This is a genomic window from Microbacterium sp. AG790 (genome assembly GCF_003634765.1).
Lineage (GTDB): Bacteria > Actinomycetota > Actinomycetes > Actinomycetales > Microbacteriaceae > Microbacterium.
This window is the reverse complement of sequence record NZ_RBWZ01000012.1, coordinates 1-56,210: the sequence shown is the minus strand read 5'-3', so window position 1 is coordinate 56,210 and position 56,210 is coordinate 1. Positions and strand designations below refer to the sequence as shown.

Below are 56,210 nucleotides of genomic sequence, written 5' to 3'. Positions count from 1 at the left end.
ATCGGGGTAGCCGACCGTCACACGGTCGGCCTGTGCCGCGTACCGCTCGACGAACTCGTCGTAGATCTCGCGCTCTACGAGGATGCGGCTGCCGGCGGTGCAGCGCTCGCCGTTGAGCGAGAACACCCCGAAGATGGTCGCGTCGATCGCCGCGTCCAGGTCGGCGTCGGCGAAGACGATGGCCGGGCTCTTGCCGCCCAGCTCCATCGACAGTCCCTTCAGGAACGGGGCGGCGTTCGCGAAGATGAGCTGGCCGGTGCTGCTCTCGCCGGTGAAGGAGATCAGGGGCACGTCCGGGTGCTTCACGAGCGCGTCGCCGGCGTCTTCACCGAGACCGTTGACGAGGTTGAACACCCCCTCGGGCAGGCCCGCCTCTTCGAAGATGCCCGCCCACAGCGAGGCCGACAGGGGAGTGAACTCCGCGGGCTTGAGCACGACGGTGTTGCCGGTGGCCAGGGCAGGTCCCAGCTTCCACGACTCGAGCATGAACGGCGTGTTCCACGGCGTGATGAGGCCGGCGACGCCGATGGGCTTGCGGTTCACGTAGTTGAGCTGACGGCCGGGAACCTTGAAGGCGTCGTCGGTCTGGGCGACGATCAGGTCGGCGAAGAAGCGGAAGTTCTCCGCGGCTCGGCGCGCCTGCCCGAGCGCCTGGGTGATCGGCAGGCCCGAATCGAAGCTCTCCAGCTCGGCGAGGCGCGCGTCGCGCGACTCGACGATGTCGGCGATGCGGTGCAGCACGCGCGAGCGCTCACGCGCCTGCATGCGCGGCCAGGGACCCTCGACGAACGCCTTTCGCGCGGCGGCGACAGCGAGGTCGACATCGGCCTTCTTGCCCGCGGCGGCTTTCAGATAGGTCTGGTTGGTCACCGGATCGAGCACATCGAACGTGTCGGCGTCGACCGAGTCGACGAAGCGGCCGCCGATGTAGTGCTGGATGTGCTCCGGCAGATCGGCCGGAACGCGGCGGGCGGTGGTGAGCGCGGTGGTCATGGAGGCTCCTTCGTGGGAGGGGCGGATGCCGGAAGGCGATGAGTCAGAAGGCGGGGAGGCCGAGCGCTTCGTCGGGGTGCTCGTGGATCATGTAGGCGTCGAGAGTCGCTGAGCGGTGGCGGCGCGAGGCCTTCTCGATCTCGGCGAGGGGAGCACCGGTCTCGATGAGCACGAGGATGTTCTCGTGCTCGCGCACCGACTCGGCGGCGCGCCCGGGCACGAAGCTGAACGTCGAGTCGCGCAGATGCCCCAGTCGCGCCCACTCGGCGTGCACCAGTTCGAGCATTCGGGGGTTGGCGCACTTCTCGAACAGGATCGCGTGGAACTCCTGGTTCAGCGCGGTGAAGGCGCGCGGGTCGAAGTGCTCGAGCGTCTCGACCATCAACTCGTTGACCTGGCGCGCGCGCCGCACGTCGTCGGCGGTGAGCGCGCGTGCCGAGAGGGCCGTCGCCGCCCCCTCCAGGATGCTGAGCGCCTGCATGCTGAAGCGGTAGGCGGTGTCGTCGACCATCGACACGCGCGCGCCGACGTTGCGTTCGAACATGACGAGGCCCTCGGCCTCGAGCTGGCGGATCGCTTCGCGCACCGGCACCACGCTCATGTCGAGTTCGCCGGCGATCGTGCCGAGCACGAGACGGTACCCGGGGGTGAACTCCTGCGCGGCGATGCGCTCCTTGATCCAGTGGTAGGCCTGCTGCGACTTGCTCTGCGCTGTCGCGGGGGTCATGGCAGCCATCAGGAGCTCCTCTCGCTCTCATAACGGGCACGCCATTCGGCGTTCATCGGGAACAGGCCGTCGACGCGATGACCGGATGCCACCTGTCGGGCGATCCACGCATCCTCCTCCTCCTGGGCGAGGGCAGCGTCCACGACCTCCTCGGCGAGAGCGGGCGGCAGCACGATGACGCCGTCGCCATCTCCGACGACGATGTCGCCGGGCTCGACGGTCGTGCCGCCGCAGCCGATCGCGACGTCGGTCTCCCACGGGATGTGGCGACGGCCGAGAACCGCGGGGTGGGGACCGGCGCTGAAGACCGGGATGCCGACGGCGGCGACCGCCTCGGCGTCGCGGACGCCCCCGTCGGTCACGATGGCGGCGGCGCCGCGCGCGTGGGCGCGGATCGCCAGGATGTCGCCGAGCGTGCCGGATCCGGTTTCGCCGCGGGCCTCGATGACGAGGACCTCACCCTCCTCGACCGCGTCGAACGCGCGTTTCTGGGCGTTGTAGCCTGCGCCGCGCGCGGCGAAGAGGTCTTCGCGGTGCGGGAGGAAGCGCAGGGTGCGGGCCGTGCCGACGAAACGACTGCCCGCGGTGAGCGGGCGCACCCCGTCGATCGTGACATCGTTGAGCCCGCGCTTGCGCAGCTGTCCGCTGAGGGCGGCGACGGGAACCCGGGAGAGTTTCTCGCGCAGCGCTGCGGTGAGCACCGGGGCCGGGGCGATGAGCCCGGCCGCGTCCGAGGATCCCCATGCCTCGGCGCGCTGGTGGTCGTCGACGGCGGGGAGCGAGCCGATCGCACCGTCGAAGGCGCGTGCGCCCTGCACCACGGTGGTGCGCAGCCGCCCGGTCGACAGGGGCCCGGCATCCACCTGCACCTCGACGACGTCGCCGGGGACGACGACCGACGAGCCGGCGGGTGTGCCGGTGAGGATGACGTCGCCGGTCTCGAGGGTGAAGTGCTGCGACAGGTCGGCGACGATCCGGGCGAGCGGGAAGATGAGGCCGGCGGTGGTGTCGTCCTGCACGAGCTCGCCGTTGACCCAGGTGCGCAGGCGCAGGCTCGCCGGGTCGACACCGGCCGCGTCGATCAGGGTCGGGCCGATCGGGGTGTAGCCGTCGCCGCCTTTGGATCGGACGTTCGATCCCTTGTCGTTCGCGCGCAGATCGTAGAGGCCGAAGTCGTTCGCGGCGGTGATGGCGGCCACGTGCGACCACGCGTTCTCGGGCGTCGTCCATCGGGCGGGCGCGCCGATGACGAGAGCGATCTCGCCTTCGAACGCGAGCAGCTCGGTGCCGGCGGGGCGCTCGATGTGCGCGCCCGAGGCGGCCAGCGAGCTGGACGGCTTGAAGAAGTACGAGGGGGATGCCGGGCGGCGGCCGCGCTGGTCGGCGCGCGAGGCGTAGGCGAGGTGGACGGCCACGATCTTGCCGGGGCGGGCGCCGAGGGCGGCGAACCGGCTGTCGGTGTCAGTCATGGATGCTCCCTTGCGTCGTATCCGAAATCGTATATGATCGTCGTCACCGCGGCAAGCATCGCTTCGCCGCCCGACAATGACGTCACACTGACACGGGAGTCACCTCATGAGCGCATCCACGAACCACCCCGTCGGGTTCACGCCGACCGGGACGATCGCGACGTCCACGGACCGCCGCCGCGTCATCTTCGCCACGATCGTCGGCACGACGGTCGAGTGGTACGACTTCTTCATCTACGCCTCCGCGGCCGGCCTGGTCTTCGGCAGCCTGTTCTTCGCTCCCGCCGGGGAGGGGTTCGCTCAGGTGCTGTCCTTCATCACCGTGGGCATCAGCTTCCTGTTCCGGCCCTTCGGCGCCTTCCTCGCCGGCCACTTCGGCGACAAGTACGGGCGCCGGCTGGTGCTCATGGTGACCCTGATCCTGATGGGCGTGGCGACCACGCTCGTCGGTCTCCTTCCGACGTATGCCGCGATCGGCATGGCCGCTCCCATCCTGCTCGTGCTGCTGCGCATCCTCCAGGGGATCTCGGCCGGTGGTGAGTGGGGCGGTGCCGTGCTGATGGCCGTCGAGCATGCCCCCAAGACGCGGCGCGGCGTCTTCGGCGCCTCTCCCCAGATGGGCGTGCCCCTGGGCCTGCTCCTCGCGTCGGGCATGCTGGCGCTGATGGCCACGATCGCACCGGGGGAGGCCTTCGTGCAGTGGGGGTGGCGCGTGCCGTTCCTGCTGTCGTTCGTGCTGATCGTCATCGGCTCCTACATCCGTCGCCGAGTGGAGGAGAGCCCGGTGTTCGCCGAGCTCGCCGAGCGCAAGGAGGAGACACGGATGCCGATCGTCGCGCTGTTCCGCAAGCACACGCTGCTCGTGGTGATCGCGGCCCTCGTGTTCGCCGGCAACAACGCCGTGGGATACATGACCACCGGCGGCTACATCCAGCGGTACGCGACCGACCCGAAGGGACCGATCGGCCTCGCCACCGCCGACGTGCTGGGCGCGGTCACCCTCTCGGCGATCACCTGGCTCGTGTTCACGTTCCTCGCCGGCTGGATCTCCGATCGCATCGGACGGCGGACGACCTACATCATCGGCTGGCTGTTCCAGCTGGTCGGGGTGTTCCTCCTCTTTCCGCTCGTCAACACCGGCTCTATCGTCCTGCTGACGCTGGGCCTGGTGATCCTCACGGTCGGGCTCGGTTTCACCTACGGCCCCCAGGCGGCCCTCTACGCCGAGCTGTTCCCGGCATCCATCCGCTTCTCGGGAGTTTCGATCTCGTATGCGATCGGCGCCATCCTCGGCGGCGCGTTCGCTCCGACCATCGCGCAGGCGATCGTGCAGGCGACGGGATCCACGACCGGTGTCACCTGGTACCTCGCGGGCATGACCACGCTGGGACTGGTCGCGACGCTGCTGCTGCGTGAGCGCAGCGGCATCCCGCTCGGACCCGACCACGAGGCCGAACAGGCGGTCAGCCCCATCCGAGGGCTCTCCCAGGCGTGAGCCGGAAGGACGACGACGATGCAGTTCCACCACCACGGGTATGTCTCCGCCGATCCTCGGGTGCAGCCGGCGGCGGGGACGGGCATCGACCGGCCGGGCGTGCTCCGCGACGAGGTCGATGTCCTCATCGTCGGCTCGGGACCGGCCGGAATGCTCCTGGCGGCGCAGCTGTCGCAGTATCCCGGGGTGCTCACCCGCATCGTCGAGCGGCGTGAGGGGCGGCTCGCTCTCGGGCAGGCCGACGGCATCCAGCCGCGCAGCGTCGAGACGTTCCAGGCCTTCGGCTTCGCGGAGCGGATCGTCGCCGAGGCGTACAACATCGGCTGGATGAACTTCTGGGGCCCGGACCCGAAGAACCCCCAGAACATCGTGCGTCGGTCGCGCACCGCCGACTACGCCTACGACATCAGCGAGTTCCCGCACCTCATCGTCAACCAGGCCCGCGTGCTCGACTACTTCGCCGAAGCGGCGGCGCACGGTCCGGGCAGGATCTCGCCGGACTACGGGGTGGAGTTCACCGGGCTCACGGTGCACGAGACCGGCGAATATCCGGTCGAGGTCGGCATCCGCTACGTCGCGGGGGAGCATGCCGGAGAGCAGCGCACGGTGCGGGCGAAGTACGTCGTCGGCTGCGACGGCGCGCGCAGCCGCGTGCGCGCGGAGATCGGGCGGGTGCACGTCGGCGACATCTCGCAGCACGCCTGGGGCGTGATGGACGTGCTCGTCGAGACGGACTTCCCCGACTGGCGCATCAAGTGCGCGATCAACGCCGAGGCCGGCAACATCCTGCACATCCCGCGCGAGGGAGGGAACCTCAGCCGCATCTACGTCGATCTCGGCGCCGTCGCGGACGATGACGACCACCGCGTGCGCCAGACGCCCGTCGAGGAGATCATCCGCCGCGCCAACGAGATCCTGCACCCGTACACGCTCGAGGTGAAGAGCGTCGCCTGGCACAGCGTGTATGAGGTGGGCCACCGGGTCACCGACGGCTTCGACGATGCGCTCGACGGCGGACGTGACCCCCGCGTGTTCCTCACCGGCGATGCCTGCCACACCCACAGCGCGAAGGCGGGGCAGGGCATGAACGTCTCGATGCAGGACGGCTTCAATCTCGGATGGAAGCTCGGCTCCGTGCTCACCGGGCTGAGCCCGGCATCCCTCCTGTCGACCTACACCGCCGAGCGCAGGCCGGTCGCCCAGCAGCTCATCGACTTCGACAAGGAGTGGTCGACGCTGATGGCGCGAAAGCCCGAGGAGATCTCCGACCCCGCCGACCTCGCCACCTACTATCTCGCCACCGCCGAGTTCCCCTCGGGGTTCATGACGACCTACGCGGAGGGGGCGGGAGTCGTCGCCGGCGATGCCCACCAGCATCTCGCGACCGGGTTCCCGGTGGGCAAGCGCTTCAAGAGCGCGCCCGTCACCCTGGCCGCCGATGGCAACGCGGTGCATCTGGGTCATCACGCGAAGGCCGACGGGCGTTGGCGTCTGTACGCCTTCGCCGACCGCGACGGGCTCGCAGACGACTCACCCCTGGCGCGCTTCGCGGCCTGGCTGATCCAAGACCCCGGATCGCCGGTGCGCCGTCACACCCCGACGGATGCCGACATCGACGCCGTCTTCGACGCGAAGGTGATCTACCAGCAGGGCTTCGACGCCATCGATGTCACGCGTGCGCCCGCGATCTTCCGCCCGCGTTCGGGCGCGCTGGCGCTCACCGACTGGGAGAAGGTGTTCGCCGCGGCGCCCAACCGGTGGAACGCGGTCGACATCTTCGACGCCCGCGGGCTGTCGCGGGACGGCGTGATCGTCGTCGTACGCCCCGATCAGTACGTCGCGGCGGTGCTGCCGCTGGAAGCGACCGACGAGTTGGCGGACTTCTTCGCCCGGTGGATGCTGCCCGCCGCCTGACGGCCCTGGCGTGTCGGCGACCGAGCGAGGCTTCCGCTCCCGGTCGTTGAGCGAGGCCCGGAGGGTCGAGTCGAAACGCAGAACTGCGCCTCAGTCGAGGTCGTCGTACCCGCTGAGGCGCAGCTCCTCGGCATCCATGTGCGCTTCCAGCCGTCGGGCGAGAAGATCGTCGACCGTGCCCTCACGCCGAAGGCGCAGCAGCACTTCGCGCTTGCGCTCCAGCAGAGCCAGCTTCAGTCGGGTCATCTCCTCGAAGCGCACCAGCGGCGACCGCTGGGTGAGATCGATCCCGGTCGAGGCGGCGAGCATCGTCAGGGAGGTCGCGCCATCGGCGCCCGCCACGGCCGGGTCGATCCCCACGCTGGGCGCAGAGCCGTTCACGACGCTCTGCGCACCGGTGTCGGGGGCCGAGGGCGCCGCGACCATGCCCTCCAGCTGAGCGATCTGGTCGGCATCCGAGGAGGCCTGGGCGCGGGCGAAGGCGCGCGCGTTGGCGAGCTCGAGCATGTCGTACCCATCCTGACGAGCCCGCTCGCGGACCTCGTCGCTGATGCCGTGCTCGGCCGCGATGTCGTCCAGAGCGGCGATCGCCGCACCGGTGATGGTCCGCTGCGCCAGCTCGATCTCGTCGGCGGCCCAGTCGTCACTGGGCAGCTTCGCCCACCGGACGATGACAGGAAGCAGCGGGCCCTGCACGAGAAGGCTCAGGACGATCACGCCGGCGGTCACGAAGACGACGGCGTCGCGGCCGACGAGGGGTTGGCCGGATGACGTCGTCAGCGGCACCGAGAGCGCGATCGCCAGCGACACGGCGCCGCGGAACCCGGCGAGCGTGCTGACGACGCGGGCGCGGTTCAGCGATCCCGGCCCGGACCCGGAGGCCAGTGCCGGGGTGCGCGGGCGCGAGAACGGGGTCATCAGCAGCTGGAACACGTAGCGCACGACGAGCAGCGCGGCCCACGCGGCCACGGTCAGCAGCGCGAGCCCCCACACGTCGCTGGGGGAGATATCGTGCAGCACGAGCTGCACCTCCAGGCCGATCAGCACGAACAGGGCTCCGTTGAGCAGGTAGACGCCGAACGGCCATGCCGCCATCGCGGTGCGGCGGGAGGCGGCGGTCGTGATGCGCGGCGACGCCCACGCGATGATGAGGCCGGCGAACACGACGGCCAGCACCCCCGAGGCGTTCACGAGCTCCGCCAGGAGGAACGCCGTGAACGGAACCAGCAGCAGTGTCACGTTGATCGACAGTGCGTGGCGCATCCGCCGCAGCGAGAGGTAAGCGAGCGCCGCGACGACGATGCCGGCGATCGCTCCGCCGAGGTAGGAGACGAGCACGGTGGCGGTGATCGACCAGCCCGTGACGGTGTCTCCGAGGGCGACGGAGATCGCGATGGCGTAGAGAACGAGCGCGGTGCCGTCGTTGGTCAGGCTCTCCGCCTTCAGCTTCATGAACGTGCGCTGGGGAAGCAACCGTCCGAGGGCGGCGACAGCCGTGGCGTCGGGCGGGGCGACGGCGGCGCCGAGGATCATGGCGGCCGGCCAGGGCAGACCGAACAGCGTGGCGACCCACGCGACGGCGAACGCGGAGGCGACCACGAGCAGAGTGCTCATCGGGATGATGTAGCGCAGCGACCGGCGAACGCCTCGCAGCGATGTGGTCAGGCTCTCCCAGAAGAGCATCACGGGCAGGAACAGCAGCAGCACCGTCTCCGGCGGCAGCTCGATGTGACGCAGCGCCGGCACGAATCCCAGCACCAACCCGATGACCAGCAGCACCAGCGGCGTCGCTACGCGCAGGCGCGGCGCGAGGATCGTTCCCGCCAACACCGACAGCCCGAGCAGGACGGTGACTTCCAGACCTTCCATGGCACCCCGATTCCGCGCGCACGTCCCGACGGATATCCGTCGCAGCCCAGTGTGCGCCACAGACACAGCGTTCCGACAGGTCTGCGCATTCCCGCCGCGGCGGCCTATTCGGGGCCGGTCATCTCGCTGGTTCCGTATTCAGTCTCGGCGCCGTGCCCGGTGCCGGTCGGCTGCGCGAACCCGGGGTCCCCGCTGAGGCGGGCGGGCGCGCAGACTGAATACGGCACAGGGGAGGGGTGCGCCGCCTCCCGGACGTCGCCTCCCGGACGTCGCCTCCCGGACGTCGCCTCCCGGGTCGAGATGGACCCGACGCAGGCCTCGCATCAGGAGTTCACGCGGATGATCTCCTGCTGGTAGGGGGCGATGACGTCGCCGGAGATCCGGCAGTCCAGCAGGAGGAAGGGTCGATCGGATGCCGGGACCTGCACCCACCGCGCGAGCTCGTCGAGGTCGTCGAGCGTGCGCACCACCACTCCTCGCGCACCGACCGACGCGGCGAGGCCTGCGAAGTCGACCTCGGGGATGAGCATCGGCTCCCGTGCCAGGCCCTGGAGGCCGTACAGGTTGATCTCCGCGCCGTAGGCCGCGTCATTCCACACGACGGCCAGTCCGCGCCCCGCGGCCACGCGCACGGCGGACTCGAGGTCGGCCAGCGCCATCAGGCCGCCGCCGTCGCCGGTGGACAGCACGACGGTCGCGTCGGGCTTGGCCAGCGCCGCACCCGGCACCGACGGGAAGCCCAGGCCGATCGACTGGTATGCCGTGCCGACCATCATCATGCGGTCGGGCGCCGCGACCGGCCAGTACATGTTCGCCCAGCCGAGGAAGTGCCCGCCGTCGGTGACGACGACGCGGTCGCGGGTGGACGGGGCGCTCTCGAGCAGCTCCCCGATCCGCTCGGCGACGGACCGCGGGTCGAGCCGGCCGTCGGGAGCGAGTGCGTCGCCGTGGTCGCGAGCGCGCAGGGCCGCGACGTCGATGCTCTCGCGCCAGCCGCTGGGCGCGGGATCGGTGCGGGCCAGCTCGTCGCCGAGCGCTTCGGCGACGAGCCGCGCGTCGCCGCGGATGTACCCGCCGACGTGCGGGTGGGTCGCGGCGGGGGCGACATCGACCTGGACGACGCGGGTGCCCGGGGTGAACAGTGCGCCGAAGCGCATCGTGAACTGGTTGAGTCCCGCGCCGAAGACGACCGCGACATCCGCCGTCGAGATCAGCTCCATGGCGCGCTCGGCGCCGAAGCCGCCGGTGACGCCCAGGTCGTACTCCGTCCGGGGGAACACTCCGCGGCCGAGGGCGGTCGTCGCGGTGATCGCGCCGGTGGCGTCCGCCAGGCGGCCGAGCGCGTCGCCGGCACCGGCGACCCACGCGCCGCGACCGGCCAGGAGCAGCGGCCGCTCCGCGGCGGCCAGCGCTCCGGCCAGATCGGCGATCGCCGCACGCGCGAACGGCGACGGGGCGATCGGCGCGGGAAGCGTCGGCTGCGGCGCCGGTGGCACCGGGCCTGCCTCGATCCTGGCGACGTCGTAGGGGATGGCGAGCACCGTCGGCACACGATAGGCCAGCGCGTGCTCGATCGCGATGACCGTGGTGGCCGCGGCATCCGCCCGTCCGACCGTGTAGGTACGGGCGCCGACAGCCGATGCCAGCGCGATCTGGTCGACGTCCCACGGACGAGGGCCCGACGTCGGCTCGTCCCCGACGACGAGCACGAGCGGCACGTGGGCCTGCACCGACTCCGCCAGAGCGGTCAGCGTGTTGGTGAAGCCGGCCCCGTAGGTGGCGGTCGCGGCGGCGAGGCGTCCGCTCGCCCGATGGTAGGCGTCCGCAGCGACGACCCCGCCCGCCTCGTGGCGTACGGCCGTGTACTGCACGTCCGTGGAGCGCTCCAGGGCGTCGAGGAAGTAGGCGTTGCCGTTTCCCATCACGCCGAAGACGTGGTCGATGTGGGCGGCAAGAGTCTGGGCGACGTGCGCAGAGACGGTGGGCATGGGGCCTCCGGAAGACGAAACGGTGAATGGATGCCGTATGTGTCTCGCGTGCCCCTTTTTCGAGCACCGGATGCCGCGTCGCGCCCGGACCCGTCGATTATACGAGGCGCGTGTCGGCGGCGGCGGGCAGGATGGGGGCATGGTCCCCGTCCGCGTCCGCGCTGCGCGCCTGGTGAGCCATGCGCTCGCCGAGCCCACGGCGGATCTCGTCGGCGCGGCGCGTCGGCTCACAGCGACGCAGGCGCAGGAGTTCTGGGCGGGGCGGTGGGCCCTCGGCATCCGCACGGCGGGGGAGCCGACACTCACCGACGTCGACCGGGCCTTCGCCGCCGGAGCGCTCGTGCGCGCCTGGACCCAGCGCGGCACCCTGCACATCGTCGCGGCAGAGGACCTCGGGTGGATTCTGGCGCTCACCCGGGATCGACAGCTGCGGCAGGCCGCCGGCGTGCACCGCAACCTCGGGATCGACGCCGACACGATCGTGCGTGCGGAGCGCGCGGTGCGGGCCGCACTCGCGGGAGGCAACCGGCTCACGCGTGCCGAGGTCGGCGAGGCGATGACGGCGGTCGGCATCGACGTGGCGGGCTCCCGCGGAAACCACCTGCTGTCGGCGATCGCGCTTCGCGGCGGCGCCGTGTTCGGTCCGGTCGTGCCGCGCGACGGTGGGATCACGCGGGAACAGTACGTCGTCGCCGCCGACGAATGGCTGCCGGATGCCGCGGCCCCCGCCGAGCCGCTGGGGGAGCTGCTGGTCCGCTATCTCGTGGGGCACGGCCCAGCGACGCTCGAGGACTTCCGCTGGTGGGCGGGCCTGCCGCTCGGGCTCGCCCGGGCCGGTCGCGAGGCCGCGGGGGAGCGCGTCGTCGAGGGGGAGGACGCGCTCCTGGCCGTCGCCGGTGCGGGGCCGCAGCTCGAGGCGCCGCCGGCCGAGGTGCTCGCCCTGCCTCCGTTCGACGAGTACTACCTCTCGTACGCGGACCGCTCGCTCGTATGCCCGCCCGCGCATCTCGCGACGATCGGGCCCACCCTCAACGGCCTGGTGCGTCCCGTGCTCGTCGCCGCGGGTGAGGTCATCGGAACGTGGCGGCACTCGACGGCGGTGGGGCGGCACCATCTCGATCCCCTCCCCGAACCCTTCGCCCCCGGGGTCGAGGCCGGCGCCGTCGACGTGGCGCTCGCGCGTTTCGCGAGGTTTCTGCGCGCGTGACGGTTCGGGGTCGCCTGTGGTCGTTCACGAGTGGCATGGGCGACCACACGCGACCCCGAAGCGTGGGGTCAGGCGAACAGACCCGCCCCGACGTACGAGCCCTCCCGGGCTCCCGGGGGGACGGCCCACAACCCTGAGCCGATGTGGCGGATGTACTCGTTCAGCAGGTCCCTGGACAGGGCGCGCTGGAGAGTGACGAACTGCTCGGGAGAGCGCTGGTACGCGAGGAAGAAGAGCCCCGCGTCCAGGCGCCCCAGCTCGGTGTTGCCGTCGACGTAGTTGTAGCCGCGGCGAAGGACGCGGATGCCCTTGTTGAGGTCGGGATGGGCGAGGCGCACGTGACTGCGCGCGTCGATCGCCGGCTGTCCCGTGGCGCCGACGGCGGAGAAATCCGGCGCCGTCTGCTCCTGTCCGCCCGAGAGAGGTGCGCCGTGCGCCTTGTCGCGTCCGGTGATGCGCTCCTGCTCGCTCAGGCGCACGCGATCCCACGTTTCGATGAGCATCGCGATCTTGCGGGCCACGAGGTAGGAGCCGCCGACGAGCCAGGCCGGTTCGTCGCCGTCGCCGACCCAGACGTGCTGATCCAGCGCCGCCTGATCATCGGCGAGGATGTTGGCCGTGCCGTCCTTGAACCCGAAGAGGTTGCGCGGCGTCGCCTGATCGGCGGTGGTCTTCGAGGTCTTGCCGAATCCGAGCTGCGACCAGCGCAGCCGCGCCCGACCGAAGGCGATGCGGCTCAGGTTGCGGATCGCGTGCACGGCGACCTGCGGATCGTCGGCGCACGCCTGGATGCAGAGGTCGCCGCCCGTGTGATCGGGCGCCAGGTCTTCGCCGAGGAATGCCGGCAGCGCGGTGAGCAGGGCGGGGCGGCGATCGGCGAGACCGTAGCGGTCGGTGCCGTCGGCGGCCGTGAACAGCGTCGGGCCGAACCCGAATGTGACCGTCAAGCCGTTCGCGGCCAGCCCCAGCGCTTCACCGGTGTCGTCCGGCGGCGCCTCGGGCGATCCTCCGACCGCGCCGCTGGCCGAGACATCGAGGCCCTGTGTCATCCGCGACGCCGCGTAGGACCAGTCCTGGAGAAGCTCGATCAGATCCTCGCGGGTTGTCCCCGCCATCATGTCGAACGACGCGAAATGCAGGTGGTCCTGCACGGGCGTGGTGATGCCGGCCTGATGCGCGCCGTAGAACGCGTACGGCGAGGCCCCGCCGGCGGCCCCACGCGCGCGACCCACGGCGACACCCGCCGCGGCTCCCGCGCCGGCGCCGACGGCGAGACCGGCGGCGCCGACGCCGGCCGCAAGGCCGAGCAGGCCTCGGCGGCTGAGGCCTGCGCGCGGCGACGGGTCGACGCGCTCGTCGCCCGCAGGCGCTTCGCCGGTGCTCACTGCAGGATCGTGGAGGTCAGCTTGGACAGCGGCTCCGCCAGCGCGTTGATGAGGTCGGTGAGCTGACGCTTGTCGGCTTCGCTCAGCTGCCGGTAGTTCACGAAGCCGGCGCTCAGCGACCCGTGGCTGGCCAGCGCGGCCTCCAGGGCCGCGTAGCCGCTGTCGATCCGGCCGGCGAGCTCGGTTCCGGTCGCCCCGGAGGAGACGGCGAAGTCCTTGACGAGCGAGAACGCCATCTTCGATCCCTCGACGTTGGCCGCGAAGTCGTAGAGGTCGGTGCCGCTCCACCAGTCCTCTTCGCCGCTGATCTTTCCCGTGGCCACTTCGTCCAGGAGGGCGATCGCGCCGTTGGAGATGCCGCCGATGCCCTGCGCGTCGAGTGCCTTCTGGAACGCGTCGCCGTGGACGTAGTCGTTCAGCTCGCCCACGTCGGCGATCAGCTTCGCCCCGTATGTCGCGCGCTCGGCGGACGTCGAGGGCGCCCAGTCCTTCCACGCGGGAGTGGAGCCGTCGGAGTTCAGAGCGTCCTGAGCGGGCACCCAGAGGTCCTTCTCGATGCGGTGGAAACCGGTCCAGTCGAGACCTTCCGCGACGGCATCCACCTCGCGGTAGTCGATGCGCGGGTCGAGGTCGCCCAGCGACTCCGCGACGGGCTCGATCCGCTCGTAGAACGCGCGCGTGGTGGGGAAGAGGCTCCGCGCCTTCTCGTCGTCGCCGGCCTCGTAGGCGCTCACGAAGCTCGCCACGGCCGGGACGAGCTGTTCCACCTGGTCCTTGACGAACGATGCGTACAGATCGACGGCCTTCTGCTTCTGGGCGGCGTCGTCGCCGGATGCCGTGACGGCATCGCCGGTGACCGTGAAACCGGTGCGACCGACGCCGTCACCGATCATGCCGGGCTTGCACAGCGTGAAGTAGTCGCCGGGCTGCGCGACGACGGTGAGCGTGCGCGAGGCGCCGGGGGCGATGTTCTCGACCTCGCCGACGATGCGCAGGCCGTCCGAGGCCAGGAGGTAGAACTCCGTCACCTGCGAGCTGGCGTTGGTCACCGCGAACGCGAGCGTGCCGCTGGTGGCGGTCGCGGTCGAGACGGTGCACGCCGTGTCGGTGGAGGTGACGGTCAGGGCGTCGGAGGCGGCGACGTCGGTCTTGGCGACGCAGCCGGCCAGCACGAGGGCGGTCGCGCCGAGAGCGGCGACGGCTCCCCAGGTGCGTGTGCGGGTCATGATGCTCCTTGGTGGTGGGAGAGGTCCGCGTGGTGCGGGACGGATGAGAGGGGCGCGGATGCCGAGGGCCGGGCGGCCCGGCGATCGAGACCGCGGACGAACAGCGTGCCGACGATGGTCAGATACAGGGCCCAGGCGAGGACCTGCAGCCAGGACATCTGCGGCATGAAGCCGACGGTGGCCTGCAGGATCGCGGCGAGAGGGCTTCCCGGCGCGATCGCCGCCGAGAGGTCGAACGCCCAGCCGAAGGGGAAGCCGGCCGCCCCCACGGCGACCGTGCCGCCCACGATGGGCGCCAGCGCGGAGAACGGACCGGGAAGGGCGCCGGCCTCCTGCAGGTCGTGGATCGCGTACGCCAGGACGCCGGCGGCGACGATCACGAGGAAGCCGCCGGTCCAGCCGAAGAAGACGCGGAGGTCGAGGCGCACCATTCCGCGGGCGAGGAGCCACCCGAGGATGACGGCGGCGGCGAGGCCGAGCAGCGCGCCGAGAAGGGCGGAAGGCGTGTCGCCGAAGGACTGCACCATCGACCACAGCAGGAGCGTCGTCTCGATGCCTTCGCGGGCGACGGAGACGAATCCGATGAGGACGATCCCCCAGAGGCCGCCCGTCGCGAGAGCCCGGTCGACTCCGCCCTCGAGGGTCTTCTTCATCGTGCGGGCGGTCTTCTGCATCCAGAAGATCATCCAGGTCACCATGCCGACGGCGACCAGAGAGAGCAGGCCCCCGATCAGCTCCTGTGCTTCGAACGTGAGGGCGTAGGCGCCGAAGGTGAGGATCGCGCCGATGCCGACGGCCAGGGTGACGGCCAGGCCCACGCCGATCCACAGCCGGGGAAGGACGTCGCGCCGGTCGATGCGGCGCAGGTAGGCGACGAGGATGCCGACGACGAGCGCGGCTTCGAGGCCTTCGCGGAGGCCGATCAGGAAGGTGGCAAGCACGAGCGTTTCTTCGGGGAGGGGAAGTGAGGTTAGGCGAACCTCACAAACAGCGAGCGTACACCCAACCACGCCACCCCACCACGCGCGTCCGCCGCCGCACGCCCGTGCACCGCTCAGCGGGCCAGGCGCGGATCGCTCGACGGGTCGGCGTACGTCGGCGGACACCCGTTCCTGCCGGCATCCCGTCGTAGTTCGACGTGCCACGGCTCGTTGTCGTACACCAGGCACAGCCCGAACGCCGGACCATGACGGGCGATCCAGTCCTGCGTGCCGCGGCCGTCGAGGTCGGCGGCGGCGCCCTGCACGTGCAGGGAGGTGTCGGCCGTCGCGACCCACCGCGCCGCGCGCTCGCGCGAACCGTACTGGCTCACCGCCTGCGACAGCAGCGACTCCTGCTGCGCGGGCGAGCGCCAACCGCTCGTGACGAAGAAGCTGACGCCGTCGGCGTAGGCCTGGGTGCTCGCACGCTGGAGGGCGTCCAGGAGTGCGGGATCCATCCGCGAGATACCCGGGTACTGCGCGTCGAAGGGAGTCACCCCCCAGGGTAGGTAGCCGTCGGCGACGGACGTCGCCGCATCCGTGGGGGCATCCGCGGGTTCGGGGTTCGGCGCAGACGACGACGTCGACGAGTCCGACATCGACCCGCGGGACTCCGCGGGTGGCAGGTGCGTCAGCGGGTCTCCGAGCAGCAGCATCAGCACCGTGGCGGTGACCAGCACGAGAGCTGCGGTCATCCCGGCGGCGAGAAGCCATCGCCGGCGGAGGGGGTGGGCAGAGGTGGCCGCGGGCGGAGTGGAGAGGTGACGTGCCATGCGGGCGAGTCAAACGCGGAGGCCGTTGCGGGAGCGTCGCCGAAATCCGATACGCCGACGATATGCGTGGCCTCTTAGCATCGAAGAATGCGCGTGCTGGTCCTGGAGGACGAACCCCTGCTGGCCGATGCGATCCGTGACGGGCTGCGCCTGGAAGCGATCGCGGCCGACCTCGCGGGCGACGGCGATACCGCGCTGGAGTTGCTGTCCTACACCGACTACGACGTCGCCGTGCTCGATCGCGATGTTCCGGGGACATCGGGAGATGCGGTCGCGGCGTCGATCGTGCAGGGCGGCACGGGGGTGCCGATCCTCATGCTGACCGCCGCCGACCGGCTCGACGACAAGGCGTCGGGATTCGAGCTGGGCGCCGATGACTACCTCACCAAGCCGTTCGCGATGCGCGAGCTCGTTCTGCGGCTGCGCGCCCTCGAGCGTCGTCGCCGACGGGTGCGCCCACCCGTGCGCGAACTCGCCGGCATCCGCCTCGACCCCTTCCGTCGTGAGGTGTACCGCGACGGTCGCTATGTCGCGCTCACTCGCAAGCAGTTCGCCGTCCTGGAGGTGCTGCTCGAAGCGGGCGGCGGCGTCGTCAGCGCCGAGGAACTGCTCGCACGCGCCTGGGACGAGAACGCGGATCCTTTCACCAACGCGGTCCGCATCACGGTGTCCGGTCTGCGTCAACGGCTCGGTGGTCCCGCCGTGATCGCGACGGTCTCCGGCGTCGGCTATCGCGTCGAGGTGCCGGCGTCCGACGCTGAGGCGGAGGGGAGGTGAGTGCGACACCGTCGCCCTCTCCCGGTGCGCGCCGGCGTGCCGCGGGGCTGACCTTCCGGGTGAAGCTCATGCTCAGCTATGCCGGCACGGTTGCGCTCGCCGGCGCTCTGTTGCTGTCCGTCGTGTGGCTGTTCCTTCTGCGATACGTCCCGGAGGAGGCGGCGCCGACGACCGGCGGGTTCATGCCGGGTCGCGGCGATCTGCTGCGGGCATTCGTGCCCCCCGCGCTCGCCGCGTGGGCCCTGCTGATCGTCGTCGGACTGGTGGGTGGGTGGTTCCTTGCCGGGCACATGCTCGCGCCGCTGGGGCGGATCACCCGTGCGACGCGGCTGGCCGCCGCCGGATCGCTGTCGCATCGGATCGGCGCCCAAGGCCCCGACGACGAGGTGCGCGAGCTCGCCGACAGCTTTGACGCCATGCTGGCGCGCATCGAAGCGCAGGTCGCGGAGCAGCGTCGCTTCGCCGCGAACGCATCGCACGAGTTGCGCACACCGCTGGCCATCACCCGGGCGATGCTCGACGTTGCCGCCGCTGACCCGGACCGTGACGTCGACGCTCTGCTCACGCGGCTGGCTCGCGTCAACGGACGGGCGATCGAGCTCACCGAGGCGCTGCTCTCGCTCAGCCGCGCCGAAGGCGGGGCCCTCGACCCCGTCCCCGTCGATGTCTCACTCCTGGCCGATCAGGCCGCGGAGACCTTTCTGTCGCTCGCCGAATCGCGGGGAATTGCTCTGCAGCTCGAGACGCTGCCGGGCATCGCGCGGGGATCTCAGTCGCTGCTGCAGCAGCTCGTCGTCAACCTCGTGCACAACGCGATCGTGCACAATTGCGATGATCACGGCTGGGTGCGAATCGGTGTGCGCTCGGCGCAGGGCGGCGTCGGTCTGCGCGTGGAGAACTCCGGGCCCGTCGTCCCGTCGGAGATGCTCCCGACTCTGCTGGAGCCGTTCCAGCGTGGGGCGCAGCGCGCACATCGCGGCGAGCGCGAGGGAGCCGGTTTGGGACTCGCGATCGTCGCGGCGATCGTTCGTGCGCACGACGGCAGTCTGACCCTGTGGCCGCGCGACGACGGCGGGCTGCTCGTGGAGGTCGTCCTGCCGGCCGCGTAGGCTCCGCTCGGCGCCGTCAGCCCTGGGCGTGCCGGTCGAGGAAGGCGTAGACCTCGCCGTCGTCGACGCCGGGGAAGGCGCCGCGCGGCAGCGGTGAGAACATCTGCATGTGCACGCGGGCACTCGGCCACGCGCGACCCTCCCAGCGCGCCGTGAGATCGGCATCCGGCCGTCGGCAACACGACTCGTCGGGGCACGTCGAGATCGCGCGCTTCTGCGTCTCGCGGCCGCGGAACCAGCGCGCGTCGTCGAAAGGCACCCCGACGGTGATCGAGAACTCGCCGTCCGAGGTGCGTCCGGTCTGCGACGAGCACCAGAAGGTACCGGCGGGGGTGTCGGTGTACTGGTAATGCTCGACCGTGCGGTTCTGCTCCGAGAAGGCGGCGCGCGCGGCGAAATGCCGGCACACGACCTGTCCCTCGACCGATCCGGTGACGTCCATCGGCAGCGGCAGGTCATCGTTCTCGTAGGCGCGGGTGATGGCGCCCGAGCCGTCGACTCGCAGGAAGTGCAGGCGGATGCCGATGTGCTGCGTCAGGAGGTTCGTCAGCCGCATGCCGGCGGCCTCGTGGGTCACGCCGAACGCATCGCGGAAGTCCTCGACGGCCAGGTTGCGATCCTTCTTCGCCTGGGTCAGGAAGGCGACCGAGGCGGTCTCGGGCATGAGACAGCAGGCCGCGAAGTAGTTGATCTCGAGCCGCTGCTGGAGGAAGTCGGCGTAGTCACTGGGCGGTGTGTGTCCGAGCAGCCGGTGGGCCATGGCCTGCAGGGCCATCGAGCGCAGGCCGTGGCCGCCGGGGATCGATGCCGGCGGCAGGTAGATCCTGCCGTTCTCCAGGTCAGTGACCGAGCGGGCCGAGTGGGGGAGATCATCGACGTAGATCAGTTCGAAACCGAGCTGGGACGCCATGATGCTGACCGTGCGGTGGGTGAGGGCGCCCGAGACGTGGCCGGCGGCCTTCAGCTGCTTCTCCGCGAGTTTCTCGATCTCGGGGAGGTAGTTGTCCTTGGCGCGCATGCGCAGGCGCAGCTCCGTGTTCGCCCGCCGGGCCTCTTCCGGAGTCGCGATGGCGGCCCGCTCGCGCCGCTGCAGCTCACGGTGCAGCCCCAGCACCGACTCGATCGTCTCGTCGGAGGTCGCCTTGGTCACCCGCAGAGCCGGGATGCCGAGGCTGCGGAAGACGGGGGACTGCTGCGCCCGTTCGAGTTCGAGCTCGAGGGCGGCCCGGCGGTTGGGCGGCTCGGGGGAGAGGAGGTCGGTGACGTCCGTGCCGGTGGCGGCGGCAATCGCCTGCAACAGCGACAGCTTCGGCTCGCGCTTGCCGTTCTCGATCAGGCTCAGCTGGCTGCCGGCGACACCGACGATCGCGCCGAGCTCGTCGAGCGTGAGTCCGTGCGACACCCGTTGGTGGCGCACGCGGTGACCGAGCGTCGACAGCTCCAGAGACGTGGGTGGCATTCCTTGAGCATAGCGAAAGAATCACGTTTCTTGACGACGCCAGAGCATGCAAATCCGTCGTGAGGAGCTCAATCTGGAAGAGACCTCTCCGGATCGCCCCACCGACGCCACGCTGAAGGAGCCCGACATGGCCATCGCCGACATGTTCACCCGCTCGACCGCCATTCGCACCGCCACGGGGGCCGACGCGGCCGACGAGCCCCGCGGCGGGTTCGGGATGCGACCGGTCGTGGCCGGCACCGGCCTGGAGGCGCTGCTCGCCTGGGTCGACGAGGTCGCCGCCCTGACGCAGCCCGCGCGCATCCACTGGGTCGACGGTTCCCGCGCCGAGAACGAGGCTCTTCTTCGCCAGCAGGTAGACGAAGGCAAGCTCATCAAGCTCAACCCCGAGTGGCGACCGGGCTCCTACCTCGCCCGGTCGCACCCGAGCGACGTCGCCCGCACCGAGGCGCGCACCTTCATCGCCTCCGCGCGACAAGAGGATGCCGGCCCCACCAACAACTGGGCACAGCCCGATCAGATCCGGGCGACCATCACCCCGCTGTTCGCGGGGTCGATGCGCGGGCGCACGATGTACGTCGTGCCCTTCTCGATGGGCGCCGTCGGCGGTCCGCTCTCGCACATCGGCGTGCAGATCACCGACAGCGCGTACGCGGTGACCTCCATCGGCATCATGACGCGCGTCGGCACTGCGGTGCTGGAGCAGATCGCCGCCGGCAAGCCCTGGGTCAAGACGGTGCACTCGGTCGGCGCGCCCCTGGCCCCTGGCCAGGAAGACGTCGCCTGGCCCTGCAACGACGAGAAGTACATCGTGCACTTTCCCGACACGCTCGAGGTGTGGTCGTTCGGATCGGGCTACGGCGGCAACGCGATCCTTGCGAAGAAGTGTTTCGCACTGCGCATCGCCTCGGTCATCGGACGCGAGGAGGGGTGGCTCGCCGAGCACATGCTGCTGATCCGCGTCATCAGCCCAGAGGGCAAGCGTTTCCACCTCGCCGCCGCCTTCCCCTCGGCGTGTGGCAAGACCAATCTCGCGATGCTGCGTCCCACGATTCCGGGATGGCGGGTCGAGACTCTCGGCGACGACATCGCGTGGCTTCGCCCCGGCGAGGACGGGCGCCTGTGGGCCATCAACCCCGAGGCCGGGTTCTTCGGGGTGGCGCCGGGGACGGGCGCATCGACCAACGTCGCCGCCGTCGAAACGCTCTGGGGCAACACGATCTTCACGAACGTGGCGTTGCGCCCCGACGGAGACGTGTGGTGGGAGGGTCTGACCGACGACGTGCCGCAGGAACTGATCGACTGGGAGGGCAAGCCCTGGACACCGGCCATGGGTCGCCCGGCTGCCCACCCCAACTCGCGCTTCACCGTCAGTGCGGGGCAGTGTCCGCAGATCGCCCCCGACTGGGAGACCCCGGAGGGCGTCCCGCTGGACGGCATTCTGTTCGGTGGACGCCGGGCGACCAACGTCCCGCTCGTGCTCGAGGCCACCGATTGGACCCACGGTGTGTTCCTCGGCTCGAACATCTCCTCCGAGCGCACCGCCGCTGCCGAAGGGACCGTCGGCGAGCTGCGCCGCGACCCCTTCGCGATGCTCCCGTTCTGCGGCTACAACATGGCGGACTACTTCGGCCACTGGCTCAAGGTCGGCCAGCGTCTGCGCTTCGACCGCGCCCCGCGCATCTTCCAGGTCAACTGGTTCCGAAAGGGCGAGGACGGCCGCTTCCTCTGGCCGGGATTCGGCGACAACGCACGCGTGATCGACTGGATCATCCGCCGCATCGAGGGAGTGGTCCCCGCCATCGACAGCCCGATCGGACGGCTGCCGCGCACGGAGGATCTGAACCTCGACGGCATCGAGGTGCCCGATGCCGACCTCGACGCCCTGTTCGCGATCGACCGCGACCTGTGGCTGCAGGAGGCCGAGCTCACGGAGGAGTTCTACCGCACGTTCGAGGGGCGGGTGCCGCCGGCCCTGTACGCCGAACTCGCGGCTCTTCGCTACCGCCTCAAGCTCGCCCCGTCGCGGTGATGCGGCTGACGCGCACGGTGACGTGCGCGTCAGGTGTGCCCAGCGCCTCGCGCACCCGCAGCGCGACCTCGCTCGCCACCTCGGCGACGCGACCGCCCGTGACGCCGATGCTCACCGTCACCTCCAGCGTCTGCGCGCGCCGCGTCACCACGCTGTACGCGCCGTCGCCGGCGAGCGTGGCCCGCCACAGGCGAGCCGGGAGGGCGGCGGCGTAGTACAGCTCGGCCACGCCGGTGACCGCCCTCGCGGCGGCATCCACGATCAGGGCGAGGTCGGTGGGCGCGTCGCCGCTCGCCGATCGGGTCGCGGTGTCGCTCATCGCTCCTCCTCCCGCATCCGCAGCGAGTCGATCGTGACGTCGACGACGCCTACGGTCCATCCTCCGTACTCCTCGAGATCGGCGCGCACGCGCTCTCGCACCGAATCTGCGATGCGCGCAAGCCCGCGTCCCGCGCCGAGCACGCTGTCCAGGACGCTGATCGTCAGCCGTACGTCGACGCCTACATCCTCGTGGAGCGTGAGATGCACCCGTTCCACGAGCACGCCCTCCACGGCGTCGCCGGCGTCGCGGACGAGACCGCGCACGGCGCCCTCGGTCACCACGACGCGTACCGGGTCGTCGTCGACGAGAGGCAGGTCGCGCCCCGCGCGAGACTCCCGGGCGACTTCGCCGAGAATCTGTTGGAACCAGGTCTCGGAGACATCGTCACGGGCGTCGGTCTCGATGAGTTCGCGCGACAGCGCCCCGAGGCGGTCCATCGAACCCAGCACGGCTCGACACTGCGCATCGCCGTCGATCGCGGGGATCGCCGGCGTCCGTCCGCGCTCGTGATAAGCCGCGAGCTCCTCGAGGGTGTGGCCCGAATCGCCGATCTCCTCGCGCGTCATCCCGCTCACCTCCACTCCTTCATCCGGTCGTAGATGGTCGCTCGCGCCCGCGCGAGCCTGCCGCGCACCGCCGTCGCGGACACGCCCAGCTCGCGGGCGATCTCGTCGTAGCCGTATCCGCTCACCTCGCGCAGCAGCCAGGTCGTGCGTTGCTCGACCGGCAGCTCGTCCAGCACGCGCCGCAGCATGTCCAGTTGAGAGGATGCCACGGCGGACTCATCCGGTGTGGGCTGCAGGGCCTCGGGCTCCGTATCCTCGATCGGTGCGGTGGGCGCCGCGCTGCGCAGACGGTCGGTGGCCTTGCGTGCCACGATCGTCGACAGCCAGGAACGGACGCGGTCGGGCTCGCGCAGTTCCGGGAGTCGTCGCCACGCGATGATCAGGGCCTCCTGCACGCAGTCGTCGGCGTCGGCGCGTGAGCGCAGCAGCCGGGTGGCGAAGCCGATCAGGTAACCGCTGTGCCGACGCACGAGCACCGCGAACGCGCGCTCGTCGCCGTCGGCGGCGCGTGCGGCCAGAACGCCGTCCTCGACGTGTGTCAGCGTGTCCACACCGCTTCCCCCCTCGCGCCGTCGTCACCCTGCGGGCCGCGCGATGCCCCCTGGATACCTCGACCGTGCCACGCGCAGCTGACGCCGCCAAGGGGTTGCGTCGCCACCGCGCAGGCATTAGGCGCGCTGACAGCTCCCCGCGGTGGCACTCAGCGAACTGCCAGGAAATCGACCGTGACGAAACCCCTGCGGCATCCGTCACACCTGTGAACGCCCTCACCGGAGGGCCGGAAAGGAAACGACATCATGGCTACCACGACCCCCACCACCTCCGCCGTCGCACCTGCTGCGGGCGCCGGCAAGACCGTCATCGTCGACCCGGTCATCGCCAAGATTGCCGGCATCGCCGCCTCTTCCGTGCCCGGCGTGCACGCCCTCGGCGGCGGAGCCGCGCGCGTCATCGGCAGCATCCGTGAGGCCGTGGGCGCCAAGGATCTGGGTCAGGGTGTGAACGTCGAGGTCGGCGAGACGCAGGTCGCCGCCGACATCACGATCGTGGCCGAGTACCCCGAGCAGCTGCAGCGCGTCGCGACCGACGTGCGCACGGCCGTCGCCGATGCCATCACCGAGCTCGCCGGCATGGAGGTCACCGAGGTCAATGTGACCGTCGTCGACGTCCACATCCCGGGTGACGACGAGGCTCCCGCCCCGGAGCGTGTCCAGTGACCGGCGGGGGCCCCACGGTGTGGGGAGCGGTCGCGGGCGCGGTGCTCGCCGTCGCCGCACTGGCGTTCGGCTTCTGGGGCATGGTGCTCGTGGCGGCTCTCGCCGCCATCGGCGGCCTCATCGGCGCCGCGGTGTCGGGCCGCATCGACCTGCGCGCCGCGATCGATGCCGCCCGCGGCCGGCGGGTGGGCTGACCATGGATGCCGCACGGATCCCCGGTCGGGTCACCATCTCCGCACGGGCCTACGAGCGCGTCGCGGCGGCGGTCCTCGCCGATGAGCTGGGCGTTCCCGCCCGCGCGTCCCGCGCCCACGTGCGCGACGCGGGCGGGGCCCTCGCCCTGGATCTCACCAGCGGCATCCGAGCCGACGGCGACCCCATCGCGGCCAGCGCCGCTGCAGCACGCACTCGCACCGGTGAGCGCGTGAGCGCACTCACCGGAGCACTGGTCGGAGACATCCGACTGCGCATCACTCACCTCGTCACGCAGAACAGGAGCATCTCGTGAACACCACATCGGCACCCGTCGAGGTCGTTCCGGCGGTAGCGCCCGACCGGCTTCAGAGCGCGGCTGCGCGGCGTCTGCAACGACGTTCGCGTGCTGTCTGGGTGAGCTGGGCCCTGGTCGTGATCATCGTCGTCGCCGCGGCGCTGGCCACCGAGCTGGTGCTGTCGGCTCTCGGGCGCCCCGCGCTGCTCGTGGCCCCGGACGCCGTTCGCTCGGCGCTCACCGAGGGGGGGACGACCGGCTCGATCGTCGCTGCGGCGGCCGCACTGTTCGGCATCGTGTGTCTCTGGGGTGCATTGGCGCCCGGGCGCACCCATCGCCGGGCCCTGGCCGCCGGTCGGGTACCCCTGGTGGTCGACGACGCAATCGTGGCCGGCGCACTCTCGCGCGCCGCCGGCACGGCCGCAGCCGTCACCAACTCCCACGTGTCCACGCAGCTCGACGCTCGTCTTGCGCGCATCTCCCTCACTCCCGCGACCGGGTTTCCGGTCGACCGTGAACAGGTGGAGCGTGCCGCCGACCGGCTGCTCACCGAACTCGGCGCGGCGCCTCGACTGACGGCTCGCGTCGAGGTGACCCCGGAAGGACGGCTGTCATGAGCCCGGCATCCCGCTTCGTCAACCGCACGATCCTCTTCGTGCTGGCCGTAGGCGCCCTCGCCGTCACCGCGACCGCGGCCTGGCCGCTCTTCGCCGAGGGGCGATCGTCGCCGCTGCTGGCCATGGCCGCCGATGTCGTCCGCGGCACGGGGGTGGCGCCGCAGACCCAGGCATGGATCGCTGCGGGCATCCTCGCGCTGGTCGTCGTGATTGCGCTCGTGGTCGTGCTCACCCGCGGTGAGCGGCACGTCCGCGCAGTCCTCGACGAGGGCGGCATCGCCATCGATGACGGCGTCGTCGCCGATCTGCTCCGGCAGTCGCTCGCGGATGTGCCCGACGTGCTGGCCGTCTCGGCGGTGACGTATCGCCGTCGCCGGCTTCTGCGGGTGCGGGTGCAGGTGCGCCCGCGCGCCGACCTGGGACTCGTCCAGCGTCGCGTCGCCGGTGCGGTCGCCGATACCGACCGCCGGCTGGGGCTCGCGCTACCGCTGGTCGTCCAGCTCACGGGCGGTCTGCGTTCCGCCGTCGCCCACGAGCGCCGCGTCGCCTGACGAACGACGCTCACCGAACTTCCCGGGCCGCCCGGGATCCCGAAAGAAACCGGAACCATCACCAGAGAAAGGAGTCCCTCATGGGCCTCGCAGATGACATCAAGAACACCGCTGAGAACCTGACCGGCAAGGCCAAGGAGGCCATCGGCAACCTCACCGACAACGACAAGCTCGTCGCCGAGGGTAAGGCCGACCAGGTCAAGGCCCACGCGAAGGACGCCGCAGCCGACGTCAAGGATGCGGCGAAGGACGCGAAGGACGCTCTCGGCGGCAAGTGACCAGCGCTGACAGCAGAGGGGCCCGCCGGTGACGGCGGGTCCCTCGTCGTCTGTCGTGATCGCGGGTCAGACGAGCAGCTGGTGCTTCGCGAGGTCGCGGTACAGCGGCACGGTCTCGACGAGTTCGGAGTGGGTGCCCTGCCCGACGACCCTGCCGTGGTCCATCACGACGATCAGATCGCTGTCCACGACGGTCGACAACCGGTGCGCGATCACGACGAGCGTCCGCCCCGAGGCGACCGCGTCGATCGCCTCGCGCATGCGCTGCTCGTTGAGGCCGTCGAGCGATGACGTCGACTCGTCCAGCAGCAGAACCGGGGGAGCGGCCAGCAGCGCCCGGGCGATCGCGAGCCGCTGCCGTTCGCCGCCCGAGAGCATGACACCGGCCTCACCCACCGGAGCGTCCAGACCCAGATGCGAGCGCTCCAGCACCTCGCCGAGGTTCACGGCGCGCAACACGCGCACGCACTCCTCGTCGGATGCCGACGGCGACGCCAACCGCAGGTTGTCGGCGATCGTCCCGGCGAGGGTCGGTGCGTCCTGCTCGACGTAGCCGAGCTGGGCGCGCAGCCGCGTGCGGTCGATGCCGCGGAGGTCGACGCCGTCGAGCAGGATCGAGCCCGCCGTCGGGTCGTAGAACCGCTCGATCAGCGCGAGGGTGGTGGACTTGCCCGCACCCGACGGCCCGACCAGGGCGACGCGCGCCCCGCGCGGGACGCGGAAAGACACGCCGCGCAGCACCTCGCCGGCCGCTTCCGAGACCGCCACCGTCGCGTCGGCGTGGGCCTCGGCGAGCAGGGCCGCCGCCTCGGTCTCCGAGCGACGGCGCGCGCTGACCACGGCATCCGGATACGCGAAATGCACGTCGCGGAACTCGATCGCCGACGTCGTCTCGTGGTTCTCGTGCGCGGCGGCCGTCGAGATCGGAGAGGTGCCGACGGCGACGGATGCCGCGACCTCCGCATCGCACGCCGTCTCGGTGCGAAGGTCCAGCACCTCCTGGATGCGTCCCAGTGCGCCGAGGGCCTGCCCGACCGAGGTGATCGCTCCGAAGAACGAGCCGAGTGGCTGCACGAGGAAGAACAGGAACATCACGAAAGTCACCAGCCCGGCGATCGTGATCGCGCCGGAGGCGACGCGGAAGCCGCCGACGCCGAGGACGACGAGCAGCGACAGCTGGAGGGCGACGCCGGCGACCGGCACCACGAACGCCGATGCCTTCGCGACCTGCACGCCGGCCTCGTACGCACCGCGCGCCGTGTGCTCGATGCTCTCGCGTTCACGTTCGGACGCACCCGAGGCGCGGATCGTGCGGATCGATCCGACGGCGCGCTCCACCCCCGAGGCCAGCTCGCCCACCTTCTCCTGCTGCACGGCGGTCGCCCGGCGGATCCGCCCGCTGAGCGCCACCACGACGGCGACCGACGCGCCGACGACGACCAGGATGAGCACCAGCAGCACCGGATCGATGATGAACATCGCCACGATCGCGCCCACGAAGATGAGCGCATTGCCGATCGAGTCCGCCAACCCCTGGGTGAGCACCGCGTACAGCAGGGTCGTGTCGGTGCCGACGCGCGAGACGAGGTCGCCCGTGCGCCGTGCGTCGTACTCCTGCACGGGAAGGTGCAGCAGCTGTGCGATGAGACGGCGCCGACTCGAGTAGACGACCGCCGTGCCCGTGCGCTGCAGGAGGAAGTGCTGGATGCCGCTGATCACCGAGGAGGCGACGACGAGACCCACCAGCACCCACACCAGCAGACCCAGCGGGTTCTGCTTCTGCACCCGGTCGATGACCTGACCGACCACCAGCGGCTGGGCGAGGGTCGCGACGGCGGCGAGCACGCTCAGCACAGCGACGACGACGAGCACGCCCTTCTGCTCGAAGACGAAGGGAAGCAGCTGTCGCAGACTCGCGCGCGGGCCGTCATCGGGCGCGCGGCGGCGGGAGCGGGAAGGGCGGGTGGTGCTGGCAGAGGACATGAGGCGCTTTCCTGCGGTGTTCGGGTACTTCTATCTTCTCTCTCGACGACGGCTGCCGGTGCCGCCCTGGTGCCCCGCGCCGATGCTCGCTGTCGACGTATGGTGCGCTCATCCGTCCGCAGGTGTCGCCACCCGACGCCGACAGCGCCGGAAAGGGACGGATGAAGCGGGCTTGCCGTGTCGCAGGCCCTGGGTAGGGTGGACCGGTGCCTGCTCCTGTCATCTCCGCGCATCAGCTCGTGAAGTCCTACAAGGTCAAGGGCAAGCCCGACTTCGTCGCCGTCGACGGTCTCAGCTTCGAGGTCGCGCCCGGTGAGTCGTTCGGTCTTCTCGGTCCCAACGGCGCCGGCAAGTCGACGACGATGAAGATGATCGGCGCGGTCTCCACCCGCTCCGGCGGCGACCTGCAGATTCTCGGCCTCGACCCGGACCGCTACGGTCCCGAGATCCGGTCCCGGCTCGGCGTCGTGCCGCAGCAGGACAACCTCGACGGCGAGCTCAACGCCCGCGAGAACCTGTACATCTACGGCCGGTACTTCGGTCTTTCGAGCAAGGTGTGCCATGAGAAGGCCGATGAGCTCCTCGCCTTCGCGCAGCTCGAGGACAAGGCGAAGAACAAGGTCGACCAGCTCTCCGGCGGCATGAAGCGGCGCCTCACCATCGCGCGCGGCCTCATCAACGACCCGCGCATCCTGCTGCTCGACGAGCCGACGACGGGCCTCGACCCGCAGGCGCGCCACGTCCTGTGGGACCGCCTGTTCCGCCTGAAGGAGCGCGGCACGACCCTGGTGCTGACCACGCACTACATGGACGAAGCCGAGCAGCTGTGCGACCGGCTCGTCGTCGTCGACAAGGGCCGCATCATGGCCGAGGGCACCCCGGCATCCCTCATCCGCGAGCACTCCAGCCGTGAAGTGCTCGAAGTGCGCTTCGGCTCGGATCGCAACGCCCAGGTCGCCGGACAGCTGGCCGGCATCGGCGACCGTGTCGAGGTGCTTCCCGATCGCATCCTCATCTACGCCGACAACGGCGAGGCCGCCCTCGAGCGCGTGAGCGCGCAGGGGCTCGAGCCGATCACGTCGCTCGTGCGCCGCTCGTCGCTGGAGGACGTCTTCCTCCGTCTCACAGGAAGGTCGCTGATCGAATGAGCACCTCCTCGACGGATGCCGCGGCGCCCCCGAGCATCGACGAGCTGCGGGCCGAGGCGATGGAATGGGGCCGTAAGCCCCGCCGTCGCGGCAGCTGGTACGTCACCGAGCACATGGTGCGCGCCATGCGCGCCTACGGCTGGACCATCATCGTCGGTGCCGTCGGTCAGCCCATCCTCTACCTGCTCGGGCTCGCCGTCGGCCTTGCTGCGCTCATCCGCGTGCCGATCGTCGACCACGGCCAGGAGGTGAGCTACCTCATGTTCGTCGCTCCGGCGCTCCTGGCGACCGCGACCATCTCGGTGGCCAGCGAAGAGCTCACCTATCCGGTCATGGCGGGCTTCAAATGGCGCCGCTACTTCTACGGCTTCAACGCCTCGCCGCTGTCGAGCCCGCAGATCGCCAACGGCGTCGTCGCCGGAGCGACCGCGCGGATGGTCGTCGCCTCGGCTGCCTACTACCTCATCGTGTGGCTGCTGCCGTTCGGCGCGGTGCCGCACCCCGCGACGGGATGGCTCGCGGTGTTCGCCGGTGTGCTGGCCGGGCTCGCCTTCGGCATCCCGCTCATGGCCTACGCGGGTTCGATCGAAGACGACAAGGGGCAGTTCGCACTCGTGCAGCGCTTCCTGTTCATGCCGATGTTCCTCTTCTCCGGCACGTTCTATCCGCTCGACTCGCTGCCGCTGTGGTTGCAGTGGATCGGATGGGTCTCACCGCTCTGGCACGGCGCCGAACTCGGACGCGTCGCCACATACGGCGCGGCGGTGGACCCGGTGATGGTCACGGTCCACCTCGTCTATCTGCTCGCCCTCGCGGTGGTCGGCTACCTGTTCGCCCGCCGCGTCTTCACCGAGAGGCTCGCGAAGTGAGCGCCGTCGTCGAGGTGTCCTCCACCGTGGCCCGTCGCGGGGGCGTGCGCGCGCTCTGGGCGGGCAACCCCGGTGCTGTCGTCCAGCGTGGCCTCATCGCCGCGCGGTCCTCCAGCTGGGCGGTCGTGCTCTCGGGCTTCTTCGAGCCGGTGTTCTACCTCGCCTCGATGGGCATCGGTCTCGGCGCGCTGATCGGCGACGTCGAGACCGCCCAGGGCGCGAGCGTCAGCTACGCCGCCTTCATCGCGCCGGCGCTGCTGGCCGTCTCGGCGATGAACGGGGCGATCTACGACTCCACGTGGAACGTCTTCTTCAAGCTCAACTACGGCAAGCTCTACGAGGGCATGCTCGCCACCTCGCTCGGCCCGCTCGATGTCGCCCTGGGCGAGATCCTCTACGCGCTCCTGCGTGGGCTGGCGTATGCGACCGGGTTCATGATCATCATGCAGATCCTCGGGCTCAACCTCGCCTGGACGGCGGTGCTCGCCCTGCCCGCGGTGGTCCTGATCGCGTTCGGCTTCGCGAGTCTCGGCATGGCCGTCACCAGCTACATGAAGACGTTCCAGCAGATGGACTGGATCAACTTCGTGCTGCTGCCGATGTTCCTCTTCTCTGCCACCTTCTACCCGATCACGGTCTACCCGGGCTGGGTGCAGCAGATCGTCATGGCGCTGCCGCTGTGGCACGGGGTCGAGCTGATCCGGGGGCTGACGACCGGCATCCTCAACGTCGACATGCTGTGGCACGTGCTCTATTACGTCGTGATGATCGCGATCGGTCTCGTGTTCACCACGAAGCGGCTGCGCGCGCTGTTCCTCGACTGAGCGCCCGCCACTCAGACGCAGAACGGCGGATGCCGCGGCCCGTGCGGGTCGCGGCATCCGCCGTTCGTGCGTGAGTCGTCAGAGTGAGCCGGTCTCGCCGAGCCCGATGTTCGTCTCGTAGTCGACGTCCTTGGTCTCGCGAGACAGGATCAGTGCGATGAGGGTGAGTACCGCCGAGCCCGACAGGTAGAGGCCCACGAGCCACGGCTCGCCGCCGGCGGCGGCCCACAGCCCCAGTGCGATCGACGGTGCGACGGCGGCGCCGAGGATCGACGAGACGTTGTAGGCGATCGCCGAGCCGGTGTAGCGGACGTTCGTCGGGAAGAGCTCCGGCAGCACGGCGCCCATGGGGCCGAAGGTGGCTCCCATCAGCATGAAGCCGAACACGAGGAAGGCCTGCACCAGCGCACCCGTGAACTTCGGATCGACGGCCGGAAGCAGGAAGACGTTGAACGTGAGGCCGAGCACGCCGATCAACGCGGTGACCCAGATGAGGAGCTTGCGGCGGCCGACCGCGTCGGCGATGGGGCCCGACAGCAGGGTGAACACCCCGAAGAACACCACACCGATGATCTGCATGATCACGAAGTCGGTGTAGCCGAAGCCGAGGCCGGCGACCGGCGCATCCGTCGCCTTCGTGCCGTAGGCGAGGGTGAAGCTCGTCATCAGGTAGAAGAGCACGTAGGTGGCCAGCATGATGAACGTGCCGAGGATGAGGTTCTTCCAGTGTCCGCGGATGACCTCACCCAGGGGGAAGCGGCGGATCGCGCCCTTCTTCTCTGCGGTCGTGAAGGTCTCGGACTCGACGAGCTTCAGGCGTACCCACAGGCCGATGATCACCATCACGGCCGAGAAGAGGAAGGGCACGCGCCAGCCCCAGGCGAGGAACGCCTCGGAGCGCTGGGTCGGACCGTCGGGGTGGGGGAGGGCGAAGTTGATCACGAGGAAGAGCGCGTTCGCGATGATGAAGCCGATCGGAGCGCCCAGCTGCGGGAAGGTGCCGTACCAGGCGCGCTTGCCCTTCGGGGCGTTCTCCGTGGCCACGAGCGCGGCGCCCGACCACTCGCCGCCGAGGGCGAATCCCTGGAAGAGGCGGAGGATCAGCAGCAGGAGGGCCGCCCACCAGCCGATGCCCGAGAACGTGGGCAGACACCCGATGAGGAAGGTCGCGATGCCCATCGTGAGCAGCGACGCGACGAGCGTGGCCTTGCGACCGAATCGGTCGCCGAAGTGACCGAAGACGACCGCGCCGATGGGGCGGGCGATCATCGCCGCCCCGAAGACCGCGAACGAAGACAGCAGCGCGGTGGTCTCGTTGCCGGTCGGGAAGAAGAGGGCGGGGAAGACGAGCACGGCGGCGGTCGCGTAGACGTAGAAGTCGTAGAACTCGATCGTCGTGCCGACCAGGCTCGCGGTGATCACGCGAGCGCGGGAGTTGACGGGCGCGGCGGGGGCCGCGGTGGCGGTGGACATGCGCAGAGGCTACCTATCGATGAGAGATCGCAGGTCCTCGTGGGACGCACCGGTGGTGGGCGTCCGGGGCAGGGGTGTGTGCAGCGGGCGCCGCGACAATGAGGTCACCGGGGCGCCGGCAGGTTCCCGGCGCACGGCTAAAGAGTCTACGCCGCGTGGCGCGTCTCGTTCGTGCAGCGGGAACCGGCCGGCGTCGACGCGGTCAGCGCCAGAGGACGGCGAGGGCGGCGTTGAGGAAGGTCAGGATGCCGACCAGCCAGAACATGGCCGGCGGCACGGATCCGGTCTTGCGCTGGCGGGCGGTGCCGATTCCGAGGAGCGCGCCGATCGCGAGCAGCACGACGAGCTTGACGCCCAGCTTCGTGTAGTTCAGCGGGTAGTCGATGCCCCACGGCGCGGCCAGGGCGAGGCCGGCGACGGCGGCGATGAGCATGCCCCACGTCATCAGGCGGGTGACGCGCCGCTGTCCCACCGCCTCGACGACCCAGGCGCCGAAGAGGATGGCGAATCCGGTGAGGTGGACGAGGACGACGGCGTGACGCAGGATCTCCATGCCTTCAGCCTAACTGATAGTGCGCGCGTCCGCGCCCCCCGGTCGTTGAGCGAGCGCAGCGAGTCGAAACGCGACTTCTGGTCGGTGCGGTGTCAGCCGCGAAGGCGCTGCAGCAGCAGCGCGGTGCGCAGCGCGGCATCCGCGGCTTCCGCGCCCTTGTCCTCCTTCGAGCCGGGGAGGCCCGCCCGGTCGATGCCCTGCTGCTCGTCGTCCAGGGTCAGCACCCCGAAGCCGACCGGCTTGCCGGTGTCGAGGGCGACACGGGTGAGGCCGTCGGTGGCCGCCGACGACACGAAGTCGAAGTGGGGTGTGCCCCCGCGGATGATGACACCGAGTGCGACGACGGCGTCCGCCCCGGCATCCAGGGCCGCCTTCGCCGCGACGGGCAGCTCGAACGAGCCGGGAACGCGCTCCAGGCTCCACTCGGCCCCGGATGCCGCGAGCACCCGCTCCGCGCCGGCGATCAGGCCGTCGGTGATGACGTCGTGCCAGAGGCCGGCGATGACGACGACCCGCAGTCCGGTCGCGTCGATCGGGACGGTCTGGGGGGCTCCGTGGCCGCTCATGCGTGCTCCTCCGTGCTGTGGGCGAGAGCCGCGTCGAGCTCTGCCGCGCTGATGATGTGGCCCATGCGATCGCGCTTGGTGGCCAGGTACTGATGGTTGTTGGCGCCGACGCCGACGAGCAGCGGCACCTGCTCGACGATATCGAGTCCGAGCTCGCGCAGCTGCTTCACCTTGTCGGAGTTGTTGGTCAGCAGTCGGATGCTGTCCACACCCAGATCCGCGAGGATGCCGCCGGCTGCCGCGTAGTCGCGGGCGTCGGCGGGCAGGCCCAGCGCGAGGTTCGCATCGACGGTGTCGAGGCCCCGCTCCTGCAGGCTGTAGGCGCGCAGCTTGTTGATGAGGCCGATGCCGCGGCCCTCGTGGCCGCGCATGTAGATGACGACGCCGCCGTCCTTGTCGATGCGCTCTAGCGCGGCATCCAGCTGCGGGCCGCACTCGCACTTCTGGGAGCCGAAGGCTTCACCGGTGAGGCACTCGGAGTGCACGCGCACGAGCGGGGCCTTCTCGGTGAGGTCACCCGAGACGACCGCGATGTGGTCGGTGCCGGTCACGCGGTCCTTGTACGCCAGAAAGCGGAACGTTCCGTGCGAGGTGGGCACGGTCGCCTCGGCGCGCAGGCTCACGCGGCGCTTCTGGGCCGCCGCCTGTGCAGCGGGTGCGGCGATCGGTTCGACCTCGTCGAGGTAGGCGATGAGCTGTTCGATCGTGATCACCGGAACGCCCTCGCGCTCGCCCATCTCCATCAGACCGGGCAGACGCATCATCGACCCGTCCTCGGCGACGACCTCGCCGATCGCCGCGACAGGCTGCAGACCCGCGAGACGCATCAGCTCGACGCCGGCCTCGGTGTGACCCGCACGCTCGCGCACGCCGCCGTCCACCGCGCGCAGCGGCAGGATGTGACCCGGCCGGATCACCGACGACGGCACGGATGCCGGGTCGGCGAGCACATTGAGGGTGTGCGAGCGGTCGGTCGCGCTGATGCCGGTCGAGACGCGGTCGGCGGCATCCACGCTCACCGTATAGGCGGTGCCGCGAGCGTCTTCGTTGACCGCGACCATCGGCGGCAGGTCGAGGCGGTCGGCCCACTCGGCGGGCATGGGCGCGCAGATGAAGCCGCTGGACCAGCGGATCGTCCAGGCGAGCCACTCGGGCGTGGCGAGTTGGGCCGACAGGATGATGTCGCCCTCGTTCTCGCGGTTCTCATCGTCGGCGACGATGACGGGTCGTCCGGCGCGCAGCGCCTCGAGGGCCTCGGGGATGGTGGCAAGGCTCATCGTGAGCCTCCTTCGGTGATGGAGTCGGCGGAATCGGAAACGGTGGGGGCGAAGGCGAGCAGGCGCTGCACGTGGCGCGCCAGGATGTCGGTCTCGAGGTTGACGCGGTCGCCGGCAACGCGGTCGCCGAGGGTCGTCGCCTCGAGGGTTTCGGGGATCAGTGACACTTCGAACCAGGCGTCGGGCGCGGCGGCATCCGACGCGTTCGAGACGGTGAGGGAGACCCCGTCGACCGCGATCGATCCCTTGTCGACGACGAGGGGGGCGAGCTCTGCGGGCAGCGAGATGCGGATGACGCGCCACTCGGCGCCGGGGCGCACCTCCCGTACGGTGCCGGTGCCGTCGACGTGTCCCTGAACGATGTGTCCGCCCAGGCGGCCGTGTGCGGCCATTGCGCGCTCGAGGTTGACGCGGGTGCCGGGGCCGAATGCGCCGAGGGTCGCCATATCCAGGCTCTGGCGCATCACGTCGGCGGTGAACCAGTCCTCGCCCTGGTCGACGACGGTCAAGCAGACGCCGCTGACCGAGATCGAGTCGCCGTGGTGGGCGTCGGAGACGGCCAGCGGCGCACGGACGGTCATCCGCACACCGTCACCCGACGGCTCGACGGCGACGATCTCGCCGCGCTCTTCGATGATTCCGGTGAACATCAGTTCTCTTCCTTCGTGGTGGAGGTGTGTGAGGAGGCCGTGCCGTCGAACCGGCCGACGATGAGCAGGTCGTCGCCGAGATGTTCCACGGATGCCGCGTGCAGTCGCCGCTGGTCGCCGATCGAGGTGACGCCGATATCGCCGAGGGCCAGGCGAGGCCCCCCGAGCAGGGTGGGAGCGACGTACACGAGCACCTCGTCGGCGAGCTGCTGGCGGAGGAAGGACGATGCGAGAGTCGGTCCCCCTTCGACGAAGACACGGTGTGCGCCGAGCTCGCGGAGGCGCTCCAGGAGGTCGGGGAGATCCTCGCCCTCGTCCTGCATGAACGGGCGCGGATGCCGGCGCACGGCGGCTTCTTGCGGCACGGCTCGGGTCCCTACGACCACCGGCCGCGGCTGCTCGTCATAGAGCGAGCCGTCGGGGCGGCGTGCGGTGAGGGCGGGATCGTCGGCCAGCAGCGTGCCGGTGCCGACCACGATCGCGTCGGCGAGGCTGCGGCGGCGATGGACATCGGCGCGGGCTGCCGGACCGGTGATCCACTGGCTGGTGCCGTCGGCGGCGGCGCCGCGGCCGTCGAGCGACTGCGCCCACTTCACGGTGACGTGGGGGCGGCCGAGCCGCTGCACCTCCAGCCAGGAGGCCAAGAGCGCGCCACCCTCGTCGGCGCGCCAGCCGCCGATCACGTCGACACCGGCCTCGCGCAGACGTGCGGCGCCGCCCGAAGAGGCCTCGCCGGGATCGGTGACGGCGAACACCACGCGCGCGACGCCGGCAGCGAGGAGCGCTTCGCTGCACGGACCGGTGCGGCCGGTGTGGTTGCACGGTTCGAGGGTGACGACGGCGGTCGCGCCGCGCGCGGCATCCGCTCCCGCCGCGGCGGCGAGGTTCGTCAGCGCGTCGACTTCGGCGTGAGCCGTGCCGGCTCCCCGGTGCCACCCTTCGGCGAGCACCTCGCCGTCGGAGGAGAGCAGCACGGCGCCGACCTGCGGGTTGATGCCGCGCGGCCCCCGTCGAGCGATCTCGAGGGCGCGCTGCATCGCACGGTCGATCGCCGTGTCGTCGCGGTCTGTCGCGGCCATCCGTCGTCCTCCTGTGAGGCTCCGGGGCACGGCCGACACCGCAGACGCCGCCGCGTGCGCGCGACCACGTCCGTGCTGCCTCCCATCCGGACTAGCGATCGGGTTCTGTCGAACCGTCACGCATCACCGTCGGTCCCGGAATTCCACCGGATCAACCCCTCGTGAGAGGGGCTCGCGGACTGTCACCGCCGGTTCGGATTCACACCGACCCCGGAGCACGTTTCTTGCACTTGATCCTACTCAACGCCCCGACGACGTTTTCATTCCATGTCGGTCGCGAGGGACGCTGCGCTACTTCAGCAGCCGCGACAGCCGCCGGTCGGCGAGCAGCTTTCCGCCCGTCTGACAGGTGGGGCAGTACTCCAGCGAGTTGTCCGCGAAGAAGACGCTGCGCACTTCGTCGCCGCACACCGTGCACGCCTCGCCGCGCCGGCCGTGCACCGCCATGCCGCGGCGCTTCGCGTCCTTCAGATCGGCGGGCGGCTTGCCGGACGCGGTGGCGACGGCATCCGTCAGCGTCGCGCGCATCGCGTCGTAGAGCCTGTCGACCTCGTCGTCGGCAAGACCGGCCGCCAGGGCGTAGGGCGACATGCGCGCGGCGTGCAAGATCTCGTCGGAGTACGCGTTGCCGATGCCGGCGACGATCGACTGGTCGCGCAGCACGCCCTTGATCTGGGTGCGCCGACCGGCCAGAAGGCCGGCGAGCACATCCCGCGTGAACTCCTCCGCGAGCGGGTCGGGACCGAGGCGGGCGATGCCGGGGACATCCTGTGGGTCGCGGGCGACGTAGACGGCGAGCGATTTCTTGGTGCCGGCCTCGGTCAGATCGAACCCGGCGCCGTCGTCGAGGCGCACACGCAGCGCGATCGGCGTCTTTCCTGGGCGGATGACGGTCTCGGGTACCGTCTCGTACCAGCGCAGCCAGCCGGCCTTGGCGAGGTGGAAGACGAGATGGATGCCGGCATCCGTCGCCAGGTCGACGAACTTGCCCGAGCGTCGGGCGTGGCTGATGCGAGCGCCGACGAGTGCGTCGATCGGCGGGTCGTAGGTCTTCAGCGCCGCGATGTGGGCGACGGTCACCTTCGCGATCGTGCGGCCCGTCGCGCGCTCACCCAGGAAATCGACGAGACCTTGCACCTCCGGCATCTCGGGCATGGCCTCATCCTGCCACTGCGTGCCGACACCGCGTCAGGGCTCAGCCGGCAGGGGGCCACACCTGCGGGGTGCGCTCATCCTCGGCGAGCAGCCCCGCGATGAGGCCGTCGGCGCGCACCCCGGCACCGTTGACGAGGGCTGCCCGCACGCGGCCCTCGTAGCGGAAGCCGAGTCGCTGGGCGACGCGGTGCGACGCGGGATTGTCGACGACCGCGCGCCACTCGATCCGCCGCAATCCGAGCCCGTCGGGAGAAAACCCCCAGTCGATCACGCAGCGCGCGGCCTCCGAAACCAGCCCCTGACCGCGGACGGCGGGCGTCATCCAGTACCCCAGCTCACCGGCCCCCTGGCTGAGGCGGTGCAAGCCCATCATCCCCGCCAGTGCGCCCTCGTGGCGCACCGCCCAGGTCGCCTCCGTCCCGGCATCCCACCAGCCCGCGACCTTGGCGACGAACCCCTCGGCGTGCGTGCGCTCGTACGGCGAGGGGACCGTCGTGAAGCGTTGGATCAGCTCGTCCTGGCAGGCGGCGTAGATCGCGTCGACGTCGTTCTCGGTCGGCAGCGAGAGCTCGAGTCGCGCCGTCCGCAGGGTCACCGGTTGCATGCCGCGAGCCTATCCGCCCGCGCGCGCGGTCTCCTGCCCGCCTGCCCGGGCGTGTACGGGTACGGGGACGGCCCGCGCCCGCAGGGGCTCGCGCCGACTCCGACGACGGCTCTCGCGATCCGTATTCAGTCTCGGAGGGATGTCACCTCCGCACGCGCCGCGAGTTGTTGCGGTCGCTCGAGTGCGACCCGGCGGCGGAGACTGAATACGGAACACCCCTCTTGCGGCATCCGTCACCGCCAGAACGCGCAGACATCCTCCCCACCTGCTGCCCGCCGCGGACTGTCCACTGATTGTCAGGGGCGGCTGCTTTCCGACCGTGCGATGACAAGGCTGGCGCGATGTTCGATGTGTGGACGCGGGCCGAGTTGCGCGCGACAGGGATGACGAGCCGCGCGATCCGAGCGAGCCTCGAGAGCGGTCAGCTCGTCCGCGCAAGGAAGGGACACTACGTCCGCGGAGACGCGCCGGAGGCGCTGCGCAAAGCCGCGCACGTCGGGGGTCGGCTGGGCTGTCTCTCGCTCTTGTCCGAGTGTGGCGTGTTCGTTGCCGACTCGACCAGACTTCACGTCCATATGGAGCGCGGCGACAGCCGTATGCGTCCGGTCGTCGGGGGCGGTGCCTTGGGCCCGGCGGCGCAGCGGCGCGACCTGGTCCTGCACTGGCACGCCCTGACCGAACCGCCGACATCGGGTGCGGTCGACATCGTGGATGCCCTGTCGCACGCGATCCGCTGTCAGGAGGCGCGGTTCGCGGTGGCGACGTTGGATAGCGCCATCCACCTCGGCATACTCGCGGTCGATCAGCTCGACCAGGTCTTCGGCGCGGTCCCGGCGCGTTTCAGGGCTATCCGGCCCTTCATCGACAGCCGTGCGGAAGCGGGAACGGAGACACTCGTGCGGCTCCTGCTTCGCCGGTGGGGCTGTGACGTCGAGCTGCAGGTCAGCATCGACGGCGTCGGTCGTGTGGATCTCCTGGTGAACGGATGGCTGATCATCGAGTGCGACAGCAAGCAGTTCCACAGCGACTGGAATCAGCAGCGTGTCGACTACCAACGCGACCGTGCGCTCGCGGCGCTCGGATTCACCGTGCTCAGGCTGACGGCGGAGGACATCCTGTACCGGTTCGAGGACGTGGCCAGTGCGCTGCGCGGTCTGATCTTCGCCAATCGTCGCGGCTGACCTCTTCCACCGCGCGGCGCCCTCAGCCGCTCCGGCCGTCCGGGTGTGCGGGGCGGCCTCGCCGCGCGGCGCCCTCAGCCGCTCCGGCCGTTCGGGTGTGCGGGGCGGTCTCGCCGCGCGGTCGGTATTCAGTCTGCCGCCTCGTCGCACTCTCGCACCTCGCAGACATCCGCCGGGTGCAACGCCCGGCGGATGCATCAGGGACTGAATACGGAACACCGGCGGCGTCGGACGCGCAGGAGCGTCGTGAGATGCGGGCTGGACTGGATCGCGGCGTGGACGGCGCAGCCCGGGTCGCCATATTCAGTCTGCGACGATTTTTGCGAGCGTGACGTGCGCGGAACATCGCAGTCTCAGAGAGCTCGACCACCAGGCAGACTGAGTACGGGACCGTGGGCAAGCCTCGCGGCAACCGCAACCCGCGACGGTTGTCAGCCGCGGCGGAGGAGTCCGACCTTCGCGTACACGTCGGCGAGGGTCGCATCCGCGACCTCGGCGGCGCGGTCGGCGTTGGCGGCGAGCACGCGGTCGAGTTCGGCGGGATCATCGAGCAGCTCGAGTGCCCGCGCGCGGACGGGCCCGAACTCGTTCACGACCACCTCTGCGAGCCCCTTCTTGAAGTCGCCGTAGCCGCGACCCGCGTACTCGTCCTCGATCGAGGGGATCTGGCGTCCGGTGAGGGCCGCATAGATCACCAGCAGGTTGGAGACGCCGGGCTTGTTCTCCTTGTCGTAGCGGACCACGCCCTCGCTGTCGGTGACGGCACGCATGATCTTCTTCGCCGACACGGCCGGGTCATCCAGCATCCACAGCACACCGGCATCCGACTCGGCCGACTTGCTCATCTTGGCGGTGGGGTTCTGCAGGTCGTAGATGCGCGCGGTGTCCTGCTGGATCACCGGCATCGGCATGCGGAAGGTCTGGCCGTAGCGGGAGTTGAACCGTTCCGCGAGGTCACGCGTGAGTTCGACATGCTGCTTCTGGTCGTCGCCGACCGGGACGATATCGGTCTGGTAGAGCAGGATGTCGGCGGCCATCAGCACCGGGTAGGTGAACAGGCCGACGTTGGTCTGGTCGGCGCCGTACCGCGCGGACTTGTCCTTGAACTGCGTCATGCGGTTCGCCTCACCGAATCCGGTGATGGTCGAGAGCACCCAGGCGAGCTCGGCGTGGGCGCGCACGTGCGACTGCACGTAGAGCGTCGACTTCGACGGCTCGATGCCGGCGGCGATGTACTGCGCCGCCGTCCGTCGGGTCTTCTCGCGCAGCTCCGCCGGATCGTTCGGCTGGGTGAGGGCGTGCAGATCGACGACGGAGAAGAACGCCTGGTACTCCTCCTGCAGGTCACGCCACTGCAGCAGAGCCCCGATGTAGTTGCCGATCTGGAGGGAGTCGGCGGAGGGCTGCATTCCGGAGTAGAGGCGGGGCCTGGTCATCGTCCAAGTCTAGAGAACGGATGCCGGGGTCCCGCCGTGTCTGCCCGATTGCGGACGGCACCTCACTCGTGATCTCAGAACGCGTAGTCGGCGACCACGGGAGCGTGATCGCTCCACCGCGTGTCCCAGGAGGGCGCACGCACGACGCGGTAGTCGACCACGCGCTCCGCCAGCGCCGGCGTGGCGAGGTGGTAGTCGATGCGCCAGCCCGTATCGGTGTCGAACGCCTTGCCGCGGTTCGACCACCACGAGTAGGGGCCGTCGACCTCGCCCGCCCAGCGGCGTCCCACGTCGACCCAGCCGAGACCGGTGCCGGTGGTGCCGTCCGTGCAGGCGACCTCTTCGCCTTTGGGGCCGGTGAAGCGGTCGAAGTACGCGCGCTCGCGCGGCAGGAAGCCCGCCTTCTTGACGTTGCCCCGCCAGTTGCGGATGTCGAGCTCGCGGTGACCCACGTTGAGGTCACCGGTGATCAGGGCCAGCTCGCCGAGCTTCGGCATCCGCGCCTCCATCGCATCGAGGAAGGCGTACTTGGCCACCTGCTTGTCGGTGTCGGCTTCGCCGGTGTGGACGTACGCGCTGACGATGGTCACTTTCTCGCCGGCGACCTCGATATCGGCTTCGACCCAGCGGCCGCGGGAGTCGAGCGTGTCGTCTCCCAGCGCGACGCGCCAGATGTCGATGGGTTCGCGCGCCGCGATCGCGACTCCGGCGCGGCCCTTGGCCAGCGCCTCGTCGTTCACGACATGCCATCCGGGGAGCGCGTCGGCGAGGTGCGCCGCTTCGCCGCGGACCTCCTGCAGGGTCAGGACGTCGACGTCGGCCGTCTCGAGCCAGGGGAGCATGCCCTTGCGGGCGGCGGCACGGATGCCGTTGACATTGACGGAGGCGACGCGGAGGTTTCGTGGCACCCGTCAACCCTAACGAGCGGCGCCGACACCGAACGGCGGCCGCCGACCGTCAGTCGAGGAAACCGCGCGGGGGTGGGGGAGTGTCGGCCTCCACCCGTGCGAGATCGTCCTCCGCCCGGCGGAGTTCACGGGTCGCCCGCCACCGCCGCCACCAGGGCGCTTCGGCGCGGGCGAGATGCGCATCGCGCACGCGCAGGCGCGCGGCGGTCAGCAGTGCGGCGTGCTCGCGACGGCGCTGCTCGTCCGCCGTCAACCGCTCGATGGGCACGTCCGCATCCTGCGCCGTGAGGGCGACCCACGACGCCGCGACGAGGATCACGATGCCGACCAAGCGGAACCAGAGCAGGAACCCGACGAAGACCGAGAACGTCGCAAGCAGCGGGTTGGAGGGCGAGTAGGAGAGGAGAATGCCCGCGCCGTACTGGAGCACCACCATCGCGGCTCCGCCGAGGGCGGCGCCGGGGAGGATCAGCCTCCAGCGCAGCGACGTACCGGTGAGGAAGCGGATCAGTGCTCCGATGGCAGCGGTGTTGATCGCGAAGGCGACCGCACCCGAGGCGATGCGTCCCGTCACCCACACCCAGTCCGAGTAGTCCGGCCACTGGAACAGCTGGAACAGCAGCTCGATCGCGCCGGCGGCGACGCTCGCCAGCACCGCGCCGACCACCAGCGCCAGCCCGAACAGCGCGGCCGCGAAGAAGTCCCGGGCCTTCAACAGCACGTAGCTGCGGGTGTCGAACGGCAAGCCGAAGATGTCGCGGACGGCGCGCCGCGTGAACGTGACGAAGCCGATCGCCGTCCACAGTGCCGCGATGAACGCCACGGCACCCGTGACGGCGAGCACGCTCGCCGACTCCTGGGCGATCTGGGCGACATCGGCTTCGCTCACGAGCCCCTGCCCGTCCTCGCGGCCGATGAGGCCGGGGATGTACAGGTTGAGGATGCGGATCAGACCGGCGATGGCCTGCGCGCTCCCGCCGAGCCAGATGCCGACGATCGCGAAGCCGAAGTAGATGACGGCGAAGATCGCGAACAACGACTGGTAGCTGATCGCCGCGGCGAGCAGGAACCCGTTGGCGCGCAGGAAATGACGCCACACGCGGATGGGGAAGAACCCCAGCGTCTTGCGCGTGATCTGCGTCGCGCGCTCGATCGGCTCGTCCAGGCGCTCCCGCAGGGTCGATTGCTCCCAGCGTGCACGCCACGCGGCATCCGCGCGGTCTGAGGAGTCCGTCACCAGATCAGCGTAGCGAGAGCGGATGCCGGGGCCGTCGAGGTCCCGCCATCGATCTCCCCGTCGGTGGGTGCGCTCAGCGACCGCCGCGCATGACGGCCTGCTTGACCTCGGCGATGGCCTTGGTCACCTCGATGCCGCGGGGGCACGCCTCGGTGCAGTTGAAGGTCGTGCGGCAGCGCCACACGCCCTCCTTGTCGTTGAGGATGTCCAGGCGCGTCGTGGCGGCGTCATCGCGCGAGTCGAAGATGAAGCGGTGCGCGTTGACGATCGCGGCCGGGCCGAAGTACTGACCGTCGGTCCAGAACACCGGGCACGACGAGGTGCACGCGGCGCAGAGGATGCACTTGGTCGTGTCGTCGAAGATCTCGCGGTCGACGATCGACTGGATGCGCTCCTTGCCGGCCTCGGGCTTGCTGTTCGCGATGAGGAACGGCCGCACCTCGCGGTAGGACGCGAAGAAGGGCTCCATGTCGACGACGAGGTCCTTCTCCAGCGGCAGGCCCTTGATCGCCTCGACGTAGATCGGCTTCGAGATGTCGAGGTCCTTGATCAGCGTCTTGCAGGCCAGGCGGTTGCGGCCGTTGATGCGCATGGCGTCGGAGCCGCAGATGCCGTGGGCGCACGAGCGGCGGAAGGTGAGCGAGCCGTCGACCTCCCACTTGATCTTGTGCAGGGCGTCCAGCACGCGGTCGGTGGGGTACATCTCGACGTCGTAGTCGACCCAGCGTGGCTCGCTGTCGGTCTCCGGATCGAACCGGCGGATGATGAAGGTGACGAGGTACGACTGGATCGGGGCCTCACCGGTCGTCTCGGCGACGACGTCCTGCTCGACGATCGCGGTCGACATCAGTACTTCCTCTCCATCGGGGGGTAGTTCAACTCGCCCTTGTCGTTCTTGGTGAACACGACCGGCTTCCAGTCCAGCTTGATGTGGTCCTCGGGGTCGGGCGAGTGCGGGTCGCCGGTGAGGTAGGCCATCGTGTGCTGCATGTACTGCTCGTCGTTGCGGTCGGGGTAGTCCTCGCGCATGTGGCCGCCGCGGCTCTCGCGACGGTTGCGGGCCGCGTAGGCGACGATCTCGGCGAGATCGAGCAGGAAGCCGAGCTCGACCGCTTCGAGCAGGTCGGTGTTGAAGCGCTTGCCCTTGTCGTCGATGTGCACGTTCTTGAAGCGCTGGCGCAGGTCGTGGATCGTGCCCATGACGTTGGTCAGGGTCTCCTCGGTGCGGAAGACCTGGGCGTTGGCGTCCATCTCCTCCTGCAGCGTCTTGCGGAGAACGGCGATGCGCTCGGTGCCGGTGTTGCTCCGCAGGCCCTCGAGCATCTCGCGGACCTCCTTGGCGGGGTCTTCCGGCAGCGGGACGAAGTCGGCCGTCTGGACGTACTCGACCGCGTTTCGGCCGCTGCGCTTGCCGAAGACGTTGATGTCCAGCAGCGAGTTGGTGCCGAGGCGGTTCGCACCGTGCACGGAGACGCACGCGCACTCGCCGGCGGCGTACAGGCCGGGCACGACGGTGTCGTTGTTCTGCAGCACCTCGCCGTTGTTGTTGGTCGGGATGCCGCCCATCGCGTAGTGGGCGGTTGGCATGACCGGCACCGGCTCGGTGACCGGGTCGACGCCCAGGTAGGTGCGGGCGAACTCGGTGATGTCGGGGAGCTTGGTCTCCAGCACCTCCGCGCCGAGGTGGGTGCAGTCCAGGTACACGTAGTCCTTGTGGGGTCCGGCGCCGCGGCCCTCGAGGACCTCCTTGACCATGCAGCGCGCGACGATGTCACGCGGGGCGAGGTCCTTGATGGTCGGCGCGTAGCGCTCCATGAACCGCTCGCCGGAGGCGTTGCGCAGGATCGCGCCCTCGCCGCGGGCGCCCTCGGTGAGCAGGATGCCGAGGCCCGCGAGACCGGTCGGGTGGAACTGGAAGAACTCGATGTCCTCCAGCGGCAGGCCCTTGCGCCACACGATGCCGACGCCGTCGCCGGTGAGGGTGTGGGCGTTGGAGGTGGTCTTGTAGATCTTGCCGAAGCCGCCGGTGGCGAAGATGACGGCCTTGGAGTGGAAGACGTGGAGGTCGCCGGTGGCCAGCTCGTAGGCCACGACGCCCGCGACCTGCGTGTTGCCGTCGGCATCCTTCACCGTGATGAGATCGAGCGCGTAGTACTCGTTGAAGAAGTTGATCCCCAGCTTCACGCAGTTCTGGAACAGCGTCTGAAGGATCATGTGACCGGTGCGGTCGGCGGCGTAGCACGCGCGACGCACGGGCGTCTTGCCGTGGTCGGCCGTGTGCCCGCCGAAGCGGCGCTGGTCGATCTTGCCCTCGGGAGTGCGGTTGAACGGCAGCCCCATGTTCTCGAGATCGATGACCGCGTCGATCGCCTCGCGGGCGAGGATTTCCGCGGCATCCTGGTCGACGAGGTAGTCGCCGCCCTTGACGGTGTCGAAGGTGTGCCACTCCCAGGAGTCCTCTTCGACGTTCGCGAGCGCCGCCGCCATGCCGCCCTGCGCCGCACCGGTGTGCGACCGGGTCGGGTACAGCTTCGTGATCACGGCGGTGCGGGCGCCCGGGCCCGCCTCGATCGCGGCGCGCATGCCGGCACCGCCGGCGCCCACGATGACGATGTCGAACTCGTGGTAGTAGACGCCGTCCTTGAGTACGGCTTCGGGATGCTGCTGGGTAGTCACGTCAGGAATGCCTTGTCTTCTGCGTCGTCATGAGCGTCGTGGAGCGCGTTCAGCGCGCGGCGCACATCTGGATGAGCCAGTCCGTCGTCGAGTTCTCCACGCCCAGGCACGGGTCGAAGGTGAAGACGACGAGGGTGCCGAGCACGATCAGGAAGCCCGCGGCGATCCACAGCGCCCACACCAGCACCTTGCGGGTGGTCGCGCCGACGACATAGTCGTTGACGATCGTGCGCATACCGTTCGCGCCGTGGATGAGGGCGAGCCAGAGCATCAGCACGTCCCAGACCTGCCAGAACGGGCTCGCGAACTTGCCCGCGACGAAGGCGAAGTCGATGCCGTGGATGCCCTCGCCGAGCATGAGGTTCACGAAGAGGTGCCCGAAGATCAGCACGACCAGCAGCACGCCGGAGGCGCGCATGTAGATCCAGCCGATCTTCTCGAGGTTGGCCCCCTTCTTGCGCACCTGCGGGGAGCGCGGTGCGGGGATGGTCTGATCGTTGCTCGGGGTGAGGGTGGACATCAGTGACCGCCTCCGATGTTCGACAGCACGATGGGGATGTGGCGCGCGGCGAATCCGCCCACGGTCACGACCCACAGGCCCAGCACGCCCCACCACAGCTGGCGCTGGTGGCGGGTCGCCCACGGCCACAGGTCGACCGCGATGATGCGCAGGCCGTTGAAGGCGTGGTAGACGATCGCCGCGACGAGGGCGACCTCGCCGAAGCCCATGATCGGGTTCTTGTACGTGCCGATGACCGCGTCGTACGCCTCGGGGGAGAGGCGGATCAGCGCCGTGTCGAGCACGTGCACGAGCAGGAAGAAGAAGATGGCGACGCCGGTGATGCGGTGCAGCACCCACGACCACATGCCCTCGTTGCCGCGGTAGAGCGTTCCGCGCGGCGTCTTGGACGTGGTCTGAGCTACCGACGGTGTGACGCGTGCTGGTGCAGACACGGTCGTCCTCCCTTGGTGTGAACGGACACCTCGGCACGGCGGGGGCTGACATCGGCCCCGGGGTTCACAACGGCACTGGACCCTCGGCGTCGCACACGGGCGCAGTCTCATCCTAAGTCGGCGTTCGAGAGCAGGGCGACGAAGGCGAGCCTAAGTTCTCTCGATATCGAGAGATTCGGAACGAAACGGCCTTCTTCACGAAATCGGTCCGTCACGCCCGGCCCGGTAGCCTTGGCGGCATGGCCGATCCGATCGACGACTTCTACGCCGTGATTCCCGCCGGCGGTGTCGGCAGCCGCCTCTGGCCGCTGTCGCGCGCCGACGCCCCCAAGTTCCTCCACGACCTGACCGGATCCGGACACTCCCTCCTGCGCGACACCTGGGACCGTCTCGCGCCCCTGTCGGGTGCCGACCGCATCGCCGTCGTCACGGGGCGCGCTCACCGTGCCGCGGTGGAAGAGCAGCTTCCCGGCATCCCCGACCGCAACGTGTTCCTCGAGTCCGAGCCGCGCGACTCGGCCGCCGCGATCGGCCTGGCGGCCGCGATCCTGCACCGACGCGAGCCGGACGTCATCATCGGATCGTTCGCGGCCGACCACGTGATCCGCGGCACGCGGGTGTTCGAGTTCGCCGTCCGTGATGCGGTGGAGGTCGCGCGCGAGGGCTATATCTGCACCGTCGGCATCTCGCCGTCCGAGCCTGCCGTCGGGTTCGGCTACATCAAGCGCGGCGGCGAGCTCATCGTCGACGGCGCGCGCGACGCGTCGCTCGTCGAGCGCTTCGTCGAGAAACCCGACCTCGAGACGGCGAAGCAGTACCTCGCCGATCGCGACTACCTCTGGAACGCGGGCATGTTCATCTCGCGCGCCGATGTGCTCCTGGCTGAGATCGAGGCGAACAACCCCGAGCTGCACGCGGGGCTGCTCGAGCTCGCCGAGGCATGGGACGACCGCGACCGCCGCGGTCCCGCGGTCGACCGGATCTGGCCGAAGCTGCCCAAGATCGCGATCGACTACGTCGTCGCCGAACCCGCCGCCGAGAAGGGGCGCCTGGCCGTCGTACCGGGTCACTTCGACTGGGACGACGTGGGTGACTTCGCCAGCCTCGCCAAGCTGAACAGCGGAGGGCGTAAGAACGATCTCGCGATCCTGGGCGAGAACGCGCGCATCCTCTCCGATGCCGCGAGCGGCATCGTCGTCAGCCACACCAACCGGGTGATCAGCCTGATCGGGGTCAAGGACATCGTCGTCGTGGACACCGCCGACGCGCTCCTGGTGACCACGAGCGAGCACGCCCAGCGCGTGAAGGGCGTCGTGGACGCGCTGAAGCTCACCGGTCGCGGCGACGTCCTCTGAGCGCACAGCACCAGGCAGGATGCCGCGTTCGTGTCGGCTTGATTGCGTCTTTGTAACCTTTCGCCCGCACCCGGGTGTGCAGCGTGCAAATCCCACGTCACAGTAGGTAACTTCGATCCGTGCGCCCGCGAAATCCGCGGGTCTATCAATGTGGAGGCTGCATTGACCATCTCGACCACCAAGAAGCTCGCCGGCATCACAGCTGCCGCGGGGCTCATCATCGCCCTCGCCGGTTGCGGCTCGGCCCCGACCCCCGCAGGCTCCGGCTCGGCCGCCGCCGGCGGCACCGTCGTGGACGGCTTCAAGCCCTGCCTCGTCTCGGACAACGGCGGCTTCAACGACAAGTCGTTCAACGAGTCGGCCAAGAACGGCATGGACAAGGCTGCCGCAGAGCTGGGCGTGAAGCCCCTCGAGGTCGAGTCGAAGTCCGACAACGACTACAAGCCGAACATGGACGCCCTGCTCTCGGGCGGCTGCACGTTCATCGTGTCGGTCGGCTTCAAGCTCTCCGCGGCGACGATCGACGCGGCCAAGGCCAACCCGAACGTCAACTTCGCCATCATCGACGACATGGCCGACGGCAACCAGGACGGCAAGACGGACGAGCCGAACATCAAGCCGCTCCTCTTCGACACGGCTCAGGCCGCGTACCTCGGCGGCTACGCCGCTGCGGCGTGGTCGCAGGCGTCGGGTGTGAACAAGGTCGGCACCTTCGGTGGCATGCAGATCCCGCCCGTGACGATCTTCATGGACGGCTTCGTCGAGGGCGTCAAGAAGTACGACACCGACAAGGGTGCGAACGTCCAGTCGTTCGGCTGGGACGCGGCGGCGCAGAAGGGCTCGTTCACGGGTGACTTCAAGGCCAACGACACGGCCAAGCAGACGGCGCAGGGCATCCTCGACCAGGGTGTCGACGTGATCCTGCCCGTCGGTGGTCCGATCTACCTGTCGGCCAGCGCCGCCATCAAGGACAGCGGCAAGAACACCGTCATGCTCGGTGTCGACTCCGACCTCGCCGTGGCCGACCCCTCGGTCGCCGACCAGATCCTCGTCTCCGTCATGAAGCGCATCGACACCGCGGTGTACACCGCCGTGACGCAGGCCGCTCAGGGCAAGTTCGACGGCACGCCGTACGTCGGCACGCTGGAGAACGAAGGCGTCGGCCTCTCGTCGTTCCACGACTACGAGAGCAAGCTGCCGGCTGGTCTGCAGGACGAGCTGAAGGCGCTGCAGGCGAAGATCGTCAGCGGCGAGATCAAGGTCACCTCGCCCAGCTCGCCCAAGTAATCCACGAGCACGAGAGCGGGGCGTTTCGCCGGCCGGCGAAGCGCCCCGCTCTCTTCTCGTGCCCGGCCTCTCTGGATAGGGTCACACGTATGAAGCTTGAGTTGCGTGGCATCACGAAGCGGTTCGGATCGCTCGTCGCCAACGACCACATCGACATCGTCGTCGAGCCGGGGCAGATCCATGCCCTGCTGGGTGAGAACGGTGCCGGAAAGTCCACCCTGATGAACGTCCTCTACGGCCTCTACCGGGCCGATGAGGGTCAGATCCTGCTCGACGACGTCGTCCAGGATTTCCGCGGCCCCGGAGACGCGATGGCCGCCGGTATCGGCATGGTGCACCAGCACTTCATGCTCATCCCGGTCTTCACGGTCGCCGAGAACGTCATGCTCGGCCACGAGCAGACCGGCGCCCTGGGCTCGCTCGACCTTGCCGCCGCTCGCGCACACGTGCGTGCGGTCGCCGCGCGTTTCGGGTTCGATGTCGACCCCGACGCCCTCGTCGGCGATCTTCCCGTCGGTGTGCAGCAGCGGGTGGAGATCATCAAGGCGCTCTCGCGCGACGCCAAGGTCCTCGTCTTCGACGAGCCCACCGCGGTGCTCACCCCGCAAGAGACCGACGAGCTGATGTCCATCATGAAGCAGCTGCGCGACGAGGGCACGGCGATCGTGTTCATCACGCACAAGCTGCGCGAGGTGCGCGCGGTCGCCGATCGCATCACCGTCATCCGTCTCGGAAAGGTGGTCGGCGAGGCCGAGCCCACCGCATCCAACACCGAGCTCGCCTCGATGATGGTCGGTCGCCCGGTCGAGCTGACCGTGCACAAGAACCCCCCGCACATCGGCACGGGCGGTCTCGAGGTCAGGAACCTTCGCGTCATCGGCGCCGACGGCGTCGTCCTCGTCGACGACATCAGCTTCGACGTGCGCCCCGGCGAGGTTCTCGCCGTCGCCGGTGTGCAGGGCAACGGCCAGACCGAGCTCGCGGAGGCGATCATGGGTCTGAGCTCGCACACGACCGGATCGATCAGCCTCGACGGCGCCGAACTCCTCGGCCGCAGCGTCAACCAGGTGCTCGCCAGCGGTGTCGGCTTCGTCCCCGAGGACCGCGGTGAAGACGGGCTCGTCGGAGCGTTCTCGGTCGCCGAGAACCTCATCCTCGACCGGTCCGACGACCCCGGTTTCTCCCGCTGGGGGACCATTCGCCGCGGCATCCTCGACGACTTCGCCAAGGAGCGGATCGCCGAGTTCGACATCCGCACGCAGGGGCCCGGCCAAGCCGCGGGGTCGCTCTCCGGCGGCAACCAGCAGAAGGTCGTCATCGCGCGCGAGCTCAGTCGCAGCCTCAAGCTCTTCCTCGCCTCCCAGCCGACGCGCGGCGTCGACGTGGGCTCGATCGAGTTCATCCACAAGCGCATCGTCGAAACGCGCGACGCGGGTATCCCCGTCGTCGTGGTGTCGACCGAACTCGATGAGGTCGTCGCGCTCGCCGACCGCATCCTCGTGATGTACCGCGGGCGCATCGTGGGCATCGTCCCGGCGGACACGCCGCGTGATGTCCTCGGCCTGATGATGGCCGGCGAGAACCCGACGGAGGATGCCGCGTGAGCACCACGACCGACCCCGCACCCCTGGCGCCCGGCGCGGCGGTACCCGCTCCGCCTACCGCCAACCGGGTCATGACCGAGATCCTGCGCGGCAATGTCGTGACGACGATCCTGGCCGTGGTGCTGGCACTGATCGTCGGCGGTGTGCTCATCGCCGTGACCAACCCGGAGGTGCAGGCGGCATCCGGTTACTTCTTCGCGCGCCCGGGCGACATGATCTCGGCCGCCTGGACCGCCGTCGCCGGTGCCTACGCCGCACTGTTCACCGGCTCGGTCTTCAACCCGAAAGCGCCGGATTTCCTGAGCGCGATCCGGCCGCTTGCGAACACCCTTGGCTTTGCGACACCGCTCATCGCGGCGGCTCTGGGCATCGCCGTCGCCTTCCGCGTGGGACTGTTCAACATCGGTGCCCGCGGTCAGATGCTCATCGCGTGCGCCGCCGCGGCGCTCGTGACCTTCCAGCTGGATCTGCCCGCGATCATCCAGGTGCCCCTGACGCTCGTGGTCGGCATCATCGGCGGCGCGCTGTGGGGCGGACTCGTGGGTCTGCTCAAAGCGCGCACCGGCGCGCACGAGGTGATCCTCACGATCATGCTCAACTACATCGCCTTCTACCTGGTGTCGTGGATGGTGCGTGTTCCCGAGCTGCTCCAGAAGCCCGACAACATCCAGCCGATCAGCCGACCCACGCCGGAGAGCGCGCGCTTCCCGCTCCTGTTCGGTGAGCAGTTCAACCAGCTCAACTGGGGCTTCGTGATCGTCATCGTCGCGACGCTGTTCGTCTGGTGGCTCGTCGAGCGTTCGAGCCTCGGCTTCCGCATGCGCGCCGTCGGCGAGAACCCGCACGCGGCGCGCGCGGCGGGCATCAGCGTTCCCCGCGTCTACATCTACGCGATGCTGTTCGCGGGCGGCCTGGCCGGCATCGCAGGCATGTGCCAGATCCAGGGCACGGTCACGAGCGGCTTCGACGGCGGCATCGACGCCGGTATCGGCTTCAACGCCATCACCGTCGCCCTCCTCGGACGCAGCCGCGCGTGGGGGACGTTCTGGGCCGGCATCCTGTTCGGTGCGCTCAAGGCGGGCTCGTTCCCGATGCAGGCGCTGCAGCAGATCCCCGTCGACATCGTGCTCGTCGTCCAGTCGCTGATCGTGCTGTTCATCGCCGCACCGCCGCTGATCCGCACGATCTTCTTCCTTCCCAAGACCGACGCCGAGCGCTCACCGCGTTCGCGTGCCCGCCTCGCGCGGCGCCGCGCCCGCGGCAACGGATCGGATGCCGGCAACGACCAGAAGGCGGTGGCAGCATGACCGCGCCGGTGATCGCTCCCGAGATCGGAGAGCCGACCGTCGTCAAGGTGCGCGCGATGAAGGTGCCGGTCACCCTCCTCGTGCTCGCCGGACTGCTCGGCATCCTTTTCCTTCTCGCTCCCCGCGACGGAGTCACCACGTATCGACTTGCCGAAGCCGGGGCGGTGATCGCTCTCGGCGACGTGAGCATTCCGGCGCTGCCCGTGGTGTGGGCCGCGTGGGCGATCGCGACGGCGCTCGCGGTCATCTCCTTCGTGGCGGCCCGCCAGTACCGCCCGGTCGGTCTCTGGCTCCCGATCGTGTACGCCGTGCTCGCCATGGTCGCGTTCCTGACGTGGGCCGGAGCCGGCGCTTCCGGAGCGATCACGCTGGTCGGGCTGCTCGGCGGCTCGATCTCGCTCGCGGTGCCGTTGGTCTTCGGTGCCCTCGGCGGTGTGATCGGCGAGCGCGTCGGTGTCGTCAACGTCGCGATCGAAGGGCAGTTCCTGCTCGGGGCTTTCACGGCGACGGTGCTTTCCAGCATCACGCAGAACCCGTTCGTGGGGCTCATCGGCGCGATGCTCGGCGGTGTCGTCGTCGCCTTCGCCCTCGCCGCGTTCTCGATCAAGTACATCGTCGACCAGGTGATCGTCGGTGTCGTGCTGAACGTCTTCGTGTCGGGCCTCACCGGCTTCCTCTACGGCGTCATGCTCGCCCCCAACACGCAGACGCTCAACAGCCCGGCGCGGTTCGACCTCATCAAGATCCCGGTCCTCGGCGACATTCCCGTCATCGGTCCGGCCCTGTTCAACCAGACCTTCCTCGTCTACTTCATGATCGTCGTCGTCATCGTCGTGACGTGGGGGCTCTACCGCACGCGCTGGGGCCTGCGTCTGCGGGCGGTCGGCGAGCACCCGCAGGCTGCCGACACGGTGGGTATCAAGGTCAACCCGACGCGGTTCTGGAACGTGCTGCTGGCCGGCGCGATCGCAGGCATGGGCGGCGCGTACTTCACCCTCGTCTCGGTGCCGCAGTTCACGAAGGACATGACCGCGGGGCTCGGCTACATCGCGCTTGCCGCCGTCATCTTCGGACGCTGGGATCCGGTGCGTGCGACCTTGGCCGCGCTGCTGTTCGGATTCGCCACCAACCTGCAGAACCTGCTGACCGTGCTGAAGACGCCGATCCCGAGCGAGTTCATGCTCATGCTGCCGTACGCCGTCACGATTCTCGCGGTGGTCGGCTTCGCCGGCCAGATTCGCGGGCCCGCGGCATCCGGCAAGCCCTATATCAAGGAGTGACCTCTTTCATGACCGACATCGACTGGGACGAGCTGCGCGCCGTCGCCACCGAGGCCATGCAGCGCGCCTACGCGCCCTACTCCCGCTATCAGGTCGGAGCCGCGGCGCTGGTCAGCGATGGACGCATCGTGTCGGGCTGCAACGTCGAGAACGCCTCCTACGGCGTCGGGCTCTGCGCCGAATGCGCCCTCGTGGGCGATCTGCACATGTCCGGAGGCGGGCAGCTCGTCGCTTTCGTGTGCGTCAACAAGGAGGGGGAGACGATCATGCCGTGCGGGCGCTGCCGTCAGCTGCTCAACGAGTTCGCCCTTCCGGGAATGCTGCTAGAGACCGTCTCCGGCATCCGCACGATCGATGAGGTGCTGCCGGATGCCTTCGGCCCGCGCGACCTCGAGGAGGTGTCGCGATGAGCGGCGGGACGCAGAACACGCCGGATGCCGCGGTCGAGCCCTTCGACGCGGTCGACGTCATCCGCGCCAAGCGTGACCGCGGTACGGTGCCCGAGGACGCCCTGCGCTGGATGATCGACGCGTACACGCGCGAATACGTCGCCGACTCGCAGATGGCGGCCTTCGCGATGGCGGTGCTTCTCAACGGCATGAACCGCGATGAGATCCGTGTGATGACCGACGCGATGATCGCATCGGGCGAGCGCATGAGCTTCGCCGGTCTCGGCAAGCGCACCGTCGACAAGCACTCCACCGGCGGCGTCGGTGACAAGATCACGCTGCCGCTCGCGCCGCTCGTCGCGGCGTTCGGTGTCGCGGTGCCGCAGCTGTCCGGTCGCGGCCTGGGGCACACCGGCGGCACACTCGACAAGCTCGAGTCGATCCCGGGGTGGCGCGCCGCGCTCTCCAACGACGAGATGTTCGCGCAGTTGCGCGACGTCGGCGCCGTCATCTGCGCGGCCGGCTCGGGCCTCGCTCCGGCGGACAAGCGGCTGTATGCGCTGCGCGATGTCACCGGCACGGTCGAGGCCATCCCGCTGATCGCCTCGAGCATCATGTCGAAGAAGATCGCCGAGGGCACCGACGCGCTCGTCCTGGACGTCAAGTTCGGCTCCGGCGCATTCATGCGCGATGTCGACAAGGCGCGCGAGCTCGCGAAGACGATGGTCGCCCTCGGCACCGATTCGGGCGTGGCCACGACAGCGCTGCTGACGGACATGAACACCCCGCTCGGCCTCGCCATCGGCAATGCCAACGAGGTGCGCGAGTCGGTCGAGGTGCTCGCCGGCGGCGGCCCGGCCGACATCGTCGAGCTCACCGTGGCTCTGGCGCGCGAGATGCTGGCCCTGGCCGGACAGCCCGACGCCGACGTCGAAGCCGCGCTGCGCGACGGACGCGCCATGGACGCGTGGCGGGAGATGATCCGTGCGCAGGACGGCGATCCCGATGCGCCGCTGCCCACCCCCCGCGAGACGCACACCGTGGTCGCTGCCCGAGACGGTGTGCTGACGCGGATGGAGGCGCTCCCGTTCGGCATCGCCGCCTGGCGTCTGGGCGCGGGACGCGCGCGCGCCCAGGACCCCGTCATCCACGCCGCCGGCATCGACCTGCACGTCAAGCCCGGCGCATCCATCGTCGCCGGACAGCCGTTGTTCACCCTTCTGGCCGATGATGACAAGCGCTTCGAGCGCGCCCTCGACGCGCTCGAAGGCGCGTGGGAGATCGGAACGGATGCCCCGGCATCCACTCCGCTCGTCCTCGAGCGCATCACCGCCTGACCTCAAGCTCCACCCGCACAGCCCACCAGAAGGAAGCCCCATGGCCACCGACCCCTACGCCGACCCGAAGCTCGAGGGCGTCTCCATCCGCTCGCTTCCCAAAGTCTCGCTGCACGATCACCTCGACGGTGCGCTGCGGCCTCAGACGATCATCGAACTCGCCGACGAGATCGGCCTCGAGGTCCCGACGACGGATGCCGGGGAGCTCGCCGACTGGTTCGAGGACCAGAGCGACTCGGGTTCGCTGGTGGAGTATCTGAAGACGTTCGATCTGACGACCGCCGTCATGCAGAGCGCCGAGGGCCTTCGCCGCGTCGCGAAGGAGTTCGTCGAAGACCTCGCCGCCGACGGCGTGATCTACGGCGAGGTGCGCTGGGCGCCGGAGCAGCACCTCGCGGGCGGGCTGTCGCTCGAGGAGGCCGTCGAGGCCGTGCAGGAGGGCATCGAGGAAGGCGAGGACGCCGTCGATCGCTCGGGTCGCGACATCCGCGTCGGCCAGCTCATCACGGCGATGCGTCACGCCGACCGCTCGCTGGAGATCGCTCAGCTCGCCGTCGCGTTCCGGGGTCGCGGAGCGGTCGGCTTCGACATCGCCGGAGCGGAGGACGGCTTCCCGCCGTCGCGTCACCGCGCCGCCTTCGACTATCTCGCCTCAGAGTTCTTCCCGGTGACGGTGCACGCGGGAGAGGCGGCCGGTCTCGACTCGATCCGCTCCGCGATCCTCGACGGCCGCGCCCTGCGCCTCGGCCACGGCGTGCGCATCGCGGAAGACCTCGAGGTCGTGCAGCAGCAGGGCGACGAGGTGCTGGTGACCTTCGGAGACCTGGCGCGGTGGGTGCGCGACCGTGAGATCCCGCTCGAGCTCTCGCCCTCCTCGAACCTGCAGACCGGGGCGATCGCGGCGTGGGGCAAGAGCCTCGAGGATCATCCGTTCGACCTGCTGTACCAGCTCGGCTTCGCCGTGACGGTCAACGTCGACAACCGCACGATGAGCCGCACCTCGCTCACGCGCGAGCTCGCGCTGCTGGCCGAGACCTTCGACTACCGTCTCGAAGACCTGGAGGCTTTCCAGCTGAACGCGGCCGCGGGCGCCTTCTTGTCGGTGGAGGAGCGCGAGGAGCTCATCGAGCTCATCGGCGAAGGCTTCGACGCCTGACCAGCACCCCACGGCAGCCCCGTCAAGGGTTCCGGGCGGGCTCGGGTTCTGGTTCGGGGTCGGGTTCTGGTTCGGGCTTCGGGTTCGGGTTCGGGGTTCGGGCGGAGCGCGGGGGAGCCCGGTGCGCGTCTCGATCACGGCCACCGTTCACAACTCCGGAGTTTCCGAGCAGGTTCAGCCCTCTGGGCCACGGATCGGCCTGTCCGTTCACAGTTCTCCGGAGTTGTGAACTCGCGCGGTGCGCGGCGTGGTGCGAGGGCCGCGGGCTACCGCCCGCCGGAGAACCTCGATCACCCATTCCGGACGGAAGAGTCGGCCTGTCCGTTCACAGTTCTCCGGAGTTGTGAACTCGCGCGGTGCGCGGCGTGGTGCGAGGGCCGCGGGCTAGCTGTGCTGCCCAGGGACGTTGGTCAATCTGCTGATGGGTGGGTGGCCGCCGATCGCGGTGTGGGGCCTGTGGTGATTGTAGGAGTGCAGC

General features: G+C 69.8%; 53 protein-coding genes and 1 riboswitch (1 of these 54 running past the window's edge). Of the genes, 24 read left to right on the top strand and 29 right to left on the bottom strand.

The features are described 5' to 3' along the window. The 3 genes in view from hpaE to DEU37_RS13290 are tightly spaced (at most 43 nt apart) and all read right to left on the bottom strand, a layout consistent with a single transcriptional unit that may run on beyond the window. Positions 1-993: the 5' portion of a 5-carboxymethyl-2-hydroxymuconate semialdehyde dehydrogenase gene (hpaE, locus tag DEU37_RS13300; protein ID WP_121191105.1), read on the bottom strand. The gene continues 522 nt to the left of window position 1, outside the view; only the first 993 of its 1,515 coding nucleotides appear in the window; it begins with the start codon at positions 991-993; its stop codon lies off the left edge, out of view. Positions 994-1,036: 43 nt separating this feature from the next. Then, positions 1,037-1,729 (bottom strand): GntR family transcriptional regulator, encoded by a 693-nt coding sequence (locus DEU37_RS13295; protein WP_121191104.1) that lies wholly within the window; start codon positions 1,727-1,729, stop codon positions 1,037-1,039. After that, positions 1,729-3,189: a fumarylacetoacetate hydrolase family protein gene (locus DEU37_RS13290; protein ID WP_121191103.1), complete on the bottom strand. Its 1,461-nt coding sequence runs from the start codon at positions 3,187-3,189 to the stop codon at positions 1,729-1,731. Before DEU37_RS13290 ends, DEU37_RS13295 begins: the two co-directional genes overlap by 1 nt. A gap of 106 nt (positions 3,190-3,295) precedes the next feature. Here DEU37_RS13290 and DEU37_RS13285 point away from each other — a divergent pair, with 106 nt between their 5' ends. Both DEU37_RS13285 and DEU37_RS13280 read left to right on the top strand, forming a co-directional pair. Beyond that, complete coding sequence (locus DEU37_RS13285; RefSeq protein WP_121191102.1) at positions 3,296-4,684, top strand: MFS transporter; 1,389 nt, start codon at positions 3,296-3,298, stop codon at positions 4,682-4,684. Positions 4,685-4,702: 18 nt separating this feature from the next. Then, positions 4,703-6,598 carry an FAD-dependent monooxygenase gene (locus tag DEU37_RS13280; protein ID WP_121191101.1) on the top strand — a complete coding sequence of 632 codons (1,896 nt, stop codon included), beginning with the start codon at positions 4,703-4,705 and terminating at the stop codon, positions 6,596-6,598. Positions 6,599-6,688: 90 nt separating this feature from the next. On the opposite strand, the gene DEU37_RS13275 is transcribed toward DEU37_RS13280, so the two are convergent. Then, positions 6,689-8,467, bottom strand: coding sequence for a Na+/H+ antiporter (locus tag DEU37_RS13275; RefSeq protein WP_121191100.1), 1,779 nt, complete (start codon positions 8,465-8,467; stop codon positions 6,689-6,691). Positions 8,468-8,790: 323 nt separating this feature from the next. Further along, a complete protein-coding gene (locus DEU37_RS13270; RefSeq protein ID WP_121191099.1) occupies positions 8,791-10,455 on the bottom strand; it encodes a thiamine pyrophosphate-binding protein in 1,665 nt (554 codons plus the stop codon). 139 nt (positions 10,456-10,594) lie between these two features. Here DEU37_RS13270 and DEU37_RS13265 point away from each other — a divergent pair, with 139 nt between their 5' ends. After that, positions 10,595-11,662: a winged helix DNA-binding domain-containing protein gene (locus DEU37_RS13265; protein ID WP_121191098.1), complete on the top strand. Its 1,068-nt coding sequence runs from the start codon at positions 10,595-10,597 to the stop codon at positions 11,660-11,662. A 68-nt stretch (positions 11,663-11,730) separates the two neighbouring features. Here the strand turns inward: DEU37_RS13265 and efeB are convergent, their stop codons facing one another. The 4 genes from efeB to DEU37_RS13245 all read right to left on the bottom strand — a co-directional run bounded on the left by efeB (position 11,731) and on the right by DEU37_RS13245 (position 16,026). Next, complete coding sequence (efeB, locus tag DEU37_RS13260; RefSeq protein WP_121191097.1) at positions 11,731-13,047, bottom strand: iron uptake transporter deferrochelatase/peroxidase subunit; 1,317 nt, start codon at positions 13,045-13,047, stop codon at positions 11,731-11,733. After that, on the bottom strand, positions 13,044-14,273 hold the full coding sequence (gene efeO, locus DEU37_RS13255; RefSeq protein WP_121191096.1) for an iron uptake system protein EfeO: 1,230 nt from the start codon (positions 14,271-14,273) through the stop codon (positions 13,044-13,046). The genes efeB and efeO overlap by 4 nt, the downstream gene beginning before the upstream one ends. Further along, on the bottom strand, positions 14,270-15,214 hold the full coding sequence (efeU, locus tag DEU37_RS13250; RefSeq protein WP_121191095.1) for an iron uptake transporter permease EfeU: 945 nt from the start codon (positions 15,212-15,214) through the stop codon (positions 14,270-14,272). The genes efeO and efeU overlap by 4 nt, the downstream gene beginning before the upstream one ends. Before the next feature lie 113 nt (positions 15,215-15,327). Further along, entirely contained in the window at positions 15,328-16,026 is a 699-nt protein-coding gene (locus DEU37_RS13245) for a D-alanyl-D-alanine carboxypeptidase family protein (protein WP_121191094.1), read from the bottom strand. Between the two features lie 87 nt (positions 16,027-16,113). Between DEU37_RS13245 and DEU37_RS13240 the strand changes: the two genes are divergently transcribed. Together DEU37_RS13240 and DEU37_RS13235 are read left to right on the top strand one after the other, a co-directional pair. Then, entirely contained in the window at positions 16,114-16,803 is a 690-nt protein-coding gene (locus DEU37_RS13240; protein WP_112932543.1) for a response regulator transcription factor, read from the top strand. Next, complete coding sequence (locus tag DEU37_RS13235; protein ID WP_310790705.1) at positions 16,800-17,912, top strand: HAMP domain-containing sensor histidine kinase; 1,113 nt, start codon at positions 16,800-16,802, stop codon at positions 17,910-17,912. The genes DEU37_RS13240 and DEU37_RS13235 overlap by 4 nt, the downstream gene beginning before the upstream one ends. Before the next feature lie 16 nt (positions 17,913-17,928). Here DEU37_RS13235 and DEU37_RS13230 read toward each other — a convergent pair whose 3' ends face one another. Next, the gene (locus tag DEU37_RS13230) at positions 17,929-19,371 is read right to left on the bottom strand and encodes an XRE family transcriptional regulator (RefSeq protein WP_121191093.1); all 1,443 of its coding nucleotides are present in this window, start codon (positions 19,369-19,371) and stop codon (positions 17,929-17,931) included. A gap of 127 nt (positions 19,372-19,498) precedes the next feature. Between DEU37_RS13230 and DEU37_RS13225 the strand changes: the two genes are divergently transcribed. Next, the gene (locus DEU37_RS13225) at positions 19,499-21,403 is read left to right on the top strand and encodes a phosphoenolpyruvate carboxykinase (GTP) (protein ID WP_121191159.1); all 1,905 of its coding nucleotides are present in this window, start codon (positions 19,499-19,501) and stop codon (positions 21,401-21,403) included. Here the strand turns inward: DEU37_RS13225 and DEU37_RS13220 are convergent. From DEU37_RS13220 to DEU37_RS13210, 3 genes are read right to left on the bottom strand one after another with little or no spacing between them, the layout of a single operon-like run. Further along, a complete protein-coding gene (locus DEU37_RS13220; RefSeq protein ID WP_121191092.1) occupies positions 21,381-21,722 on the bottom strand; it encodes a hypothetical protein in 342 nt (113 codons plus the stop codon). The two genes, DEU37_RS13225 and DEU37_RS13220, sit on opposite strands and share 23 nt — an antisense overlap. Next, positions 21,719-22,300 (bottom strand): Asp23/Gls24 family envelope stress response protein, encoded by a 582-nt coding sequence (locus tag DEU37_RS13215; protein ID WP_147424881.1) that lies wholly within the window; start codon positions 22,298-22,300, stop codon positions 21,719-21,721. The genes DEU37_RS13220 and DEU37_RS13215 overlap by 4 nt, the downstream gene beginning before the upstream one ends. Beyond that, positions 22,297-22,842, bottom strand: coding sequence for an RNA polymerase sigma factor (locus DEU37_RS13210; protein ID WP_036317148.1), 546 nt, complete (start codon positions 22,840-22,842; stop codon positions 22,297-22,299). The genes DEU37_RS13215 and DEU37_RS13210 overlap by 4 nt, the downstream gene beginning before the upstream one ends. A 246-nt stretch (positions 22,843-23,088) precedes the next feature. On the opposite strand from DEU37_RS13210, the gene DEU37_RS13205 reads away from it, so the two are divergent. From DEU37_RS13205 to DEU37_RS13180, 6 genes are all read left to right on the top strand, one after another. Then, positions 23,089-23,508: an Asp23/Gls24 family envelope stress response protein gene (locus DEU37_RS13205; protein ID WP_036317153.1), complete on the top strand. Its 420-nt coding sequence runs from the start codon at positions 23,089-23,091 to the stop codon at positions 23,506-23,508. Beyond that, complete coding sequence (locus DEU37_RS13200; protein ID WP_039414055.1) at positions 23,505-23,702, top strand: DUF2273 domain-containing protein; 198 nt, start codon at positions 23,505-23,507, stop codon at positions 23,700-23,702. Before DEU37_RS13205 ends, DEU37_RS13200 begins: the two co-directional genes overlap by 4 nt. A gap of 2 nt (positions 23,703-23,704) precedes the next feature. Further along, positions 23,705-24,016, top strand: a complete 312-nt coding sequence (locus DEU37_RS13195) for a hypothetical protein (RefSeq protein ID WP_121191090.1) — start codon at positions 23,705-23,707, stop codon at positions 24,014-24,016. Beyond that, entirely contained in the window at positions 24,013-24,615 is a 603-nt protein-coding gene (locus DEU37_RS13190; protein WP_121191089.1) for a hypothetical protein, read from the top strand. Before DEU37_RS13195 ends, DEU37_RS13190 begins: the two co-directional genes overlap by 4 nt. Then, positions 24,612-25,166, top strand: coding sequence for a hypothetical protein (locus DEU37_RS13185; RefSeq protein ID WP_121191088.1), 555 nt, complete (start codon positions 24,612-24,614; stop codon positions 25,164-25,166). Before DEU37_RS13190 ends, DEU37_RS13185 begins: the two co-directional genes overlap by 4 nt. Positions 25,167-25,246: 80 nt before the next feature. Continuing rightward, positions 25,247-25,444, top strand: a complete 198-nt coding sequence (locus DEU37_RS13180; RefSeq protein ID WP_036314858.1) for a CsbD family protein — start codon at positions 25,247-25,249, stop codon at positions 25,442-25,444. A 66-nt stretch (positions 25,445-25,510) separates the two neighbouring features. On the opposite strand, the gene DEU37_RS13175 is transcribed toward DEU37_RS13180, so the two are convergent. After that, a complete protein-coding gene (locus DEU37_RS13175) occupies positions 25,511-27,427 on the bottom strand; it encodes an ABC transporter ATP-binding protein (protein WP_121191087.1) in 1,917 nt (638 codons plus the stop codon). 206 nt (positions 27,428-27,633) lie between these two features. On the opposite strand from DEU37_RS13175, the gene DEU37_RS13170 reads away from it, so the two are divergent. The 3 genes from DEU37_RS13170 to DEU37_RS13160 are packed head-to-tail and all read left to right on the top strand — an operon-like array spanning position 27,634 to position 30,268. Then, positions 27,634-28,575: an ABC transporter ATP-binding protein gene (locus DEU37_RS13170; protein WP_121191086.1), complete on the top strand. Its 942-nt coding sequence runs from the start codon at positions 27,634-27,636 to the stop codon at positions 28,573-28,575. Continuing rightward, positions 28,572-29,444, top strand: coding sequence for an ABC transporter permease (locus DEU37_RS13165; RefSeq protein ID WP_005048072.1), 873 nt, complete (start codon positions 28,572-28,574; stop codon positions 29,442-29,444). Before DEU37_RS13170 ends, DEU37_RS13165 begins: the two co-directional genes overlap by 4 nt. After that, entirely contained in the window at positions 29,441-30,268 is an 828-nt protein-coding gene (locus tag DEU37_RS13160) for an ABC transporter permease (protein WP_121191085.1), read from the top strand. The genes DEU37_RS13165 and DEU37_RS13160 overlap by 4 nt, the downstream gene beginning before the upstream one ends. 78 nt (positions 30,269-30,346) lie before the next feature. On the opposite strand, the gene DEU37_RS13155 is transcribed toward DEU37_RS13160, so the two are convergent. From DEU37_RS13155 to DEU37_RS13120, 8 genes are all read right to left on the bottom strand, one after another. Beyond that, positions 30,347-31,741, bottom strand: a complete 1,395-nt coding sequence (locus DEU37_RS13155) for an MFS transporter (RefSeq protein ID WP_121191084.1) — start codon at positions 31,739-31,741, stop codon at positions 30,347-30,349. Between the two features lie 202 nt (positions 31,742-31,943). Next, positions 31,944-32,294 carry a Fe-S protein gene (locus tag DEU37_RS13150; protein WP_121191083.1) on the bottom strand — a complete coding sequence of 117 codons (351 nt, stop codon included), beginning with the start codon at positions 32,292-32,294 and terminating at the stop codon, positions 31,944-31,946. A 92-nt stretch (positions 32,295-32,386) separates the two neighbouring features. Then, entirely contained in the window at positions 32,387-32,860 is a 474-nt protein-coding gene (gene ribH, locus DEU37_RS13145) for a 6,7-dimethyl-8-ribityllumazine synthase (RefSeq protein WP_061683564.1), read from the bottom strand. Further along, positions 32,857-34,137: a GTP cyclohydrolase II gene (gene ribA / locus DEU37_RS13140; RefSeq protein WP_121191082.1), complete on the bottom strand. Its 1,281-nt coding sequence runs from the start codon at positions 34,135-34,137 to the stop codon at positions 32,857-32,859. Before ribA ends, ribH begins: the two co-directional genes overlap by 4 nt. Beyond that, a complete protein-coding gene (locus tag DEU37_RS13135; RefSeq protein ID WP_016463426.1) occupies positions 34,134-34,787 on the bottom strand; it encodes a riboflavin synthase in 654 nt (217 codons plus the stop codon). The genes ribA and DEU37_RS13135 overlap by 4 nt, the downstream gene beginning before the upstream one ends. After that, complete coding sequence (ribD, locus tag DEU37_RS13130; protein WP_121191081.1) at positions 34,787-35,866, bottom strand: bifunctional diaminohydroxyphosphoribosylaminopyrimidine deaminase/5-amino-6-(5-phosphoribosylamino)uracil reductase RibD; 1,080 nt, start codon at positions 35,864-35,866, stop codon at positions 34,787-34,789. Before ribD ends, DEU37_RS13135 begins: the two co-directional genes overlap by 1 nt. Positions 35,867-35,934: 68 nt before the next feature. Further along, positions 35,935-36,089: riboswitch (FMN riboswitch) on the bottom strand. Between the two features lie 68 nt (positions 36,090-36,157). After that, the gene (locus tag DEU37_RS13125; protein WP_121191080.1) at positions 36,158-37,021 is read right to left on the bottom strand and encodes an Fpg/Nei family DNA glycosylase; all 864 of its coding nucleotides are present in this window, start codon (positions 37,019-37,021) and stop codon (positions 36,158-36,160) included. A gap of 40 nt (positions 37,022-37,061) precedes the next feature. After that, on the bottom strand, positions 37,062-37,625 hold the full coding sequence (locus DEU37_RS13120) for a GNAT family N-acetyltransferase (protein WP_121191079.1): 564 nt from the start codon (positions 37,623-37,625) through the stop codon (positions 37,062-37,064). 575 nt (positions 37,626-38,200) lie between these two features. Between DEU37_RS13120 and DEU37_RS13115 the strand changes: the two genes are divergently transcribed. After that, the gene (locus DEU37_RS13115) at positions 38,201-38,806 is read left to right on the top strand and encodes an endonuclease domain-containing protein (RefSeq protein WP_259457292.1); all 606 of its coding nucleotides are present in this window, start codon (positions 38,201-38,203) and stop codon (positions 38,804-38,806) included. Between the two features lie 431 nt (positions 38,807-39,237). On the opposite strand, the gene trpS is transcribed toward DEU37_RS13115, so the two are convergent. The 7 genes from trpS to sdhC form a co-directional block, all read right to left on the bottom strand. Further along, on the bottom strand, positions 39,238-40,242 hold the full coding sequence (gene trpS / locus DEU37_RS13110; protein ID WP_005048100.1) for a tryptophan--tRNA ligase: 1,005 nt from the start codon (positions 40,240-40,242) through the stop codon (positions 39,238-39,240). A gap of 74 nt (positions 40,243-40,316) precedes the next feature. After that, a complete protein-coding gene (locus DEU37_RS13105) occupies positions 40,317-41,150 on the bottom strand; it encodes an exodeoxyribonuclease III (protein WP_121191077.1) in 834 nt (277 codons plus the stop codon). A 49-nt stretch (positions 41,151-41,199) separates the two neighbouring features. Next, complete coding sequence (locus DEU37_RS13100; protein ID WP_121191076.1) at positions 41,200-42,387, bottom strand: YihY/virulence factor BrkB family protein; 1,188 nt, start codon at positions 42,385-42,387, stop codon at positions 41,200-41,202. A gap of 73 nt (positions 42,388-42,460) precedes the next feature. Continuing rightward, positions 42,461-43,234 (bottom strand): succinate dehydrogenase iron-sulfur subunit, encoded by a 774-nt coding sequence (locus tag DEU37_RS13095; RefSeq protein WP_121191075.1) that lies wholly within the window; start codon positions 43,232-43,234, stop codon positions 42,461-42,463. Then, complete coding sequence (gene sdhA, locus DEU37_RS13090) at positions 43,234-45,063, bottom strand: succinate dehydrogenase flavoprotein subunit (RefSeq protein ID WP_121191074.1); 1,830 nt, start codon at positions 45,061-45,063, stop codon at positions 43,234-43,236. Before sdhA ends, DEU37_RS13095 begins: the two co-directional genes overlap by 1 nt. 49 nt (positions 45,064-45,112) lie before the next feature. After that, positions 45,113-45,583, bottom strand: a complete 471-nt coding sequence (locus DEU37_RS13085; protein ID WP_005048118.1) for a succinate dehydrogenase hydrophobic membrane anchor subunit — start codon at positions 45,581-45,583, stop codon at positions 45,113-45,115. Continuing rightward, the gene (sdhC, locus tag DEU37_RS13080; protein ID WP_005048122.1) at positions 45,583-46,017 is read right to left on the bottom strand and encodes a succinate dehydrogenase, cytochrome b556 subunit; all 435 of its coding nucleotides are present in this window, start codon (positions 46,015-46,017) and stop codon (positions 45,583-45,585) included. The genes DEU37_RS13085 and sdhC overlap by 1 nt, the downstream gene beginning before the upstream one ends. A gap of 239 nt (positions 46,018-46,256) precedes the next feature. On the opposite strand from sdhC, the gene DEU37_RS13075 reads away from it, so the two are divergent. The 8 genes from DEU37_RS13075 to DEU37_RS13040 all read left to right on the top strand — a co-directional run bounded on the left by DEU37_RS13075 (position 46,257) and on the right by DEU37_RS13040 (position 55,732). Further along, a complete protein-coding gene (locus DEU37_RS13075) occupies positions 46,257-47,372 on the top strand; it encodes a mannose-1-phosphate guanylyltransferase (RefSeq protein ID WP_121191073.1) in 1,116 nt (371 codons plus the stop codon). Positions 47,373-47,534: 162 nt separating this feature from the next. Beyond that, positions 47,535-48,659 carry a BMP family protein gene (locus DEU37_RS13070; RefSeq protein WP_121191072.1) on the top strand — a complete coding sequence of 375 codons (1,125 nt, stop codon included), beginning with the start codon at positions 47,535-47,537 and terminating at the stop codon, positions 48,657-48,659. An 89-nt stretch (positions 48,660-48,748) separates the two neighbouring features. Beyond that, a complete protein-coding gene (locus DEU37_RS13065; protein WP_121191071.1) occupies positions 48,749-50,263 on the top strand; it encodes an ABC transporter ATP-binding protein in 1,515 nt (504 codons plus the stop codon). Further along, on the top strand, positions 50,260-51,570 hold the full coding sequence (locus DEU37_RS13060; RefSeq protein WP_259457291.1) for an ABC transporter permease: 1,311 nt from the start codon (positions 50,260-50,262) through the stop codon (positions 51,568-51,570). The genes DEU37_RS13065 and DEU37_RS13060 overlap by 4 nt, the downstream gene beginning before the upstream one ends. Continuing rightward, a complete protein-coding gene (locus DEU37_RS13055) occupies positions 51,567-52,850 on the top strand; it encodes an ABC transporter permease (RefSeq protein WP_121191070.1) in 1,284 nt (427 codons plus the stop codon). The genes DEU37_RS13060 and DEU37_RS13055 overlap by 4 nt, the downstream gene beginning before the upstream one ends. Before the next feature lie 8 nt (positions 52,851-52,858). Beyond that, complete coding sequence (locus DEU37_RS13050; protein WP_005048137.1) at positions 52,859-53,260, top strand: cytidine deaminase; 402 nt, start codon at positions 52,859-52,861, stop codon at positions 53,258-53,260. Then, positions 53,257-54,576, top strand: coding sequence for a thymidine phosphorylase (locus DEU37_RS13045; RefSeq protein ID WP_121191069.1), 1,320 nt, complete (start codon positions 53,257-53,259; stop codon positions 54,574-54,576). The genes DEU37_RS13050 and DEU37_RS13045 overlap by 4 nt, the downstream gene beginning before the upstream one ends. A 40-nt stretch (positions 54,577-54,616) precedes the next feature. After that, on the top strand, positions 54,617-55,732 hold the full coding sequence (locus DEU37_RS13040) for an adenosine deaminase (RefSeq protein ID WP_121191068.1): 1,116 nt from the start codon (positions 54,617-54,619) through the stop codon (positions 55,730-55,732). The last annotated feature ends 478 nt before the right edge of the window (positions 55,733-56,210 follow it).

Excerpts from the sequence above, each read along its gene's own strand:
- DEU37_RS13295 (WP_121191104.1), bottom strand. The coding sequence starts at position 1,729 with ATGGCTGCCATGACCCCCGCGACAGCGCAGAGCAAGTCGCAGCAGGCC.
- DEU37_RS13290 (WP_121191103.1), bottom strand. The coding sequence starts at position 3,189 with ATGACTGACACCGACAGCCGGTTCGCCGCCCTCGGCGCCCGCCCCGGC.
- DEU37_RS13285 (WP_121191102.1), top strand. The coding sequence starts at position 3,296 with ATGAGCGCATCCACGAACCACCCCGTCGGGTTCACGCCGACCGGGACG.
- DEU37_RS13280 (WP_121191101.1), top strand. The coding sequence starts at position 4,703 with ATGCAGTTCCACCACCACGGGTATGTCTCCGCCGATCCTCGGGTGCAG.
- DEU37_RS13275 (WP_121191100.1), bottom strand. The coding sequence starts at position 8,467 with ATGGAAGGTCTGGAAGTCACCGTCCTGCTCGGGCTGTCGGTGTTGGCG.
- DEU37_RS13270 (WP_121191099.1), bottom strand. The coding sequence starts at position 10,455 with ATGCCCACCGTCTCTGCGCACGTCGCCCAGACTCTTGCCGCCCACATC.
- DEU37_RS13265 (WP_121191098.1), top strand. The coding sequence starts at position 10,595 with ATGGTCCCCGTCCGCGTCCGCGCTGCGCGCCTGGTGAGCCATGCGCTC.
- efeO (WP_121191096.1), bottom strand. The coding sequence starts at position 14,273 with ATGACCCGCACACGCACCTGGGGAGCCGTCGCCGCTCTCGGCGCGACC.
- DEU37_RS13245 (WP_121191094.1), bottom strand. The coding sequence starts at position 16,026 with ATGGCACGTCACCTCTCCACTCCGCCCGCGGCCACCTCTGCCCACCCC.
- DEU37_RS13240 (WP_112932543.1), top strand. The coding sequence starts at position 16,114 with ATGCGCGTGCTGGTCCTGGAGGACGAACCCCTGCTGGCCGATGCGATC.
- DEU37_RS13230 (WP_121191093.1), bottom strand. The coding sequence starts at position 19,371 with ATGCCACCCACGTCTCTGGAGCTGTCGACGCTCGGTCACCGCGTGCGC.
- DEU37_RS13225 (WP_121191159.1), top strand. The coding sequence starts at position 19,499 with ATGGCCATCGCCGACATGTTCACCCGCTCGACCGCCATTCGCACCGCC.
- DEU37_RS13220 (WP_121191092.1), bottom strand. The coding sequence starts at position 21,722 with ATGAGCGACACCGCGACCCGATCGGCGAGCGGCGACGCGCCCACCGAC.
- DEU37_RS13205 (WP_036317153.1), top strand. The coding sequence starts at position 23,089 with ATGGCTACCACGACCCCCACCACCTCCGCCGTCGCACCTGCTGCGGGC.
- DEU37_RS13195 (WP_121191090.1), top strand. The coding sequence starts at position 23,705 with ATGGATGCCGCACGGATCCCCGGTCGGGTCACCATCTCCGCACGGGCC.
- DEU37_RS13185 (WP_121191088.1), top strand. The coding sequence starts at position 24,612 with ATGAGCCCGGCATCCCGCTTCGTCAACCGCACGATCCTCTTCGTGCTG.
- DEU37_RS13180 (WP_036314858.1), top strand. The coding sequence starts at position 25,247 with ATGGGCCTCGCAGATGACATCAAGAACACCGCTGAGAACCTGACCGGC.
- DEU37_RS13175 (WP_121191087.1), bottom strand. The coding sequence starts at position 27,427 with ATGTCCTCTGCCAGCACCACCCGCCCTTCCCGCTCCCGCCGCCGCGCG.
- DEU37_RS13165 (WP_005048072.1), top strand. The coding sequence starts at position 28,572 with ATGAGCACCTCCTCGACGGATGCCGCGGCGCCCCCGAGCATCGACGAG.
- DEU37_RS13155 (WP_121191084.1), bottom strand. The coding sequence starts at position 31,741 with ATGTCCACCGCCACCGCGGCCCCCGCCGCGCCCGTCAACTCCCGCGCT.
- DEU37_RS13150 (WP_121191083.1), bottom strand. The coding sequence starts at position 32,294 with ATGGAGATCCTGCGTCACGCCGTCGTCCTCGTCCACCTCACCGGATTC.
- ribH (WP_061683564.1), bottom strand. The coding sequence starts at position 32,860 with ATGAGCGGCCACGGAGCCCCCCAGACCGTCCCGATCGACGCGACCGGA.
- ribA (WP_121191082.1), bottom strand. The coding sequence starts at position 34,137 with ATGAGCCTTGCCACCATCCCCGAGGCCCTCGAGGCGCTGCGCGCCGGA.
- DEU37_RS13135 (WP_016463426.1), bottom strand. The coding sequence starts at position 34,787 with ATGTTCACCGGAATCATCGAAGAGCGCGGCGAGATCGTCGCCGTCGAG.
- ribD (WP_121191081.1), bottom strand. The coding sequence starts at position 35,866 with ATGGCCGCGACAGACCGCGACGACACGGCGATCGACCGTGCGATGCAG.
- DEU37_RS13125 (WP_121191080.1), bottom strand. The coding sequence starts at position 37,021 with ATGCCCGAGATGCCGGAGGTGCAAGGTCTCGTCGATTTCCTGGGTGAG.
- DEU37_RS13120 (WP_121191079.1), bottom strand. The coding sequence starts at position 37,625 with ATGCAACCGGTGACCCTGCGGACGGCGCGACTCGAGCTCTCGCTGCCG.
- DEU37_RS13115 (WP_259457292.1), top strand. The coding sequence starts at position 38,201 with ATGGAGCGCGGCGACAGCCGTATGCGTCCGGTCGTCGGGGGCGGTGCC.
- trpS (WP_005048100.1), bottom strand. The coding sequence starts at position 40,242 with ATGACCAGGCCCCGCCTCTACTCCGGAATGCAGCCCTCCGCCGACTCC.
- DEU37_RS13095 (WP_121191075.1), bottom strand. The coding sequence starts at position 43,234 with ATGTCGACCGCGATCGTCGAGCAGGACGTCGTCGCCGAGACGACCGGT.
- DEU37_RS13085 (WP_005048118.1), bottom strand. The coding sequence starts at position 45,583 with ATGTCCACCCTCACCCCGAGCAACGATCAGACCATCCCCGCACCGCGC.
- DEU37_RS13075 (WP_121191073.1), top strand. The coding sequence starts at position 46,257 with ATGGCCGATCCGATCGACGACTTCTACGCCGTGATTCCCGCCGGCGGT.
- DEU37_RS13065 (WP_121191071.1), top strand. The coding sequence starts at position 48,749 with ATGAAGCTTGAGTTGCGTGGCATCACGAAGCGGTTCGGATCGCTCGTC.
- DEU37_RS13055 (WP_121191070.1), top strand. The coding sequence starts at position 51,567 with ATGACCGCGCCGGTGATCGCTCCCGAGATCGGAGAGCCGACCGTCGTC.
- DEU37_RS13050 (WP_005048137.1), top strand. The coding sequence starts at position 52,859 with ATGACCGACATCGACTGGGACGAGCTGCGCGCCGTCGCCACCGAGGCC.
- DEU37_RS13045 (WP_121191069.1), top strand. The coding sequence starts at position 53,257 with ATGAGCGGCGGGACGCAGAACACGCCGGATGCCGCGGTCGAGCCCTTC.
- DEU37_RS13040 (WP_121191068.1), top strand. The coding sequence starts at position 54,617 with ATGGCCACCGACCCCTACGCCGACCCGAAGCTCGAGGGCGTCTCCATC.